We start from the raw sequence: 57,671 nt of genomic DNA, 5'->3' as shown, positions 1-57,671 counted from the left end.
GCCTGACGGCCCACACATCTTTCATATACCTGTCCGCTTCATATCTCAGGCATCTTTTATCATTTTCGAACCGGAAACTGCATCTCAATCCGGGTTCCTTTTCCCGGCGTGCTGTCCACGCTGACTTTCGCTCCGTGGAGTAGCGCGCCGTGCTTCACAATTGAAAGTCCCAGCCCAGTGCCGCCGCGCTCTTTGGAGTGGCTCTTGTCCACCCGGTAGAACCGCTCGAAAATACGCTCGTGATGTTCCTTCGGGATTCCGATTCCGGTATCGGACACGCTCACCTTGGGGCCTTCCAGAGTATTTCCCACCCAGATGGATACTCTGCCGCCGTCATTGTTATACTTGACTGCATTTTCGCAGACATTGTAGATCATTTCGTCCAGGATCTGGCGGATGCCGTAGTATTTCACCGGCTCTCCGGTCAGTTCCATCCTCACCCGTTTCTGAGAAGCCTGGGGTGCAAGGCGGCTCACAATCTCACGGGTCAGCTCAAAGAGATCCACATCCTCTTTTTCAAGTTCCACAGACTCCTCATCCAGTTTGGAAAGCTTGATGATGTCCTCAACCAGCGTGATCAGCCTGCGCGCCTCCTTGTAAATTCTCTCGGAGAACAGCGGAATGTCCGCCGGCCGAACCATTCCGTTCTTCATGATCTCCGCATATCCGGAGATCGATGTGAGAGGGGTTTTCAGTTCGTGGGAGACATTTGCGGAAAACTCCTTGCGCATATTGGAGACCGCTTCCTTCTCCTTATTCTGTCTGTCCATTGCCACGAGAAGAGGAGTAAGCTCCTCATAAACAGCATTGTCCAGCGGATGTTCCAGATCCAGTTCATTGATCGGGCGGATCAGCCGTTTTGTCTGCCATCCCGCAAGAAGCATGGCAAAAATAACCATGACAACAGCGAGGATACCCATTACCGGAAGGACGTTGAGAGCAGTTCTTGCAAGTCCGTCCATCGTCTTTGCCACGCGCAGGACACAGCCGTCATCCAGGAGCAGCGCATAATAGTAAAACTCTTCCCCCAGCGTATCGGACATGCGCACATCCTCTCCCTGCCCCGTCCGGAAAGCTTCCGCCACCTCCTGCCGGGAAGCATGGTTCTCCATGTCACCGCCGTTCTCATCTGTGTCGTACAGAACGTCCCCATCCTCCGACACCAGTGTAATTCTGGTACCTTTGTCCACCTCATCCAACTGTTCCAGATAACCGGTTCCGGACATATTCACCGCAGTCTGAATATAGCGCGCCTCCTGGCGCACCTCCCCCTGCAGGACATTCAGATTCCTGTTGTAGAGGATCAGAGCCAGGATCGCATAAAACAGTACAAAAGTGATCAGCAGAATGATCATCATGCTTCTCTGAATCTTCTTTTTCATACATCTCCCCCTACACGGTAACCAACACCGCGCACGGTCTGTATAATCTCACCCCGGTCACCGAGTTTCTGACGCAGGGTACGGATATGCACATCCACAGTCCGGGTCTCCCCGTCGAAGTCATATCCCCAGATTTCCGTGAGGAGCTGGTCTCTGGTCAGCACGATTCCCTGATTTCTCATCAGCTTTTCCAACAGCTCAAACTCTTTGAGTGTCAGGCAAACTTCCCTGCCGTCCACCGTCACCTCATGCTTTTTTACATTCACATGAACGCCCGCCACATCCATGTCCATCCGGTCTTCCACCTTGCCGCTTCTTCTCAGGACGGCCTTGATCCTTGAGACCAGTTCCATCATTCCGAAAGGCTTGGTCACATAATCATCTGCACCGGAATCCAGGCCCACAACCTTGTCGTACTCCGAGCCTTTCGCCGTAACCATGATAACCGGAATACTCTTTGTCTTCTGCGACGATTTCAGCTTCTTCAGGAGCTCAAGCCCGTCATCTCCCGGGAGCATGATATCAAGTAAAATAAGCTCTGGCGTATCAAACGCCAAAGCCTCCATAAAAGCAGAACCGTCTGCGAACCCTTTTGCCTTGAATCCGGTCGTCTCCAATGTATATATTACAAGTTCACGGATGTTGTCGTCATCTTCTACGCAATATATCATCTTTCAACTTCTCCTTTTTCATCAGCCTTCATGTATCACTGCACTGTCTTTATGAACTCCGGTAATGGAAAATTCCACCCATTCCGCGATATTTGTCGCATGGTCGCCGATTCTCTCCAGATACTTCGTAACCATGATCAGATCGAAGATCCGCTTGCCGTTCTCACCTTTTTCTTCCTTGATAAAGGTAATCATCTCATCACGGACTTCCTCGAAGTAAGCGTCAATCGCATCATCCGCTTTCATTACGCTGCGGGCAAGCTCAAGGTCTCTCTGCACATAAGCAGTCACGCTGTTGCGGACCATCTTGCTGACCTCGGAAGCCATGGTTCCGATCACATGGATCTCGTCTGTCGCCGCAACTCCGCCTGAGGAAATGATAATCTCGGCAATATCAGAAGTCTGGTCTCCGATCCGCTCCATATCAGTAATCATCTTCAGCGCCGCGGAAATTCTTCTCAGATCCTTTGCCACCGGCTGCTGCTGAAGAAGAAGCTTCAGGCAGAGTCTCTCGATATCCTTCTCGAGCTGGTCGATCTCCTCATCCTCTTCGATGATGATCTTCGCCTGTTCAATGCTTCCGTCTTTCAAAGCCTGTGTTACTTTTGCGATTGCTGTCTCGCAAAACTCTCCCATCTGTGTAAGCTGCTCATCCAGACGATGCAACTGTTCATCAAACCTGTTACGCATTTTAACCAAACCTCCCTGTAATATAATCTTCTGTCCTCTTGTCAGACGGTATGGAGAATAATTTCTCCGTATCATTGTATTCTACAACCTCACCCAGGAGGAAGAATGCCGTATTATCAGACACACGCACTGCCTGCTGCATGTTATGCGTTACCATGACAATAGTATAGTCTTTTTTCAGTTCCATAGCAAGATCTTCGATCTTGGAAGTCGAAATCGGGTCAAGCGCAGATGTAGGCTCATCCATCAGAAGGACTTCCGGTTCTACAGCCAGCGCTCTCGCTATGCAGAGTCTCTGCTGCTGCCCGCCGGACATTCCCAGCGCGCTCGTCTTGAGACGGTCCTTGCACTCATCCCAGATTGCCGCGCTGCGGAGGGATTTCTCAACAATATCGTCCAGTTTTGCCTTGGAGTGGATTCCGTGGGTCCTCGGGCCGTATGCGATATTGTCATAGATGCTCATCGGGAACGGATTCGGTTTCTGGAATACCATTCCTACGCGCTTTCTTAACATATTTACATCCATGCCCTTGAATATATTCTGTCCGTCCAGAAGGATCTCACCGTCAATGCGGCAGCCCTCGACAAGGTCATTCATACGGTTGATGGACTTTAAAAGAGTTGATTTACCGCATCCGGAAGGCCCGATAAAAGCGGTGATTTTGTTCGCTTCGATCTCAAGATTTACATTTTTAAGGGCTTTAAAATCCCCATAATATAAATCAAGATTCTTGATACTTATCTTTGACATATCCTTTCCCTTTCTTGATTGGGGACGTAGTAAAATTGAATTTGACTACGTCCCTGTTCACAGTTTTTTCACATTTTACGCTTTCGTAAGTTTCCTTGCAATAAAGCTTGACAGGGCATTGATACCAACCACCAGAACAAGCAGAATTACCGCAGTCGCGTAAGCCTGATCCATGTAAAGTCCCTCGCTGGAGAGCACATACATGTGAAGCGCCAGAGTACGGCCGGATCCCATAATGCTGTCCGGGATCTGGGCTACTGTGCCGGAAGTGTACATAAGGGCTGCCGTCTCACCTACAATACGTCCGATGGCGAGGATCACACCTGCCAGAACGCCCGGGATTGCGGACGGAAGCACGATGCGGAATACGGTACGCAGTTTGCCGGCGCCGAGTCCGAAGCTTCCCTCACGGTAAGAGTCCGGAACAGCTTTCAGCGCCTCCTCCGTTGTTCTCATGACAAGCGGAAGGATCATGATCGCCATGGTAAATGCACCTGCAAGGATGGAGAATCCCCAATCGAGCGCATTGACGAAGAACAGCATACCGAACAGGCCGTATACGATGGACGGGATACCGGAAAGCGTCTCTGTCGTCAGACGGATCACTTCGATGAACTTATTGCCCCGCTTTGCATACTCCACAAGGAAGATCGCCGAGAAAATACCAAACGGGACCGCAATCAGCAGTGATAATAATGTCATTACGATCGTATTGACCAGCGCGGGAACCACAGACGCGTTCTCTGAACTGTATGTCAGGGAGAACAGAGACGGCGTCAGGTGCGGCACTCCGTTGATCAGGATATAGGCAATCAGGAAAATCAGTACGGCAAATGTGATAATTGCCGCCAGCATTACGAGCAGCATCACGATCAATGAACCCGGATGCTTCAGATAAGTTTTGAACTTATCACCGATTGTTGTCTTATTACTCATGATCTGCCCCCCTCTTTAACAATGCAACACTGAAGTTGATGATCAGGATAAATACGAAGAGAACAACGCCTGTCGCAATCAGCGCCTCACGGTGAAGCCCCGTCGCATATCCCATCTCAATTACGATGTTTCCTGTCAGAGTACGGATACCCTGCAGAATACTTGTCGTCACACGCGGCTGATTTCCGACAATCATGATCACAGCCATGGTCTCACCGATGGCACGTCCGATTCCAAGGACGATTCCTGCGATCACACCGGATTTTGCCGCCGGGATGATCACGCGGAAGATACTTCTCTCTTTCGTTGCTCCCAGAGCAAGGGATCCTTCATAATAGTGTGACGGAACCGCGCGCATGGCGCTCTCTGTCGTTCCGATAATCGTCGGCAGGATCATCATACCAAGGATCAGGGACGCAGTCAGGATACTGTTTCCGTCTCCCGCCGTCTTTACGATGCCTGCATCATGCAGCATTTTTCCAAAATCCCTGATCAGCGGCACTACAACCACAAGGCCGAAGAAACCGTAAATAACGGAAGGAATACCTGCAAGAAGCTCGGTCGCTGCTTTCAGCGGCTTGTAGATCTGCTTCGGACAGTACATTGCCATGAATACCGAAGACAGGATTCCGATCGGAACTCCGAAGATGATCGCTCCTGCAGTCACGTAAAGGCTTCCCACGATCATGGGCAGGATTCCGAACTGTTCACTGTTGGGACGCCAGACCTGACCCGTAATAAATTTAACAAACCCAATTTCTCTCATCGCAGGGATACCATTTGCAAACAGGAAGATGCAAATGAGTGCCACCGCAAGCACAGACGCGCATGCCGCTATGAAAAACACTCCCTGCATGAATTTTTCAGTCCATGCTTTTGATTTCATCTTTTCCTCCTAATGAGCCGGGAAGACATGCCACATATCTGCCCGGCTCATAAAATTAAATCTGCACTTTATCCTCAGTCTGCCCGGATCTGATTAGATTGCATCCCAGGTTGTAACATCTCCAAGGTAGATGGATTTCACCTGATCAACTGTCAGATCATCTGTCGGGTTGTTCTGGTTAACGATTACTGCAATACCATCTGTAGCAATTACTGTACCTGTAAGCTGTGCAGCCTCGTCTTCTTTCAGCTCTCTGGATGCCATACCGATGTCATAGCTTCCCTCGATCGTAGATGTCATACCTGTTGTAGAGTCAGATGTCTGGAGCTCAATGCTTGCGTTCGGGTTTACTGCGCCGTATGCCTCAACCAGCTTCTCCATCAGCGGAGATACGGAAGAAGATCCGCCCACTACACAGCTTCCTGACGGAGCGCTTCCTGCATATGCCGTTACATCAGATACCGGGATATATCCTTCTTCTGCTACAACTTCCTGTCCCTCTGTGCTCATGATGAACGCCATGAAATCTGTAGCAACTGCATTGTCAAGATCCGGTTTTACTGCTACATTGAACGGTCTGGATACCTGGTATGTACCGTTCTCAATGTTCTCTGCTGTTGCTTCCGCACCGTCAATGCTTACAGCCTTTACCATGCTCGGATCCAGAGAACCAAGAGAAACATAACCGATTGCATATTCGTTTCCGGATACTGTTGTCATCATAACAGACGTGCTGTTTGTTGTCTGTGCATCCAGTGTTGTCATATCGTTGTCGTTCTCATCTACAACACCAAACAGCTCTGTGAAAGCTCCTCTTGTTCCGGAACCTTCCTCACGGGAAACTACAGAGATCGTACTGGAAGCATCCCATTCAGAACCTGTGCTCTCGTCTCCGCCTGTTGTTCCCTCGTTTGTTGTTCCATCTCCTGTTGTGTCTGCATCACTGGAGCCACATGCCGTAGCAGCAACTGCCATCATACTTGCGATCGATAAAACTGCGATAAACTTTTTCATTTTCATTGTTCATAATCTCCTTCTTCAAAATCAGATTACTTTGTGTTCGTCTTTTGTTTTCTTCCTTGTGTTTTCATCACGGTATTCATAATAAAAGAGAAATGTTAAATGTAAAATCAGAAGAATGTTAAATCTGTGTAAAATGAGAAAACGCCGTATTTGCGCGGTTTTCAATGCTCTTCTCACATATTTCGGAAAATTTCAGAAAATAACCGGAGAAAAAATACAAAAAGGAATGAGAAAAAATCCGGACAGAACGGAGGACTGCCCATGGCATTTCCCCCGGCTTCTGTCCGGATTTTTCTGATATAATCTGCTGCCTTTTAAACTATTTTGCAGCAAAGTCACTCTACGGTAACCGATTTTGCCAGGTTCCTCGGCTTATCCACATCCAGCCCCTTCGCCACACTCACATAGTATCCCATAAGCTGCAGCGGAATGATGGCCAGACTGGTTGTAAAATACTGCTCCGTCTTCGGAACATAAACCGAAAAATCTGCCGTATCTTCAATATTATAATTTCCATAGAGGGTCAGCCCCATCAGATAGGCGCCGCGGCTCTTCACCTCCACCATGTTGCTGATGGTCTTCTCAAAAAGCGCTTTCTGCGTCACAACTCCGACTACAAGAGTGCCGTCCTCGATCAGGCTGATCGTGCCGTGCTTGAGTTCTCCGGCTGCATATGCCTCCGAATGGATATAGCTGATCTCCTTCATCTTCAGACTTCCCTCAAGACTGATGGCGTAATCGATTCCTCTTCCGATAAAGAAAATGTCCTTTGCATTGGCATATTTACTTGCAAACCACTGGATTCTGTCTTTATCATCCAGCGTCTTCTGAATCTTCTCCGGCAGCCTGCCAAGCTCCGCCAGCAGCTCCCCGTAACGTTTCTCATCGATCAGCCCTTTGACAAAAGCCATCTGGATGGCCAAAAGATAAACCGCGATCAGCTGGGCGCTGTACGCCTTTGTCGTGGCCACGGAAATCTCCGGTCCCGCATAGGTATACATGATATAATCGCTCTCACGGGCAATACTGGAACCGAGAACATTCACAATGCCCAGAACCGGAATCCCCCGCTCCTTCGTCAGGCGCAGCGCCGCCAGGCTGTCCGCTGTCTCACCGGACTGGGAAACAATAATCACCATGGAATTCGGCACAAGTTTCGGGTTGCGGTAACGGAACTCGGACGCCAGATCCACTTCTACCGGAATATCCGCCAGATCCTCCAGAACATATTTCCCAACCATTCCCACATGATATGCAGAACCGCAGGCTACTATATAAATGCGGTCCAGTCCTTTGAGAACTTCATCCGTAAGTCCGCTCTCACCGAAAGAAATCCTGCCCTCTTTCACATATGCGCCAACCGTATCCTGAACCGCTCTCGGCTGCTCGTGGATCTCTTTGAGCATGAAATGCTCGTACCCGCCTTTTTCCGCAGACTCAGCATCCCACTTGATCTTGACAACTTCTTTTTCAATCTCTTCCCTGTCCAGGTTGTAGAAATGAATCTCATCCCTGGAAAGCTCCGCAATCTCCAGATTACCGATGTAGTAAACATTTCTCGTCCGGTCCAGAATCGCCGGAACATCCGACGCGATCAGACAGCCGGTCTTACTCTTTCCTATAATAAGAGGACTGTCCTTGCGGGCTGCATAAAGTTTGCCCGGATAGTCATGGAACATCACGCCAAACGCATAGGAACCACGGATTCTCAGCATGGACCGGGTCAGCGCCTCAAGCGGACTGCCTGTCTTCTTATAATAATAATCCACCAGCTTTACGGCGATCTCCGTATCTGTCTGGGAATAGAAAGTATAGCCTGATTTCTGAAGCTTTTCCTTGAGTTCCTGATAGTTTTCAATAATTCCGTTGTGCACCAGCACTACAGACCTGTCGTCCGTGCAATGGGGATGGGCATTCGTCTCCGACGGCTCCCCGTGTGTCGCCCAGCGGGTGTGTCCGATACCGCAGGTTCCCGGCACTGCTGCCCCGCCGTCCGTCTTCTCGGACAGGATCTTCAGCCTTCCCTTCGCCTTGACAATCTCAATCTTGCCGGTCTCCTCGTTGCGCACTGCGATTCCGGCAGAATCATATCCTCTGTACTCCAGTTTCTCCAGCCCCTTGAGCAGGATCGGTGCAGCCGGCTCCTCGCCTACATATCCAACAATTCCACACATTCTTATTTATCCTCCTTTTTGAATGTTCCGCTAAAAGAAAAAGGTAATAAAGCTCCCCCTCTTCTCTGAGGAATTTTATTACCTTGTAAAATGCAGCGTCTCCTTCATGCCTGATTACTCTAACAACTCAAATAACATACGTTTTCGTGGTCTATGATAACACCGGGATGGGGATGGTGTCAATAAAAAGAGGAAAAGGCAAGGGATAATCCGTAATTATCCGGCATCAAGAGACATTTACGTGGTGTAAATGTTGGATAATCAGCAATTATCCGTTATGTGGATATGAGGTGATGGAGATGTTGGATAATCGGCCCTTATCGGAGATACATGGTGAAAAAAGGAGAATAAGAAGTATGAAAATTGCAGTTGCCGGAACGGGATATGTTGGGCTGTCAATCGCAACACTGTTGGCACAACATCATACAGTCTATGCCGTTGATATCATACCGGAAAAAGTTGAACTAATAAATAATAGACAATCTCCAATTCAGGATGACTATATAGAAAAATACCTAAAAGAAAAAAGGCTAAATTTGATAGCAACATTAGATGAAAAAGAAGCATATTCCGATGCAGAATATGTTGTCATTGCTACACCTACAAATTACGATAGCAAAACACAACATTTTGATACATCTGCTGTCGAATCGGCCATTAAATCAGTTATGTCTTATAACCCGGATGCAATTATTGTAATTAAATCTACAATTCCTGTTGGTTATACTAAAACTATACGCAAAAATTTTCAGAATAAGAATATCTTATTTAGTCCGGAATTTCTGCGTGAATCCAAGGCTTTATATGATAACCTGTATCCCAGTCGTATTATTGTTGGAACAGATTTCGCTGATAAACATCTTGTGCAGGTGGCAAATAATTTTGCTAAATTACTACAGGAGGGTGCGATAAAAGAAAATGTAGAAACGCTGATTATGGGCTTTACAGAAGCCGAAGCAGTAAAACTGTTTGCTAATACTTATCTAGCTTTACGAGTCGCCTATTTTAATGAACTGGATACTTATGCAGAAATGAAAGGGTTGGATACAAGACAAATTATTCAGGGGGTTTGCTTAGATCCAAGGATCGGAAGCCATTATAATAATCCCAGTTTCGGTTATGGCGGATATTGTCTGCCTAAGGATACAAAACAGCTGTTAGCAAACTATGCAGACGTACCGGAAAATCTGATTGAAGCTATTGTAGAAAGCAATCGGACAAGAAAAGATTTTATAGCAGAAAGAGTATTGGAAAAAGCGGGATTCTATGATTCTTATAACCGGGGCGATTTTGCTGCTGGCAAAGAAAAATCCTGTGTTATTGGCGTCTACCGTCTTACTATGAAAAGCAACAGTGACAACTTCCGCCAGAGCAGTATCCAGGGAGTCATGAAACGTTTGAAGGCAAAAGGCGTTACAGTGATTATTTATGAGCCCGCACTGGAGAATGGGAGTACATTTTTCAGCAGTCATGTAGTAAATGATCTGGCTTCTTTCAAAGAGGGCTGCGATGTAATTATTGCTAACAGATATGATGAATGTCTTGATGACGTGAAAGATAAAGTATATACACGGGATATTTTTTGCCGTGACTGACACTTAAATATTATGTTTTATTCATTCAATATATTTACGAGGAGAAAATTATGGGGAATTTTAAAGATAAAATTTATTATAATCTTGTAAGAAAAAATCCAGATGTCCAATATGAGTATGAGCGATATGTCATGGAGAACATCAAGGAACATTACGAAAACCATTTCAAACACTTAAAAATATTATTAAAAATAAAATGGCATTATCAAGTAAAAAAAAGCAAGGAACGATTAATGTATTTCGATGAACCTCCAAAGGGTAAAATAGTTCAAATTGCAGATCAGGAAGTTAAAAATCAAAGTTCTAAAAAGAAAAGTATATCTAAAAATGGAGATGGAATAAAAGAGAAAATAATGCGGGAAAAACAGAATTTTTTGTATTATGAAAATGATTTTAAACGGGAAAGTGTAAATAAATTTGTTGCTTCAATAGTAGATTATGATGTTATTTCATTTGATATCTTTGATACGCTGATTTATAGGAAAGTAGAAAAACCGAATGACATTTTTTCTATTATGTCGGCCGAAATGGGAGAAAATGATTTTATCGACATTAGAAAAAAAGCTGAGAGTTTTGCCAGAAACATAAAGGAAAAAACAGCAGGAACAAGAGAGATTGTTTTAAGTGATATATATGATGTGTTGGCTGAAAGATTCAATATAGACCGCTCATGGATGGAACGTGAAATTGAATTAGAACTCAACATGTCTATCCCTAATAAATACATTTTAAGTGTATATGAAATGTTATTAAAATTTGGAAAGACTATAGTATTTACTACTGATATGTATTTGCCATTAAATGTTATAAAAACATTGGTAGAAAAAAATGGATATACCAAGTATGATCAAATCTTTTTGTCTAATGAATATGGATTGCGGAAAGGTGATGGGACTCTTCAAAAAGTTTTAATAGATGCTTATCCCAATAAAAAGATTGTTCATATTGGAGATAATTATGCAGCAGATGTAGAGAAAAGTATAGAAGCAGGTATTGATGCTGTTTATAATCCAGATAGTCATTATATATACAGAGAACCAGAATTGGAGAATATGGCAGCCAGTTTTTATAGAGCAGTTATTCAGACAAATATGAATAACGGATTATGGGATAGAGATCTTTATTATACACATGGATTTAGAGTTGGTGGTATTTTAGCTGCAGGATATTGCAAATTTATAAATCAGATCGTAGAAAGAAAAAAAATTGATAAAATATTATTTTGCGCTAGAGATTGCGATGTGATTTATAAAATATATAAAGAATTTTATAAACAAACGGAAGCCGAATATATTAATATTTCCAGATTTGCTATCTTTAATGTCACATCAGAACACTATTTATATGACTTATCTAACAGATACATTATGCGTTATGTAAAAATGTATCGTAATACTAAAACAATGGAAACTATTTTAAAGGAGACTGGTTATGGATATCTGGTGGAGGAATTAGAAAAATATAATATTGACAGATACTATTTTCCTGCAACAATACATGATGATCAAAGAATTCAAGAATTTTTATATAAATGTGAACCTGTAATATATGAGCATAATAAAGAAGCAAGAGAAGCAGCAAGAAAATATTTTACAGATATAATAGGAACTGCAAATAATATTTTGATAGTAGACATCGGATGGTCTGGAACCTGTATAACAGCCTTAAAATATTTTATTAAAAATAACATTTCTGGATATAATGGGGAGATTTTTGGTTCCCTTTTGGCAACGAATAGAAATGATCTTATTAAGAATAGTATACAATTTGATGAAATAGAGGCTTATTTGAATACTCCTTTTACGAACATGGATATTACAAGACATATTTTTCCGGGACCTCCCAGAAGCAGAAATTCTAAAATAATGGATAAATTACATATGCCATTTGAGTATTTATTTACTTCTACAGAGCGTTCTCTTCTTGGCTACAAACTGGAAAAAGATAATAGTGTCGGATTTGTTTATTCACAAAACCTTGTACCTAATATTGATCAAATCGAAAGCATGCAGAGAGGTATGATAGATTTTGTAAGGCTTTATGAAGATTATTCGAAAGAATGTAAAAGTCCACTTATCATTCCGCCATATTCAGCTTTTTTCCCTATTAGGGAGTGTATAGAGCACGATCAATATTTATATGAAGTATATAAAGATTTTTCCTATGATGCAATGTCTTCAGCGGAAACCGCAAACATTATTCCAACATTTTCAGAATTGTTTGATGGAAAATATAATGAACAAGCAGAATATATTGAAAAAGAAACAAATGGCAAAAAAATTCTTTTTGTTAGCCCTGAATTAATTTATTCAGGAGCTCCTCGCAGCCTGTTACGAATGTGCAAAGTTGCGAGAGATCTTGGTTATGGTCTAACTGTGTGGTCAGCAAAAGAAGGACCATTCCGACGTGAATTTGAAAAAGAGGGATTTGAAGTAGCCATTGTTCCAGAAAATAAAATAGATCAAAGAAAAGAACAAATCAAAAATTACGACATGGCTGTTTGCAATACAGTAATGACCTCAAAATTTGCAGAGATCTGTTGTCAATTGATTCCTACCGTCTGGTATATAAGAGAAGCTACTAATATACCGGATTTTATTAGGAACAATCCAGAAAGAGCTTATGTTATTAAATATAGTTCGGATATTTATGTTGTGAGTGATTATGCGGCAACAGCATTAAGCCAGTATGCAAATGAGCCAATAAAAGTTGTACATAATTGTGTAGAGGACGAATCAGATATGGCCGTCCCGTATCTTCCGGGAACTGAAGAGAAAATTAAATTTGTTCAATTTGGTACGATGGAATATCGAAAGGGCTACGATGTGCTGTTGGCAGCATACAAGTCTCTTCCAGAACAGTATCGGAATAAAGCAGAACTATATTTTGCGGGTGGTTTTATCAATAGTGGCAGCCCGTTTTGTTCCTATCTTTTTAGGGAAATGAAAGACGTCGAGGGGGTATATTATATCGGACTGATTCAAGGTGAAGAAGAGAAAATCAGACAATTATCTCAGATGGATGTAGTAGTTGTAGCTTCAAGAGATGAATCTTGTTCTCTTGTTGCTCTTGAAGGAGCAATGCTTTCAAAACCTTTAATTGTAACAGAAAACGTTGGTGCTAAATATATGGTATCCGAAAAAAATGGATATATTGTAAAAACAGGCGATGTTGAAAGCTTGAGATCGGCAATGATGAGTATAATAGATTGCAAAGCTCAATTAAAACAAATGGGAAAAGAATCCAGATTACTATACGATAAGCTTGCGGGAATGAACGCATATACTCAAAGCATGAAACAATTATATGCGCTTAGTGAAACTAAAAATACAGAGATTTTTGCTGCTCAAAGAAAACATAATCAAGAAGTATTTAGTAATTCATATAAGAAGGCGCATCCGATACAAGTTACAAAAACTTCTGCTGAAATAGAAAAACTTAATAATAAAGTTGTGGTATCTCTTACTTCCCATCCTGGCAGGATAAATATTGTTGGAAAGACAATTGACACATTAATTAATCAGACAGTCAAACCTTTAAAAATTGTACTATGGTTATCCGAAGAAGAATTTCCAAATAAAAAGAAAGATTTACCTGGTTCACTTATTGTAAAACAAAATCTTTGCGACTTTTTTGAAATCCAATGGGTTAAAGATGATTTGAAACCACACAAAAAATATTTTTATGCCATGCAAAAATATAAAGAAAATCCAATTATTATTGTTGATGATGATATATATTATGATGAGCATCTTGTGGAAAATCTTTTGGATAGTTATAACAAATTCCCAGATTGCATTTCTGCAATGCGGACAAATTTAATTGGCTTCCGACGTGATGGCAGCATAATGGATTATGAAGGCTGGATAATGGAATATAGAATATTACAAGATACTCCTTCAACACAACTTGTTCCTACGGGCGTGGGTGGCGTTTTATACCCGCCACATGCATTGCCTGAAGAGGCTTTTGATAGCGAAGCTATAAAGAAAAACTGCTTATTTTGTGATGATTTATGGCTTAAAATCTGGGCAAGTCATGCCAAATTAAAAATTGTCATGCCCGAACATTTTTGTGTAGAAAAAATTATTGAAAATTCACAAGATGTAGCATTATGGAAAATGAATGTCCGACAGGGAAATAACAATGATGAAAGTCTTGCCAGAATATTACAACATTATGAAAATACAACGGGAAATCTGAATGATCTGATACAATGGATAAGAAAAGATCGGTTCTGTTGATTATTTCATAAAAATAATCTATTTTGCCAATTAGTAATGATTCATAGAGCTATTTTAAATATAGTTCTATGAATTATACTTTGGCATTTTAAAGATAATGATATGATAAAAAGACACTTTCTAATAGTCATGCGACACTTTTTGAATTTTAAGACGAGGACGTAATATGTTGTTAAACGAAGATCTATTTGTAATCTTAAATAATCTAATGACAAAATATGATGAACATGAACTCCCTTGGGAGTCTGCAAAAGAGAATGTGAAATCATTAAACAAATTATCATCTAACAAAGATATGTTAAGTAAAAGTCCCTCTAAATTTGATCCGGGAAAAGACAAGAAAATATCAGATGGAAGATTTTATTCTGATATTGGATCTGCACATATAGAAGGCTATTTAATGTTGGGAAAAGAGAAAAGCATGTATGTTTTTTTTCATGGGGCAAGAGCCGGAGAAATTGATAATCTCGAAAAGCCTCCACGTTTTTTGCGGAATACATACAATAATTATGTTGATGGGACTATTTTATGTTTAGAAGATCCTATGTTTTACTCTTTTGAAAAATGTAAACTGGGATGGTATTATGGAACACCTGAAGAAAATTATCGGGAATATTGTGCAAGAGTTATCAAAAGAATAGCAGAAATTTTGCATATTGAAGTTGAAAAAATTGTATTATTTGGATCATCCGGAGGTGGAACAGCTGCAATTGGAATATCCTATTATATAAAAGGAGTAACGGTTGTTGCGCTAAATCCTCAGCTGGATTTAGATACGTATTTCAGAACACCGGAGATAGAAGAAGTAACAGGATTGGCAATTAGAAATAAAAAAGACAAATTTATACGAAATGATAATGCAAATCTTATACTTAATAATAAAGAAACAAATTTTCTGATTATGGTTAATGTCCTTTCAGATCACGATTATAAATATGATTTGGCATATCTTTGCCGTTTTATTGATTTTGTTCCCAAATACGGAATTACACAGAAAAATAATTTGTTTGTTTGGATTTATGAAGCAGCTGGTACTCCATATGAACATTCTTCGTTTGAAACACCTACGGTTTTTTTGGCTATTAGAGCCATCTGTCAGTGTATAAAGAAAAAAGTATCTGCAGATTGTCTCCAGGGATTTTGTCTTTTTGTTAATAGATTTTGGAAAGAATATTATGAGGCAAAAAGAGAGGCGTATCTTGCTAAAAAAGAAGGTGAAAAAAACAGCAAGCTAATTTCTATTTGGAATGAACGTTATGAGAATTCTAAAAAGATATTTTTTGATATAGATGAGAGAAATTTAATATTGAATTCAAGGCTTCTAACAAATTTATATCCTGGTTCCGGTGAATGGCAAATAGAAGATGCCGAAAATTCTTTTAAAATGGCAAAAGTTACAATAACTAATAATCAATGGTATGAATTGAGAATGAGAATGTCACTTAAGTGTAAGGAAATAAAAGGAGATATGGTTTTTTCTTTTGAGGTCCTTGGAGATCCAGAATATATTTACGTATCGATAGGCGCGCACAATTCTCGAAATGGACGGCGTTATTCAGAAACTGCAAATATCAAATTAAGTAATCATAAATTCTCAAAAGTTATAGAGTCTTATGAAGACGGGTGGAAGAAATATTCAGTGTTATTTCCGTTAAACGAATTAAAAAATATGAATGAGGATTTATGTGATTCATATTCTGCTCAAATTAAAGCGCTAAATATGAATTATGATAATACTATATCTCAAATATTCTATTTTAGAAGACCTAAGGTTGAAAAAGGATTTTTCCCAAGTGACTGGACACCTGCGCCAGAAGATGAAGTATAGTTGCTGGGATTAAACTTTTTTGTAACACTGTTTATTTGAAAAAATCATGTAGAATGTCAAGTGAAAATATCGTTGAAACGTTACATTAACTCTATCGTATGGTTTTTCAAAAAATATTGCGTTGCAAAGAATATATTGGCTATACGAAAGGAGAAAAATGAACAAAGAAAATAGAAAGATTGTCGGTCGCTAGGGAGGAAATATGAGAGAAGAAAAAAGACGCATGATACCTGTATGGGGACCCTATTCAAAGAAATATATGGGAATTTCGCGTATTATGAGAGAAAGCCAGGAAGAGGGCGCCAGGTTTGATCTGATCGTCCATCCGGCTTATGCTAACGGTGCAGTCCCCGTACCGAATGTGACGGTGCCGTCCGGTTGGCATCCCTGGAAGTGTGACTCAGACGGAAAATTTTACCGCTGCCGCTTTGAACTTCTGTGGAAAGACCAGCTCTATGCGGATGTAGATTTTTTTGAAGTGGACGGTGAAACCTGGGGGATCCGGACAGAATATCACAATGAGACAGCCCTGGCTCAGAATTGTCTTCTGAACTTTTATGCTGCCATGGAATATCCCCGAAGCTTTGAATGGAAAGCCGTCCTTCCGGATAAAAGTGATTTATGGAAAGGCACTGCCTTTGAAGAATATGCTCCGGTTGGGAACCGTCCCTGGGATCATCTTAGCTTTGATGGGATGCACAGAGGGGAGCAGATGCGTGCAGATTTTACGGAAGGGACGGCTCTTGGGGAGACTCCTTATGCCAAAATGTGTGCATTGGAACAGTTCCGGATGTTTGGCGGAACAGCCGGCGATCGAGTGTCGTACCGCAGGATACTGAGACACATCTATGAAAAACCGGTCCTGATGGTACGATATGCCACTTACGGAAATGAAGAGGATGTTGTATTTGATAGCAATTACGGAACTTTAAGATTTCCAGCGTCTACGGCGCCAGATGTGGTTTTCTACCCTCTTTACGGAACAGGCCCGGATGGGGATGGAACAGGTGAAAAGCAAAACGTGCAGAGTAGTTTTTTCCTGGATATGACCGCCCAGGGAACTTGTAAGAACGGGATCATGATCGACTGTTTTGCTGTTATGGAAGAAGCAGAAGCCGGAAATGCCATATTTCTTATGGAAAAACGGAATACGATCCCTCAAATTGAGAAGGATGGAGAAAGGACGAAATACCGGTATCATTACGGAGAACCTCCTCTTTATCTGCATATCCTGAACCGGCAGGTAAGAAGCCGGAACCTGTACTCCGGCTGCTTGGAGGACGCGCCTATTACCAGGCTGACAAATCCGGATCCCTCTTATGATAATCTGACCAGGAGTTTTACAGGTTCTTTTCGAGAAAAACATTCGGATGAAGGATTTTACCATATCAATGTAGCTGAGGCAATCTTTATCCCGGCCGACGGATCGGATGTCGAGTATGCTTATGTGAGTACTAAGGAAGAGACATATTCTAAAGAACGGCTGGAATGGATCTGGGATAAACGGCGGAAGAAGTCTGAAGAACTCCGTCTCAACCCGGAAGGCAGAAAGTATAGTTTTTCTTCGGGACTTATGAAAAACGCTTTGTTTTTCAATGTGGTTTACCCCATCTTTCGCCATGGGGAGCAGATCGTCCATTATACGCCGGGGAAACGCTGGGACAGCGTCTATACATGGGATTCCGGTTTTATCGGTCTGGGTCTGTTGGAATATTCCCCGGAAAGGGCTGAGTATGTGCTGGATACATATTTATCGGAAGAAGATAATCAGGACTTTGCATTTCTCGCCCATGGCTCTCTTGTACCCACTCAGTTTTATCTCTGGCATGAGATTCTGATGCGTTCAGACTCTGGGCGAAGAGAAGAATTGAAAAAATATTACCCCGGATTGATTAGGTATTACCGTTTCATGTCAGGTAGGACGGAAGGGTCTACAATGTCCCGGCTGAAAAGCGGCATGCTGACTGTTTACGACTATTTTTATAATGCTGGCGGGATGGACGATTACCCGGCGCAGACAGCCATGCATAGGCAGAAACTTTCCGCATATGTCGCTCCCATATGCAGCAGTGCGCATTTCATAAGGGTTGCGAAAATCATGCAAATGACGGCGCGGTACTATGGATATGCAGAGGATTTTGGGGAAATAGAAAAGGACATCCGGAAGGTGACGGACGCTCTCCTGACGTATGCATGGGATGAAGAAAGCGGATATTTCGGCTATGTGCTTCATGATCGTTCGGGAAATGCCAGAGAGATCTTCCGAACACCGGAAGGGGAAAATTATAATAAGGGAATAGACGGGGTAACGCCCCTTATCGCAGGAATCGGTACACCGGAACAGCAAAGGCGGATGCTTGCTCACCTGAAAACAGAAGGGGAACTGTGGTCCCGGTGCGGGATCTCGACGGTAGACCAGAGCGCTTCCTATTATAAAAATAACGGCTACTGGAATGGAAGCGTCTGGTTTCCGTATCAATATCTGGTCTGGAAATCCATGCTCGATCTCGGCGAAGCGGATTTCGCATACAGTATTGTGGATATGGCCCTTACGGTGTGGAAACAGGAGGCAGATTTCAGCTATCATACATTTGAGATGATCCAGATCGAGACAGGAAGAGGAGGATGGTTCCATCAGTTCAGCGGACTGTCAGCGCCTATCGCAGTCTGGTTTCATGCATATTACAGGAAGGGTACAGTGACGGCAGGGTACGGAACCTGGATCCGAGAACAATGGTTCAGTCCAGATTGCAGTGAAGCACAGATCTGCTATGAGATTCATGAGGGGCGGGAAAATGTGATCATCGTGGTCATGGATTCCGCTTATTCGTACGCTGTAGAATTCGACGGCTGCGCCGGGAAAGACACACTGCACGAGCAACCATCTGCCGGGGCGGAAGGATGCGAGCTCCGTCCTGTCCGCTGGACGGAACATGTCCGCGGAGCTCTGGAGATCATGCTCCCGGCAAAGCGGGGAGAGATCCGGATCAGACGCAGATAGGAGGATTCCGGCATCCGCGGGACATACATGAAAAAATAAGGCAGTCAGTCGTTTCCGGGGATTTAAAATTCCTATCAATATGCATTTCAAAAGATGCATTTACCGTTTCCCGGTGAAAAATTCGTGGGAAAAGCTATCGGCGCTCCTCTTCTGTCTGTTTTCAGAGAGACTTGCGGGCTCACAGAAGAACAGGCGGCAGAAGCAGTAAAATTTTATAGGGAGTACTATGCTTCCAAAGGGAAATCAGAAGCTGATGTCTATGATGGAATCAGTGAAAATTTAAAAGCTCTGAAAGAGAACCACATATTGCTTGGTGCAAACAGCCACTTTCCGCGGCCAGCAGGGCCGCATTTCCCGGCCAGTCAGGGCCATATTAAACGGCCAGCCTGAGATATCAGCAGGGCAGAGGGTACTCCGCCCTACTGATCAGTATTGATCGTTGTTCCAGAAGAAAGCTATGCTTTCTCAATCAGTACAGTAAATCCTGTAGTCAGTCTGCGCCGGATTCCGTCAAGCTTACCGTAGCATTCCTTCTCGTCACTCAGCTGGTTTCCCCACTCATCTGGAGAATACTGACAGCTGAAGAGTGTGGAGGTGCCAAGGTCATCCCGAAGTTTTATGAGATGATACAGGATCTTGATCCCTTCTTCTGTAAACGTCAAATCGCTCGCCTTTCACTAAATTGAGTTTTAGTCCATACTTGAAAAAAACAATAGATTTTTTCAAGGAGGAACTAACATCATGGATCAGTGTACTCATGAGGTACGCGCCGAGTACTGGAGAAACATTATCAAAGCCTGCGGGCAGCGTCCCGCAGGGCAGTCAGCTAAAAAGTGGATGGACGAAAACGGAATTTGTGAGCAGAGCTATTATCATTGGCAGCGGAAATTCAGACAGCAGGCCTATGACCAGATGAAAGAAAAAGAGATGCTTCCATCTGTGACAGAAAAAGCGGAAGTCTCTTTTGCAGAAATCCCATACAGCCCGGCAGTCGGCAGAGAAGACATACCAGGCGTTAGCGAGGCCGGTCGTACACCGGCTGCCGTTATCCGGACTTCTGCAATGAGTATAGAAATCTCAAACCAGATCTCCGAATCTCTTCTGAGCAGGATCCTGCGGGAGGTAGCCAATGCTTGAGGATGCGGCAGGGATCCGGCGTGTGGTCCTTGCCTGCGGAACAGTTGACCTCAGGAAGGGAATTGATGGGCTGGCAATGATCATCGGGGATCAGTATGGGCAGAATCCATTTGAAAAAGGGACACTTTTCCTCTTCTGCGGCAAGCGGTCTGACCGATGTAAAGGTTTGCTTTGGATGGGGACAGGATTCCTGCTTCTGTATAAAAGATTCGAAAACGGGCGGATGTCCTGGCCAAGGGATACACAGGAGGCAGCCGATCTCACGGAAGAGCAGTTCCATTATCTGATGATGGGGCTTAACCCGCTGGACCTTAGAGTGAAAGAGGTGGCACCCGGAAAAATATATTGAAATGATTGTGCAAAACAGAGAAATTTTTTTCTGTTTTATCCGCCTGAAAATCAGCGCTCCAGAGGCGTAAAAGGCATCTGCTGATACAGCAGCAGAGCCCGTCAGCGGTACTTCCGGGAACAGGCAAAGTTTGAGGATCCTATATTTTACAGACGGTCAGTTCGAAACTGGACATGCTAAAAATCAGGGCAAAATGACGGATTACTATTCTGCCGTGATTGGCGCAATTGAGCACTTTCTGGTATACTTTTTACAGGAAAGGCGGTCGTCAGTATGTGTCAGAAATTTACACCCGAACAACTGAAAAACATGGATATGGAGACAAAAGACGGTGTCATTTTTCAGATGCAGGACCGTCTGGATAAGTTGGAGCATGACTATGAGAATCTGATCGAGCAGATCCGTCTGGCAAACCAGCAGCGTTTTGGACGGCATACAGAAAAACTGGGCGAGATTGCAGGACAGCTCTCCTTTTTTAATGAGGCGGAAGCGAACTGTAGTGAAGACGCGCCAGAACCAACAATAGAGGAAGCAATCTGTCTGGAACTGAAACCCGTGCGCCGCGCAAAGAAAAAAGGACAGAAAGAAGAAGACCTGAAAGATTTCCCACAGGAGGAAATTTCTCATGATGTCCCGGAGGAGGAACTGATCAAAACCTTTGGTGAAAGCAATTATAAAAGCATGCCGGATGAGGTTTACTGGCAGCTGCGGTTCGAACCTGCGAGATGGATTGCAGAGAAACATATCGTAAAAGTATACGTTGGAACAGACGGGCTCCATCAGGACGAGTTTCTGCGGGGTGACCATCCTTCCACTTTGTTTAGAGGGAGTATTGCCACTCCGTCTCTGGAAGCAGCGATTATCAATGCAAAGTACGTGAACAGCAATCCGCTGGATCGTATTGCCAGAGATTTTCAGACAAACGGACTTCAGCTGTCGAAACAGACCATGTCTAACTGGACGATCTGGACAGCGGAAAGATATTTCCAGCCTGTATACAACTGGATGAAAAAACGTCAACTGGAAGCTCATGTCAACCAGTGTGATGAAACAACGGTAGAAGTCATCCATGACGGCAGACCTGCAGGCAGTAAAAGCTATATGTGGGTGCATCTCACCGGCGAACTCAGTCCGGGTCCAAAGATTGTTGTGTATGAGTACCAGAAGACCAGGCACAGCAGCCACCCCAAAGAGTATTATAAAGACTTCAAAGGGATCCTGATGACGGATGGGCTGGAACAATACCATAAGCTGGCAAGGGAACTGGAAGGGGTGACCAACGCGAACTGCATGGCGCACGCGAGGCGGCATTTTGCCAATGCGATCAAGGCGATTGGGAAGGGAAATGAAAAAGCCATCAAATCCTCCATCGCGTATAAAGCACTGGTAAGGATCGGGGCAATCCATAACCTGGAGGGAGCCTTAAAAGAACTGACTGCGGAAGAACGCCTGAAGGAACGACAGGCCTCAATCAAGCCATTGGTTGAGGAATATTTCGCGTGGGTCAGAGAGATCGTATACGGTAAACCACTAGTACCGTGCTAGTTTTATCTATCCATGAGATAATAACTCCAGAAAACTACAAGTTTTTTAAAGGAGTTGTCCCTATGGATAAGATCACACATCAGGTCCGTGCAGAACACTGGGCCAAAATCATGAATGAATGCATCAACAGCGGGATGTCTAAAACTGCCTGGTGCAGGGCAAATGGAATTTCAGAAAAGCAGTTCTTCTACTGGCAGAGAATCCTGCGCAGGGAAGCTTTCGAGAATTCCCAGAATTCATCATTACCGGCAACTGTCGGTCCGGATCAAGAGTTGACGCCAGCGCCTCAGAGAACGGTCTCTTTTACCGAGATCCAGCTTCCATCTTCTTCCCAGAGCACAGATCCGGTTTTCCATCCGGATCTCGTGATCCGAAAAGGCAGCCTCATCCTGGAGATTTCGAATTCAGCGTCGAATGAGCTTCTCTTACGGATTGGAGGGCTCCTGGGTGCTGAATAATGCAACCGGATTCCGGAAAATCTATATCGCTGCCGGATATACAGATTTACGCCGAGGGATCGATGGTCTGGCATCTATTATTAAATTCAACTTCCAGCTGGATCCATATGAAAAGGACATCCTTTTTCTCTTCTGTGGCAGACGAAGTGACCGCATCAAGGGGCTTGTATGGGAAGGCGACGGATTCCTTCTCCTTTACAAAAGGCTGGAGCTTGGCGGCTTCAGCTGGCCCCGTACAAAAGAAGAGGCACTGGAAATCACACCAGAGCAATACCAGGCTTTGATGCAGGGGCTGGAAATCGTCTCCAGACATCCGATCCAGGAAGTGCATCCCCAGGATTTCCTGTAAGACATTGTGCAAAATGGAGAAAATCAAAAATCTTTTCGTCTTTACCGTCTCGAATAGATCGGAAGTTATCCACAGCCGCGCCTCATCGCATTCATTCAATCATGGAGTACTTACCGGCAGCAAGCTGCCGTGTGGATAAGTACTCTGAAAAACTGAAAAAACTATTAGTTTTTTCGGCTTTTCAGAGTGTTTATCCTATGGTGAGAATGACGAATGATCATTTTGTGCGGTTCGCTTTTTCTTCTGTTTTGCGGTACAATAGTTCCAGCAAAACAAAGGAGCACCGGACATGTCAAAGATCTACTCACCAGAAGAACTGAACAGCTTCAGCAGGGAAACACTCGTGGCAGTGATCCTGTCCATGCAGGATCAACTGAGCCAGCTGAACGCAAACATGGAGCGCCTGATCGAGCAGATCGCTGACGCAAACAATAAACGTTATGGGCGTTCTTCTGAAAAACTGGATGTCATAGCAGGCCAGTTAGAACTGGAACTCATCTTTAACGAAGCAGAAGCCCTGACAGAAACACTTTATGTCGTTGAGCCGGCCGAAGAAGATGTGATCCAGGTCAGGCACCGGAAGAGGAAAGGAAAACGCGAGGAAGATTTAAAGGATCTTCCGGTTGAAGTGATCCCTCATACTCTTTCGGACGAAAAACTGCAGGAACTCTTTGGTCAAGATGGCTGGAAGAGGCTTCCGGATGAAGTTTATAAAAGAGTCCGTGTCCAGCCAGCCGTGTACACAGTCGAAGAGCATCATGTAGCTGTCTACGCTGGCAAGGACAATCAGACGATCATTAAGGCTGACCGTCCGAAAGATCTGCTCCGCAACAGCATCCTGACTCCATCCCTGGCGGCAAGTATCATGAATGCCAAGTATGTAAACGGGCTTCCGCTGTACCGGATCAGCCAGGAATTCCTACGGAATGATATCCACATCTCCAAGCAGGTAATGGCGAACTGGATGATCCAGTGTGCGGACCGGTATCTGGGTCCCCTTTATGATTATCTTCATAAAGAGGTGTACCGTTTCCATGTGCTGCAGGCTGACGAGACCCCGGTCATGGTATCGAAGGATGGGCGCCCCGCAAATAGTAAGAGCTATATGTGGATCTACCGCACCGGGAAGATGTACAAAGATACGCCTATCGTCCTGTATGAATATCAGCGGACCCGAAAAGCGGATCACCCGAGAGAATTCCTGAAAGGTTTCACAGGCGTAGTCGTCTGTGACGGCTATTCCGCTTACAGGAAACTGGACCGGGAAAATCCGGATATCACATTTGCCGGGTGCTGGACCCATGCGAGGCGGTATTTCTCGGATGCCTTAAAAGCGCTCCCGAAAGAAGCACAAAAAACTGCGAAAGATACCGTTGCGTATGAAGCGGTGAAACGGATCGGGGCCATCTATCATCTGGACAATCAGTTGTCTGATCTGGAACCGGATGATCGAAAAAAGCAGCGGCAGATGACAGTCAAACCTCTGGTGGAGGCTTTCTTTGCGTGGGTAAAAGAAGTTCAATCTTCCAATCGTCTTCCCAAAGGGAAAACACTGGAAGGGATCAACTATTGTATCAATCAGGAAGAGGCACTGAAAGTGTTCCTGAATGATGGAGAAGTTCCTCTTGATAACAACGTAACAGAAGGAGCGCTCCGCAGTTTCTGCCTGCACAAACATGCATGGAAACTGATCGACAGTATCGATGGTGCGAAATCCAGCGCGATCATCTACAGCATAGCGGAAACAGCAAAGGCGAATAACCTGAATCCGTTCCGTTATCTGGACCATGTCCTGACAGTTTTGAAAGACCACCAGGACGATACGGATTACAGTTTTATAGAAGAACTGCTTCCCTGGTCAGATCAGCTTCCGGAAATCTGCCGGAGCAAGTCAAAAACAACCAATCTGTAAACCTGGCCGCCGGAAACGGCGGTCAAAAAATGAGCCAGTACTCATGGTTTACCGTATACCATTTCTTCAATCTGGTGTCTGGATGAAAGCATCATTGCGGATAGTGTCAATAGTTTTTCACAAAACTTCATTGCAGCTTTTATCAAAAAAAGTTATAATGAATTCACTGGAATTTCCGAAAAGGAGTGTATCCCGGATGAATCAGATACAGCCGAATTTACTACAATCGAAAATGCTTCCTGTCGGAATCGAGAACTTTGAAGAAATTCGGACGGAGGGATATTACTATATAGATAAAGCCGGAACGATTAAGTCTTTACTGACAAAACAGAGTAAATTACTCTTCCGCACCCGTCCCCGCCGGTTTGGGAAATCCCTGAATATAAACATGCTGAAATCGTTTTTGAAATCGGATGCGATCCTTCCCTGTTTGCAGGACTTGAGATTTCAAAATAGCGCGATCTGTGTGAAAAATACATGGGGCATTTTCCTGTGGTTTCCGTCAGTCTGAAAAATGTCAGCGGAGACAGCTATTCGGCAGCGCGTTCCTTTATGTGCTCTGTGATCGGAAATGAAACGCTCCGTTTTTATGATGTTCTTATAAGCAGCACGAATCTGAACGGTGCTGAGAAAGCTTTGTACAGACAGCTTATCGCTGTTTCCGAAATGCTCGGGAAAGCTAGTACGACGTACCCCTGGTGAAGGCGGAAGAACACGGTTATTATGACCAGATGATCCACCTGATTCGCAACATGTTCGAGCAGCCTCTCAAGACAAATGACAGCCTGTATTTTGTCATCCTGCTTGGATGTCTGCGAGTGACAAAGGAAAGTATTTTCCAACCGTGAAAGCGGAAAAGACTATGCTGATATCGTTGTCGAAATCGTTCCTGAAAAAATCGGGATTGCCATTGAACTCAAATATCCCGCCGATGGCGACCTGGACGCAGGCTACCGGGAAGCTCTGGAACAGATTGATACAAAGAATTGTACTGCGCAGCCAAAACTGGACGGCATGAAACGGATCATTAAATGCGGTATTGCCTGCCATATAAATTTCCAATATAATACTTCTGCTCTTATAAAAGCGATCTCTGAGAGCCACAAAACAAGGCTCCTGGAGGTCGCTTTTTGCAGACTATTGAATCCGGGCAACAAAATGTCGAATAAAGTCGAAATTTGTCCATTGTTTTGCCAGATTCTTCCAAATTACTATATTAACATAACTAATCCCGGAAGGAGCTTTGTCATGAATCACAAGCAATTAATTATCAAAATTTTAAATTTATTAGGAATGAATCGGCTGAACAGCGGTTACAACTACATTGTATACGGCCTGAATCTGCTGCTGGAGGATGAACGGCTGGTTTTAAGTATTGTAAAGTCGTTATACATAGAAATAGCCACTACTTATAATACAAGCTGGAAATGTGTTGAGAGGAATATGCGAAGAGTAATCAAAGGTGTCTGGATATCCGCTAACGACAAGCTGCTCAAGACAATTTTTCAGAAAACATCGGCTGATAAAACTCCTACGAACAAAGAATTTTTAATCGGACTGTGCGATTTTATCCTGTCTGCGGATTCCATTCCCGCAAAAGAAGAAATAGTAATTACATGTCCGATATCCCAGAAGTACTGTAAGGCGTTTACCGATTATTGTATCTGTGAACTCCAGGCAAATAAATTATTAAAGTAGATTCCGAGAAGTAAAAATGAATATTGTACTTTTATTTCATCAAGGCGGGAAGTCCTGCTGCGTCATAATCTGAGGCAGCAGGACTTCCCGCTTTTTTCATGTTGGAAATTAGTGTTGGATAATCGACCCTTATCGTAACTTTTAACTGTTTAGCAGGAATGTGTATGAAGGTAGATTCCTTTTGGAACTCCTTACCTATATATTACGAAAGGATAAGCTACTAACCGGATACTTTTGGCTATAAACTTATTATACGAGGAGTGAGAAACATGAGAAAACAGGTGTTATTATCAATTATTGTGCCTGTGTATAACACGAGTGAATTTTTGGATAGATGTATTGAGAGTGTTTTGACACAAACATACGAAAATTTAGAAATGATTCTTGTAAACGATGGCTCTACAGATGGGTCCGAGCAAATCTTGCAAAAATATGCTGAGATTGATGACAGGATAAAAATTGTAAATTGTGACCAGAATAACGGACTGTTTCAAGCGAGATTGAGGGGATACGAACAGGCAAAAGGACAATATATCTGTTCGTTGGATAGTGATGACTTTGTTGGAAGAGATTATTATCGTAGCATGCTGCAGGCTGCACAAGAATCAAAAGCAGAAATTGTAATTTCAAATATGACCACATATTACCAAAAAAGTGGAGAACGATTTCATAGAAGCCTTGGTAATTATGCTATACGAGATATAGCACTGAACAGTCAGGAAGAGATCAGAAAAGCGTATTTTGGAATGGATGCAGAAATTTCTCAGTGGTGGTTCGTATGGAATAAGATTTATAGAAGAGAGATTTGGGATCGTTGCTATGATATATTAAGCCAATATACCGGACATCATATTATGTTAGAAGATTTTGTATATGGATCTGTTTTTATGACAAATGCAAAATCTGTTTATAGTACAGAAGAAAATAATTATTTTTATGTTCGTCATGAAAATGCATCTACTGGAAGTGGTGGCGGTGTAAAAAAACTGTATAAAAACATTAATGATATAGTTGATGCATTTGAATTTCTAGACAGATATTTCGAGGGAAAACACTATGAAAAGGAAGGAAAAGAATTTGTCCGAAAGGCTGCTAAACGTTGGAAAAAAACGTGGGGGGCAAGTGTAGAAAAGGCCAATATTGAGGATACGGACAAAAAAGAATTAAAAGAAATTCTAAATAGAATAAGGGTTCCGGACGAAGCAAAATTGGATCAATTTGAAGATATATGGAAAGGATATTTTTATAGAGAGACAACCCAATACAATCCTCTACGTGAAAAAATAAAGAATAAAATTTTAGATAATAAGACAAAAGTAGTTTGCATTCAAATTCCTGACGTGATGTGCTTGGATGTTTTAAATGATAATCAAATTGAAGAATTGTTATTAGCAAACTGGGAAAAGACTTATAAAATACAGCTTGGCAGTATTTTGCAGATGCGTAGAAAATATTTGGAGTATTTTTCTGAAGAAGGAATAACCCACAAATCAGAAACAAATGCAACAGAATATTTTACTGATAACCTTATGTCAGATGATCTGAAACAGTTGGAAAATGAACTGCGGACGAAATATTCTTATCTTAATGAAGCATTAATTGATATATATCAATTTACCATAAACATAGGTAAGCCCATTGCTTTTGTTAACACATCACACCGGAAATATAGCGACTTCACCGAACGGTTTGGAAAAGAAAATGTATTTAATGCTTTTGATTATCAATCGGATATTTTTGAGATAATAGTCGAAAAATATTTATGTGAGGAAGATGAAGTTTTATATATCGGAAATGGAAAAAGACCAACAAAGAGATATTTAGATGAAAAGCATATTTCTTTTATAAAAGTTGAAGATAAAGATGAAATTTTCGCAAAAGAATCTGTAGCCACATTATATAAGAAGAACATATTTTATAATAGCAAGAGTGTGATTGACTATCCGATCAGAATATATTTTGAAAAAGAATTATACTCTGATAGCATAGTAAAATACGGGGAACGTTTTCTACGTGAAGAAATCCGAAAAGGGATTGTTGACTTTATCCATGAATATTTGTGCTTATTTGCAGATTGTCTTGAACAGATATTACCATACTTTAGCAGTATGGATTCGTTGGAATATGATTATTTTGTTTCATATCCCAAGTCTGCGGATCGACTTTTGTTTGACATTGTTTCAATGATAGATATTGAAAAGAAATCAAAACCCCGGAGGCTCTTGAGCAATATTTGGTGGTCAAAACTGGATGAAAATCAATTACTGCCAGAGAAGAAAAAGAAGAAGGCAGAGGAGAAAAATACAGCAAAAAAGAAGCACACCTATCAAATGAACCCATATGCAACTTATTATAAGTGCAAAGAATATCAATTAGATAAATTTAATTCCTTAGAACGGATAATGCTTTATTACATATATGATAAAGATTTGCTGACTTACAAGTTGCATAAATACGCCTGGTCTAGGCATACTTTGCTTCCAATTTTACATCTTTTCAGAAAAACTGAAAAGAAAGATAGAGGCTGTCTTTATATCGCAACCAGTAACTATAATCTTCTCTGCTGTATGATTCATAAGGAATTGTACCATAAAAATGATCCATGTGATTTGGCACTTTCTATCTGGCGTAAAGACAAAGTATCTGGCCTAAAAGCGGAAAAGTTTTTTGAAAATATTTATATTATGGATAATAATCATTTTCGCAATATGACATGGCAATTGGACAAGGAGATTGAAGGAAAAAGCAAGGCAGAGACAGATTATTTGGTGGAAGGTTTTTATGATCGTTTTTATGAAGAACTGCCCGTTAGAATTCTCAGGTATCGTCACATTGTTGCGACGAATACTATTATGCCAATTACGGTTTTATTACAAAAACTACATTTACCCTATGATACAGATGTTAATTTTGTTTTGTCAGCAACAGAACTTTTTAAAATCAAAGATTTGGATTTGATTTTATGTTCAGAAGGAAGTGTTATAGTGTTTCCCATAACCGGTCAGCGCGTACCACAAAATCAAAAAGTGGAGATGTGTATTCCTGATATGCTTAGGCTGTCATTGGCATCCAGGAATACCGGATTAAAAAAGAAGGTAGTATCGGCGCCACTTCTATTGGAATGTAATGGCGTATCAGAATGGACCGTGGAGTACAGTGCGGATTATAGCGGGTTTGTTCGGGTACAGCAAAATTCACTGGATCACTTATGAATTTCTCCATGGAGTGGTTTCTGTATTTCCCAAGAGAAAAAATAACAGATTCACGATGTTCTCCCGGAACTGGAAACGGTAAATGTATCCGCGCTGCTGCTTTTTGCATCTCATACGTACATGAAAGGGCTTTCCTGCAATCCTTCATTGCAGTTTGCATCAAAAGCGACTATAATGAATTTACAATGACGCTACAGGAAAGGAGTGTTTTGCTCTGTGAAACATAAAAAACTTCCCATTGGCATAGACGGATTTGAAAAAATCAGAACGAATGATTTCTATTATATTGACAAAACCTTGTTCATTAAGGAGCTTTTACAGAACTGGGGTGAAGTAAACCTGTTTACCCGACCCAGACGATTTGGAAAGTCTCTGAATATGAGTATGCTCAAATGCTTTTTTGAGATTGGCGCTGACTTATCCCCCTTCGAGGGGCTGAAAATCATGCAGGAAAAGGGACTGTGCGATAAGTACATGGGGAAATTTCCCGTAATCTCCATCAGTCTGAAAAGTGTAGATGGGCGGGATTTTGAGGAAGCATCTGCAGCGCTGCGGACAGTGATTGGAAATGAGGCAGGTCGTTTCCGCTTTCTTCGTGAAAGTACAGTCCTTGATGATGAAGATAAAACAGCATATGGACGTCTCTTCAATGTAGAAAGCAGGAGTTCAGCAAGCTATTCCATGTCAGTTCCCATATTGACCGATAGTTTAAAAACACTCTCACAGCTTCTGTGTAAACATTACGGACAGAAAGTCATCCTGCTGATTGATGAGTATGATGTTCCTTTGGATAAAGCATTCCAGGCAGGATATTATGATGAGATGGTAACTCTTATCCGTAATATGCTCGGCAATGCACTGAAGACAAATGAAAGTCTTTATTTCGCTGTTTTAACCGGCTGCCTGCGAATTTCCAAGGAAAGCATTTTCACCGGACTAAATAATCCGAAAGTACACACCATTTCAGATGTCCGGTATAATGAATTTTTCGGCTTTACCGATACAGAAGTGGATGAACTGTTAGAATTCTATGACCTGACATCTCATAAAGACGTGTTCCGGGACTGGTACGACGGGTATCGTTTTGGAAAAGTTGATGTGTACTGTCCCTGGGATGTGATCAATTATTGTGATGAATTATTGGCTGATCCGTCGGCTCCACCCCAAAACTATTGGGCAAATACCAGCGGAAACGAGCTGATTCTCCGCCTGCTCAAAAAAGCAGATCAGACCACAAAAGATCAGATGGAAGATCTTTTAAACGGTGAGGCGATCATAAAAAGTATCCGTCAGGAACTGACATACAGGGATATAGAGGAGTCTCTGGATAACATCTGGAGTGTGCTCTATGCTACCGGCTATCTGACCGGGGAGCATGTGGAAAATGCAGATGCAGATGTATTTCGGTTAAGGATTCCAAACGGTGAAATCCAGAAACTGTTTGCCGACCTTATACAGAACTGGTTTCAGGAAATGACGCGCACAGATACCTTCAGGATCAACCGTTTTTGTGCGGCGTTCCCTGACGGAGATGCCCCCACAATCCAGGAAATGCTTCAGGACTATCTTTGGGAGTCCATCAGTATCCGTGATACAGCGGTGCGGAAAAATATGAAAGAAAACTTTTACCAAGGTATGCTGTTGGGGCTTTTGCAAAGCCAGGGGACATGGAGTGTTCAGTCTAACACGGAAAATGGACTTGGCTACAGTGATATTTCTATCCGCACACCTGAGCGGATCGGGATTGTGATTGAGTTGAAGTATGCCCACGATGGGAATCTGGAAAAAGCCTGTAAAGAAGGACTCCGCCAGATTGAGAAAAAGTCGTATGCAGCAGGGCTCAGGCGGCGGGGAATGAAAAAAATTATTCGATACGGAATCGCTTTTTATGAAAAGGACTGTATGGTTGAGATGGGGTAGCCTTGTTCCATGCTCTTTTTATGCCTGAAAATATCTATTTTGTAAAGTGTATTATTGAAAATGGCGAATACGGGGCATCGCACTAATGACTTAGTGCGATGCCCCCTGTACTCTTAAACTTTTTTCTCCAATGGCGGCTCATTCCCCAACCATTTCCGTATCAGGTCGGTACTGAAGAGTCTGTTTTTACCATTACAACCATACATTCCTTTTCACAAAATGCCATACCATACTTGATAATTTTTTCTATATTTCTATGTTTAAGTCCTTCAGCGTATTTTCTATCTTCAATCTGTTTTAGCGCTTTCTTGCAGGCTGCTTCCAGATTGCCGTCTTCAGCATATTTCAATTCAATTATAATTCCGACCCGTTTCTCAGTACATATGCAGATATCGCTGTAGCCCTCTCCTGTTTCTGCATTCGACTGAATCAACCAGTTCCCCTGACTGCGCAAAAGTCCCAGAACCATGCCGTGATAAAAGCAGATGAAGTCTAAACGAGAAATTATCCATAGGGTGTTGTATTTCCTCCGATGGGTTGATACAATAGATATGTCACCGGCAGAATATTACCCGGATCCGGAGACAGCAGTCCCGGTGAATTGTGAGAATTTCAGGAGGAAAACAAGATGAAAACATCATTAGTTATCATGGCAGCAGGAATCGGCTCCCGTTTTGGCGGGGGGATCAAACAGCTCGAGCCGGTAGGTCCGAACGGTGAAATCATCATGGATTATTCCATTCATGATGCTATGGAAGCGGGATTTGATAAGATAATCTTTATCATCCGCCATGATATCGAGAAAGATTTCCGCGAAGTGATCGGAGACAGGATTGAAAAGATCTGTGCGCGGAAAAATGTCGAAGTATGCTATGCATTTCAGGATCTGAGCGATATACCGGAGGGCTTCACAGTTCCGGAAGGCAGAACGAAACCCTGGGGAACCGGCCAGGCGGTTCTTGCCTGTAAAGACCTGATCAAAGAGCCGTTTATTGTTATCAATGCGGACGATTATTATGGAAAAGAAGCATTTGTTAAGATTCATGATTTCCTGCAGGGATATACGCCGGAGAAATCAAATGAATTCTGCATGGCAGGATTTATCCTGAAAAATACACTCAGTGAAAACGGCGGTGTCACCAGAGGAATCTGCCAGTTGGATGAGAACGGCTATCTGACCGGCGTAAATGAGACTTCCAATATTGTCAAGACTGCTGATGGAGCAGCTGTGGATGCAGACGGGACCTTGACGCCTGTCGATGCATTGTCCTACGTTTCCATGAATATGTGGGGGCTGACGCCGGAGTTTGTTGGGATGCTTGAGACAGGTTTCGTTGAGTTTTTTGAAAAGCTGAACGGAAATGAGGCAAAGGCAGAGTATCTCCTTCCGATCTATATTGATGAGCTGCTAAAAGCCGGAAAGGTTACAGTAAAAGTTCTGGGAACAGATGACCGGTGGTTCGGCGTTACATATAAAGAGGATAAGCCGGTGGTGGTAGAATCCTTCCGGAAACTGATCGAAGACGGAGTATATAAAGAAGAGTTGTTTGCGGAGTAAAAGACGCAAAAAGAGTGCTACATGGGGAACAGCTGGAAAACGGCTGTTCCCTTTTATCATTCATTATATTGAAGTGTGTTTATGTCAGATTTCCATAATTTCCATTTTTATCCAGTAATTGAGTACTCACATATCGAAAATACAAATAGTGCGACACGATATTTCAGCTAAAATGAAATAAAGTATACAAAAGATTGTGAGGAACACAGAATGGAGAATCGGGTCAGGGAACTTCGCTTGGAACGGGGAATGAATCAGACAGAACTTGCTCTTAAGATCAACGTTTCCCAACAGACGATCAGCAGAATCGAAAATGGTCTCAATACATTTCCTGCTGACACACTGATTCATATAGCAAAATTCTTTCATGTATCTACAGACTATATTTTACGCCTGTCGGATACAAGGATGACAGAAGAATACCGGATAGAAGTACAGACTCATATGGAACAGCATATGAATATCTGCCGAAGCTATGAAAAACTCAGCAGGCGGAACCAGGAACTGGTCTATGAACTGATGGAGCAGTTGGGAAATACAGAAAAAGATAAATAAAAAAGACAAATAATTTCCGGCTAAGAAAATGGGTAACACATAGCCAGGACTTTCGGACAAACAGTCATATTAAAAAGAAGTTCGAAAGTCCTGGCTATATGAAATTTTCATTTTCTGTTCCAACGGTCTTTGGCGCTCCTTCTTGCCGGCATCCGCCCCGGTACCTCTTTTGGCTTTGGCGGATATTCTCTTCCCACAAGTTCATCCAGGGATATATTGAAAACATCTGCGATACGAATCAAAGTAAAGATGTCCGGAAATGTAACGCCACGTTCGTAGGAGGAGATCGTCTGTCGTTTGATTCCGAGCTTAAGGGCAAGTTTTTCCTGATTCATGCCATAACGATTTCTCACTTCTCTCAGACTCTTTCCTACAGAATTCTGAATCATACTCTCTATCATTGTATCAATCATTCCTTTATATCAGCATTTTGGGGAAATTCCCGTCCTGCGAGTTCATCCAGCGATACATCAAAAACATCGGCAATTTTCATCAGTGTATATATATCCGGCAGACTGCCGCCGCGTTCATAAGATGAGATGGTCTGTCTGCGGATATTCAGATCCCTTGCAAGCGTCTCCTGTTTTATTTCTCTTTCCGTTCTCAATTTCCGGATGTGTTCTCCGAATTCTTGTTTCGTCATTTGTATCACCAGTTCTATTTTACCACCGGATGGAATATTTTTCGGGGAATATATAAAAATAGAGTAGATAGATACATAAAGTTCGCGTGGATGTAAATTCCAGTAAAAGGGGGCATATGCTCCGCACCAACGGTGCGCTCAGTCCATTTTAAACGGTGCGGAGCATCATCCCTCTGATGACAGATGCTTATTTCTCAGCTTCGCGCATACTGATACCATTCATTTCAAGCCGATAGCTATGTCGCTTATCAGTAATACGGGCAAGACATGCATCCGCATAAGTATGTTCCCTGAACAGATCAAACCATGACTTGATCGGAAACTGTGAAATGATGATTGTGGACCTGCGTCCATCCCGTCCATCGATTACTTCGAAGAGATCACGGCATTTATCCAGATCCAGCTCCATGAGACCAAAGTCATCAATCGCAAGCAGATCAAGTTTGGACAGCGCGGTAACGTATTCCAGATAGGTTGACTTCAGTCTGGCCTGCTCCAGCTCAAGCATGAGCGTGTTTGCACGGATATATCGCACCGTCTTCAGCTGGCGAAGAGCAGAGATACACAAGGCATTGCTTAGATGTGTTTTCCCGCTGCTTGTCATCCCGGTAATCAGGAGATTCTTTCCTTCATCAATCCAATGGCAGGTTGCCAGCCGCTCAATTGCATCTGTGTCCAGTTTTCTTGCAGGATCATAAATGGTTTCATCCAGATCAGCATCCGGATAGCGCAGATGTGCCTGTTTCAGATAGCGTTTAAACTTTTTGTCGTATCGTATCTGCCATTCATGGTTTACGATCTCCGTGAACCGTTCAATGAAGGGCGCCAGATCGGCATTCGGATCCAGCATCTGGCTTTCAAATGCATCTGCCATTCCGGACATCCTCAGGGAACGCAGGCGTTCACAGATCAGGAGTTCCTCGTGAGTAAGGGAAAGATTTTCATTCATTGATAGCAGTCCCTCCCTCTGATGTTTTCATGTTCCGGAAGATGCCCGGCTGCTCTGTTTCCTGTCGGTTCGTGGTTAACCAGGCGGCTAAGTAGTGATAGTATAAAAATAGTACAAAATAAAGATGCCATGTATACCTAAATCATGTATGATAAGAAAGATGATATGAAGGAGGAATCACAGACATGGCAAAAGGTACGAAATATGATCAGCAGTTTAAGGAGAATGCAGTCAGGTATCGTCTGGATCATCCGGAACTCACACTCAAGAAAGCGGCTGAAAATCTGGGAATCAGTGATTCTGCGCTCAAAACATGGCTCCGGGCAGCCAAGGAACATGAAGGCTGTGTGCCAACAAGAGGATCCGGCAATTATTCCAGTGATGAGGCAAAAGAGATCGCTTGTCTCCAACGAGAGCTAAGGGATACAAAGGATGCCCTTGAGATTCTAAAAAAAGCCATCAGTATCCTGGGAAAATGACAGAGGCTGTTTATACTGCCACAGCAGAGTATATTGTGGAAATGGAGCAGCGGCCGGTGAAGCACCGTGTCTCTGTCAGCGGGGTACTGAAACGTCTTGGTGTTTCACGATCCGGCTATCACGCATGGAAAAAAAGATGCCCTTCTGCTGCTGAAAAACACCGCGGGGAGGTTAAGGAAAAAATTTTAAAAATCTATGAGGATTCCCACCAAAACTATGGTGCTCCTAAAATCACCCATGAATTGTGGAAAGGCGGCGAAAAAATTGCAGTAAAAACGGTTGCGAATTATATGCGGCAGATGGGGATCAAAGCCCAATGGATAAAGCCTTATACGCGAACTACGATAGATTCTGATTTCAGCAGGGAACTGCACAATATTCTGAATGAGCAGTTCAATCCGGAACAGCCGGATGCAGTATGGGTATCGGATATCACATATATTTGGACATTTGACGGCTTCGTATACTTAACTAGTATTATGGATCTGTATTCCAGAAAAATCATCGCATGGGTACTCAGCGAGACGCTGGAAGCATCCCATGTAGTGGAGTGCGTAGAGAAAGCAAAGAAAATACGCAGCATTACACAGCCGCTAATTATACATACGGACTATGCCGAAGAAAACACTATGCCGAAGATATTAAATTCTCTTGATATTATACGGAATGCTTGAAATTCTTCGGCATAGTATTTTAGGTCAGTCAAGAGAATATATGGCTTTCCGGATAGCTTCTTTCTTCCAAAGCTTTTCATCATTGCCTATCTTGGGAGCAGTCTTGTTTATCGCTTCACTCATCATCTCAAGCGTAGCAAAGGCATAAAACCCTGATGTTGTAGACATACTTTCATGACCGAGCAGCTGCATAATAAAAGGAAGTGGGACGCCGTTTTTATAGAGATCCATTGCCCTTGTTTTCCTCATAAGGTGGCAGTAAACATTATCAGGTACATTCCCGCAGGTTTCCCTGGCTATATCGGCAGCTTTCTTTAACGCAAGACTGATACTGTCTGTTGAAAGCTTGTGGGGCTTCCCATCCCTAAGACTATAGAACAAAGGTGCTTCGTTCCCAGCAGGATGAAATTCCTGAAGATAGATTTCCAGATGTTTCACAGTCTTCGCCATAAGTGGCACATTACGGCATTTACGTCCTTTGCCAACCAGTGTGATATAAGGGGGTGGAGCATCCATATGAAGAGAACTCACATTGAGATCACTGAGTTCCTGTACTCTCGCTCCACTGTCATACAAGAGGATCAACATCATGCGGTTTCTTCTGTGCTTGCCTGTCTTGGAATCATAGGCTGCCAGGATCGCAGAAGTAGCTTGTGGTGTCAGATATTCTACAGGTCTTTTCTCTTCTTTTAGTTTCCGCACGGAACAGGCATTAGTATATACGCCCCTGAGTTCAAAATCTTCTTCAGAACAATATTTAAGAAATGACCGTATGGCAGTCAGCCTCAGGTTTATGGTCTTCGGCGCGAAATCCTTTCCTTTTAGCCAGGTGATATACTCTTGTATGTTGTCTCTTACAAAGGCATCAAATGTAACTTGATCCTCTGTCAGTGACTTCACTTCTTCCAGAAAAGCCAGGTAGGTCTTTAATGATTGTTTGTAAGCATCAACGGACTTATCTGAGAGGTTACGAACTGCTGGCATATAATCGTGAAGGTATGCACGGGCAAGCACCCAGAAATCCTTATCCTTTTTCCTCTTATACTTCATCGTCTTCCACCTCCGGTATCATGGCTTCCGTAGACGCTGACAGTGCAGAATACTGTGGAAAGTAATCGGGGATGAGGTGAATGTAATAATAGGTACTCTCCAGCGAAGCATGCCCCATATATCTCATAAGATACAGGAGCATTGCATGGACATCTTTCCCCTCTTCAGACCAACGCATGATATTGGCGCAGGCAAAGTGATGCCGGAAATCATAAGCTCTCGGTTTTACCTTTCCATCACGTTTCAACCCGGCTGAGAGCCATATGTTACGGAAGTTCGATGATAATGCGCTGGGCGAGCAGATGCCTCCATGGCCTCCAGGAAAGAAATATTCTCTTTGGGGAAAGCACTTTGAGATTGCGCCGTCATACTTCCTGAGATAAGTGATGAGTTCCTCTGAAAGATAAAGTCTGCGGTCCCTGTAAGATTTGGTATTGAGTATATCAACAAACCCATCGTCCAGGTGGATATCGCAGCATTTAAGCTTTCTGGCTTCGCCGCAGCGTACACCACAACAATAGAGGAACCTGTACAATGCAGGAAACACGTATGGTCTTCCCAAAAGCTTTGTGCGCAGAACATAAGAATCACAGGCTTTGAAGAAAGCTTGGATTTCTTCATCAGTTATGAGATATACCTCCGCATGATAATGCTGAATGGAAAATCTGTCATCTAGGACGTAGGCATCACTTTCTCCGATACTGCGCAGATAACGGCCAAATTCCCTGATGGGTGGTATCCAGCTCCTGTCCTGGGATTCCGATTTTCCGGCGTGCCAAAGAGCCCAGCCTTCAGCCAACCCCTTTGTAAGTAAATCATAGTTTCCATGTTCGAGATTATACTGATCAAGTTCCAGCAGATAGACGCGGCTGGTGTCATATTTAATCCCGAGTGCATTCTTGTAGGCTATGAAATCATTGAGTTTGTACGCAAGTTTACTGACAAATCTCCTCATGCGTTCACCTCCTTAGAAATGCCCGTCATGGGGAGGACGCATTCTCTGAGTCTGACCGCATCGGTTGTTATATAGACATCGGTTGTATCTGTGCTGGCATGGCCGAGGATGGCAGAAATCGTTGATATTGGGACTTCATTTTTTACCATCGTCGATGCAGCATTATGGCGGAGCATATGCATACCGAAGATACGAGCATCTTTGCTGATATCCGCCTTCTTAAAGGCATTTTTGACAATGGCATAACAAGATGTATGGCCTGCCAAAGGATCAAAGGGTGCCAAAGCCCTTACGAAAAGGTAATCATTGTCGACCTTCGGTCTCTCTTCGTAAAGGTATCTTGCAATGGCATTTCCTACTGCCAATGTAAGGGGGATATTTACAAGATTACCTGTCTTTGATTGCTTAAATGAGATTGTTTCGAGGTTCCAGTCAATGTTTGAAAGTCGCAAGTTTATCAAGTCTATCGCCCTTATACCTGTCGAAAGCCCAAGAGGAACGATAGCTGCGTCTCTGTTGCTGATAACTCCGGATTCGATCGTATCACGAAGTCTGTCTTTCTCGTCATCAGTCAACACAGGAATGATTTTTTTGGGCCTGTAAGCGTGCATACCATCGATGACCGCAAAAAGATCTGTACGTCCTATGAAAGTAAAATAGAGCCTGAGCCCACAGAGGACTGCGCGCTGCCTGCTCTGTTTCATCGTTCTGAGATAATCCACGATAGTGGCAGCCGAGATTTCCCTCAGTTCGTATATCTGGATGAAATCCAGATACTGAAAAAAACAGAAGACTTCATAATCATAGAACCTTACCGTATTCTCGTTGGAATACTTTTTTCTCAAATAAGAACCATACTCATAATACAGTTTGTTCAGGTTTTTATTTTCTGGCTCTTTCCTTCCGCGTTTCATCACAGAAAGGTCGAAAGAGCCAGTGTAGTAATAGGACGTCAACAATCTTGCAAACCTTCCCTGTGAGAAATAACGCTGTTTGCTGAACTTCCCTGTTTTTTTGCTGATTACGTCATCCGCATAGGATTGCCCGAGTTCTGGGGTATACTCGAAGGCTTCTTTTTCTTTGCAAAAAGCTTTAAACCTGCGGATGATACCTCTGTAGTTGAAAATTGTGTTCTCATTATAACCGGCTTGAATGAGAGTTTCTAACAATGAATTACAGATTGTTTCGATTTTCATCTTGAAGTACCTCCTTGTCTTATAATAAAAATAGGTACTTCAATTATATAAAATACTATGCCGAAAAAATTTGAAACATCGGCTTAGTATAAGGCTTAATGCTAAACTTCGGCATAGTATTTTCTTCGGCATAGTCCGTATTATACCGAATTCGGTATAATACGGACAGAGGCTGCCAGTATGTATCAGATGCGTTCCGTCAGGCAACAGATGGGATGGTAAACAGTTATTCAAAGAAAGCATATCCATGGGATAACGCATGTATCGAATCCTTCCACGCGTTACTGAAGCGGGAGTGGATTAACCGTTTTAAAATTTTTAACTACCGGCATGCATATAAGTTGGTATTTGAATATATCGAAACGTTTTATAATACAGTGCGGAGCCACAGTCATTGTGGATATCTTTCGCCTGATCAATATGAGGAGGCGTATTATGCAGCGTTAGAAGAAAAAGCAGAAGCTTTGGCAGGGTAAGCCAACCTTAAAAAAGGCATGTTTAATTTGTACTTTTTCTTGACATAGGACCAGAAAAAAGATAAAAGTCCCCTGGAGACGGGGCGCGGCAGTAAAATAAAATCACTGACCGGCTCCATCCATCCACAGGGGGCAGGTTCTAATTAACAGAATCATCTTGAAAAGATATCCGCTCTAAGAGGCCGGAAGTGATTCAGGAAAACAATTCCTTTTTATAAACTCCATCCTCTATCAGTTTCCGGAAGGATTCAACCACTACGGGCTTATCCTCCTTATACGTCACGCCAAACCATTTATCGTTTGTGCCGAGAACTTTCACGGATACTTTCCCCGCTTTCAGCAGTTCATCGATATAGATTGGCAGAAGGTACTCGGCTTTGGCTTCGTTGCCGTTCAAATTCTTAAAGAATTCAGCAAAACCTTCTTTGAGCATTCCCACAAACTCCGGCGTCAGTCCCCACATGTTCATGGAGACGTAGGATGTTGCATCAACCGGAGAAAGGACTCCGTTTTCATCGACAGCTGCACCGCTGGCAGTCTTTACGATATTGGAAGTTTCATGTACTCCGGTCAGATAACCGTTCTCGTCTAACTGGCAGATGCCTCTTGTGACGCCTCCGTTTTCACTGAGCGTATTTTTGAGGATAAATCCTGCCATGCAAAAAGCATTTGGCTGTTCCGGTGTATAGCCCTGCAGGAAGTCATGGATCTTTACAAAAGCTTCCTTCCCATAATAATCGTCTGCATTGATCACGATAAACGGCTCTTTGATCAGGCCGCGGCAGACAAGGACTGCCTGACCGGTTCCCCATGGTTTTGTCCTGTCTTCCGGTACGCTGAAACCATCCGGAATATCGTGCAGATCCTGGAATGCATAGCATACTTCAATATTTTTCGACCTGCACACAGCTTCGATCCGGTCTCCGATCACTTCACGGAAATCCTTTTCGATGTCGCGGCGGATGATAAAGATAATTTTATCAAATCCTGCTTCAATGGCGTCATGGATGGAATAATCCATGATGATCTCGCCGTTTGGGCCGACCGGCTCGAGCTGTTTGATGCCGCCCCCGAAGCGGGAGCCGATTCCGGCGGCCATGATCACAAGTGATGTTTTCATTTTATGTTTCCTCCCTGGAAGTTCTGGATTTTTTTATACAAGTTCCTTTTCGCATACTTCAAGAGCTGCTTCGATCACCTTATCCATGTCGTAATACTTATAATTTCCAAGTCTTCCGCCGAAGATCACATCTTTCTCCTGATCAGCCAGTTTCCGGTATTCATCAAAAAGGGTATTGTTCTTATCATCGTTTACCGGATAATAAGGCTCCATTCCCTGGTGCCACTCAGAAGAGTATTCACGTGAGATGACCGTTTTTTCCTGCTTGCCAAACTCGAAATGCTTATGCTCGATAATTCTGGTATACGGAACTTCACGGTCCGTGTAGTTTACAACCGCATTTCCCTGATAGTTATCGGTGTCGAGAACCTCTGTCTCAAAACGTACGGAGCGGTACTCGAGGGCTCCCAGTTTATATCCGAAATACTCGTCAATCATCCCGGTAAATACGGTCTTTTCCGCAATATCCGGGTTCTCTTTTATGAATTCAAAGTAATCGGTATTTGTCTTTACGTCGATTCCGTCCAGCATTTTTTCGACAATCTTTGTATATCCGCCCATGGGGATCCCCTGATAACGGTCATTAAAATAGTTATTGTCATAAATGAACCGGAATGGAAGCCTCTTGATGATAAAGGACGGAAGCTCTGTACATGGACGTCCCCACTGTTTCTCTGTGTAACCTTTGATCAGTTTCTCGTATACATCCGTTCCCGCAAGGGAGAGCGCCTGCTCCTCCAGGTTTTTCGGCTCGGTGATATTCAGCTCTGCGATCTGCTTCTGAATAATTTCTTTCGCCTCCTGCGGCGTGCGGATTCCCCACATCTTGCTGAAGGTGTTCATATTGAACGGCAGGTTATAAAGCTCGTCTTTGTAAACAGCAACCGGGGAGTTGATGTAATTGTTAAATTCCGCAAACTGGTTGATGTAGTCCCACACTTTTTTATTGGATGTGTGGAAGATATGAGCACCGTACTTGTGTACGTTGATGCCCTCGATTTCCTCGCAGTAGATATTTCCTGCGATATGGTCGCGCTTGTCAATGACAAGGCATGTCTTTCCCTTTTTCTTTGCTTCGTAGGCGAAGACCGATCCGAAGAGACCGGCGCCGACGATGAGGTAGTTGTATTTCATGACTATAGACTCCTTTTGATAAAAATAATTATTTTTTTACTTTTTTACATTTATGCAGGGGGATGGGAAAACTATCCATCCCCCACTGCTTTTGATATCTGACCAGAGTAAACTATTACTTACTATACCGTTTCTTTTTAAATAATACAATTACCAGACCAACAATAGACATAACCATCAGAGTTCCCCATATCACAGGATTCTGCGAATCACCCGTCTTAACAGCAGAAGAATTACTATTATCTGGAGTAGTTACATTCGTTGATGGCTTATTGGAATCCGTTACTGAACCAGGTTTATTTGAGCTGTCTGAATCAGTTGGTGTATCTGGTTTCACAGGTACTTCCGGTACGCCTGGAACAGCGGGTACTTCCGGCTCATTTGGTACTTCCGGGGTATTCGGAGCAGCAACAATTTGAGTATTAGAATAAGTCTCATTATTAAATTCCACAGTAGCAGTATAAACCGTATTACCTTCGGAAGTAATCTCACTGGTTATAACGCATTCAATGATCTGTTTGTCATCACCATCTATACAAGTGAAAGCAGCATTGGCGGCACTGTGGTCTTCATTCCACGTAAACACTGGATCCCCGTATGAATGCACATGTTCAACCGGCTCTTTCGTGCCACAAAGAGTGCACACCCCGTCAACATAGGTATGTCCCAAAGCATCCGTGTAGTTATCCGTATAACTGTCACCGCAATGCGAACAGATATAGGTTGTATATCCTTTTTCCGTGCAGGTCGGTTTAGTAACAGAGGATTTATATTCATGCTCCAACACAGGGACCTCCACCGTCTCTCTGCTGAGCTCCCTGCCGCAAACACTACAGTATACAACAGAATCATAAGAACCCGCTTTCGTACAGGTCGCTGTTTCTTCATTTTCCCTGACAGCTTCGCTTGCTGTATGATCAATTCGATCTATAATTTCAGTAGTACGTTGCAGTTCCTCTCCGCAAACTGTGCAATATACAACGGAATCATAAGCTCCGGTTTTTGTACAAGTGGCAGCAGTTTCATTTTCACGCACGGGTTCACCGGCAGTATGCCCCAGTGCTGCAATGACTTCAGTATAAGTTTTCTTACAGCCCGGATCTGTACAAGTGTAAGTTTTTATACCAGTTTCTGTGCAAGTAGCTTCTTTTGTTACAACGCCTTTATCCCAAGTATGCCCGAGAGCTGGAATTACCTCTGTATAGCTATCGTTACAGCGGGAGCATGTATATTTCATTTCACCGCTTTCATCAGCAGTAGGATTTTTAGTAATAGTCATTACATAGTCATGACCCAAAGCATCCGTGTAGTTATCTGTATAGCTGTCATTACACTGCGAGCATGTATAAGTTGTATATCCCTTTTCCGTGCAGGTCGGTTCAGTAACATGGGAAATATATTCATGTTCTGTCATGGGGATCTCTACCATTTCCCTGCTGAGTTCTTTGCCGCAAACACTACAGTATACAACAGAATCATAAGAGCCCGCTTTCGTGCAGGTCGCTGCTTTTTCATTTTCCCTGACAGCCTCACTGGTGGTATGATCAGTTTTATCTACGGTTATGGTAGTACGGCTGAGTTCTTCTCCGCAAGCTGTACAGTATACAACAGAATCATAAGAACCGTTTTCGGTACATGTAGCGTCTTTTCTGTTTTCTATTACTGGATCTCCATATATGTGATTACATGCAACTGTCAAAGTTTTTGTATCTGTGGACACATAAAAACTGATGCCACCCCAATCCACGTCTGTAGAATCAAAATAAACAGAAATATACTCACCATTATCTTCTGCCACTGCCGTATGGTTGTAAATATGATAAGGCTCGTTTTCATCTGACAGTTCCTTATCAAAATCAGAAGAAGTGGAAGAGTCAAATTTTTTGACTGCGGAATATGTTCCATCTTCATTTTCGGTAAGTTTAAAGATCTGACTGCTATCTGTTGAAACAAGCGTCCGGTAAACTCTAAACGTAACTGTATCTCCTAATGAAACGGTATCCGGACGGATTGATAAAGTGTTGAACGAATCATACCAGTCATCAGATATGGTATATGGTATCATAATCTTTTCTAACAATCCATTCTTATCTGTCATGTGCGAAGGCAGCAGATTCGCGTCTGCGGAATTAACGAAGCAGTTGTTTGATTCATCAACTGTCCATGCCCCGGATACAGGAATCGTTGCTGATCCCCCAATTTCTGACGTAACTGTAATTTCATCTGGAAGTATTGCTGCGACTTTCTCCAGACTGTCTGCCATTGACTGATAAATAACGTACTGGGAAATGTCACCTGCCGCTTCCGTAATATATGACGCAGCAGTTTCTGTAATGTCTATGAAATTTGTAGTATAGCGGATCACTGCAGCTTTACCGGTTACTGCATCTGTCAGTCCTGTGATTTCTACCGTATATTCTCCGGAATATCTTTCATCAGCAGGTGGCTGCACAAAAGAAATTGTCCAGTTGGAAACCTGCGCGGTTCCGTCAGCTTCTGTCCGTTGATAAGCTTCTCCGGTAGAGAGATTTGTGATAGTGATTACGACTGCAGAACTATCTTCCACCGTGACCGCAGCGTTATTCAGTTCAACAGACCAGGCACTGCTGGAAGGAGAAACTAAACTTGTTGGCATGTATCCCGGCGCAGGGAAGGCAGCGAATGGAGTTTCCATTGTATTCTGGCTGCTTACATTTTTTCCAATAGCAATACTGCCGGAATAGCCGAATTGAACATCCGAACAATCTGATCCAATCAGTGCATAACGATGTCCCAATGTATCCCATTCCTGATAATAAGTAGAATATCCCTCATTTATCCAGCCTGTTATAGCGCCCTGAGGCGTATACCACCTTGCCAGAATATTATGGTCGCATGCAAATCCTTCATTCCACAAGTCCTCATCCATATCTTCTGGCTTGCTGGAATTACTAATAAAATGATCAAACTCAAAATTCCGGTCAAGCGCCTGCGCCTGTAAAGAATCAGAATGCTGCGATGTAGCAGTCAGTTCTGGCACACCCACAAGCCAACGATAAAAATTTGTCATTGCTGTCATGGCTTCATGTGTATCCTCCGTCAGTACTCCGGCTGCATAGGGTGCACTGGTTGAGGACGGCGTCGAATACCAGGTAGATGAATCTGAGTCGATATAGGTTTCTCCTGCATACCTTGCCGCTGAATAGTGATCTGCAACGTCTTGCAAAGTACGGTCTTTAAACGGGCTTATTTCTGATGCATCGTATATGACAGCATCATCTGTTTCCGTTGCCGCTGCAGTAATGGGCAGTGCGATCACTACAAGTGCTAAGGAAAGCACAGCGGCTAAAAATCTGCTTCGTTTTCGCGTTTTCATTTTGGTTCTAATGGCTCCCTTCGTAGAATAATCTTTTTTTCAAACAAAGAAACGGTTTAGCTGTTACGAAAAAATATAGGATAAATACTTTCTGTCTAGTTTTACACATCACCTCTTTCATCACTTTAAATGTAAAAAAAATCCCTCGATTATAAATTTATCCCCTCTATCGCTTTGTCTGTTCGTAAATTAATTCTTTTTCACCATTTTTACTGTTAATTCTCCAAATTGCTTTATTTTTTGGTGAAATAATGTATTCGTCTGTGACAAATTTGGGCGCTCCATTCATGATGCGCATTTCTAAGATTTTTATGGCTTCTTCTATATTTTGGGTATAATCGATTCCTATAAAAATAGAAGGGTCATAATTCCACCATTGCAGTTTGAGCAGTTTTTCAATACATTCTTCGCTAAATCGTCTTTTTATCGGTTTTGCCGGTGCTCCGCCTACGATTGTATAAGGCTCCACGTCTTTTGTCACTACTGCGCCTGCTCCAACTACCGCACCATCTCCTATTTTAACTCCAGCTAAAATATTAACATTTCCGCCTATCCATACATCGTTTCCGATGACAACTCCACCCGCAAAAGGTTTCGTCCTCATTTTGCTTTTTGTTAAAATCTGGTGCCGCATTTCATCTGACCATTCATTATCTTTTTCAAACCAACCTGTAAACTGCGTCAATGTGAATTGACCTGGTTTTCCTCTTTTCATTTCAAAGACAGCAGAGGTAGATAAATTTGTATAATCATGTCCGCCCATACCAACACTCACATTAGGAGCAATATTACAAAAACGACCAATTTTGTCAGCACGAAGAAAGCAGTTATAATTTGTATATGTAAACGCTCCGATTTTCTTAACAGTAATTTTATTGCCATTTCCAATTCGAATAGGAGCTTCAAGTTTTGTATCCACCGGAAAACTATAGCCAAATTGCGCCGTACCTGTAAAACCAACACCTGTGATTCCTTCTCTTTGCGATGGGAAAAATATTCTGCTTGATAATGTAATCATTTAGATATCTCCTTTTTGTTTTCTATTTCATTGAATCACATTCAATAATATTTATATACTTTATTGCCAAAAAGTTTAGTTCTCCTTTTATTTGCGAAGCTCCTATCATAAATTCATCGTAAATGTCAGAGTTGGGACGAAAGTCTTTACTGACTACAATCCAGTCTGATATGTTAGATTCCGTAGGCATTTTATAGGTATGAACAATTTGGTAATAATTGCTTCCTGAATCTTTAACGTGGAAATTGATACTTTTAGCTTCTGTATTAACTTTAAATTTAATTTTTAGCGTGTATTTTTTATTACTATCAAGTAATCGATTTAATGGAAGTACAGCAAAGTTCCCTGGTTTGGACATATTATTTTTCACTCTCAAAACAGTAGCTCCATCCATAAAGTGTTCTTCCCATACAGTATCTTCAAATTTAAAATGGAGTGATGCTGTATCATATAGTAAAAGCGAATTAGTTTCATCATAGATATTATTGTACTGACCATGGTTAGGCTTCAAAGCATAATTAACGGCTTTTGAAAATGGCATGGTTTTTATTGCTCTGTAAAAAGTGTTTCTCGCTGGTGAACTATAATTTTTGCTTCCTGGTTTTGTAAAACCATTTCCTCCAAGCCAAGTCAATGGAACCTCTTTCATAACTTTGATCTTTTCGGCAGGTATGGATAAAAGAAAATCTTTTCCTTTTTCGGTATTACATAATACTGCGGATACCCCGTTTCGAGAGTCAAGTTCAGGATCTTTTCTTTCAATTCCCCAGAAATCTCCGATGGTTATATCTCCATATCTTGGTATTGACTGATATTTGCATTCCTCACAGTGAACAGGACACATAAGATGATTGTGATAAGCTCGTTGATAATCATCCTGTACTCCGCCATGCCTTACAATGCTTTTCCCATCCTTGGTGATTGCATTTACTGTTACACAATCCCACCCATACAAATTATTTTTATGTCGGAACTGATAACTGGTTATTCCATCAGGAAATGTTTCTTTCAAATATTTTTTGAAAAAAGCAGGCGATGGAGAATACGAACATAGCAGATCAACTGTAATTAAATTTGTATAATCTTTTCCTAAGTATGCCTTCAATCCTGCAACTTGACATGGACAACCAGTAAACATTACAAATATTCCATTGTCAAGTGCCGCTTTTATTTCTCTTAAAGTTTTTCCGACATAGCTCTGGACATATTTTGACTTTTGTATTTTTTCTATGTCTTTTGGATCGTCAACAATAATATGGTTTACAGAGTAATCTTCAGTCCATGCAGCACCAACCACTTTCCCATTCTTTCTAAATACTTCATCTGATAAGAGCTTAAAAACACCACCACTAGAACTTGCAGAAAGTACATTTTCACTTTCTGCAATAAATTCATAACAGGAAGGCTTTAGCGAATTAACCTTTTCAGGAGTTTTCAAGGCCGGACAGATTTTGGAGCATCTTCCGCAATCAATACATTTATCATACTGGATGCTTGATTTATAATATCCATTTTCATCAGGTTTTAGCTCCAATGCATCCGTCGGACAAATGTTGACACAGGCTCCACATCCCATACATTTATTTTTATCTAAAAGTACAGTAACAGCTTTTTCAGGTAAAAGCACAGATGCCATTTTTTCTACGGGAGTATCCAAAGCATTTTTCACCCAATTTACAGTTTTTTCCGCTTCTTTTCTAATTATTTCATTGGTTTCTGAATAATCAATAGGTTCTAGATATTTTATATCATGTGGTATATTAAGCGGATCAGATACTAATCTGTCTGACAATTTTAGTCTGCCCAATAAATCAATAAATCTTTCATAACCTCTGCCATAGTTACCAATTGCAAGGAAAGGCTTATTAAAGATTATGGAGAATGCTGATCCATGAAAGCTGTCTGTTATTACATAGGAGGCACCCATGAAAGCCTTCAGAAAATCTTCAGACTCGACATTTTCCATAATATTGGGGAGATTAAGGTTATCTCTATTTCTCTTCCAGACTCCCTTGGTGCCGTTTAGCATATTTACAACTTTTATTCCGCTTTTTTCCCCATAATATAATATTGCTTCTCTTTTTTCCGGTGTCGGATCTAAAATATATGTGAGAAGGTAAGGCTCTTCTTCATGAAATTTTGCGTTTTGCGCTAAATTGTTATAATATTTTTTATCGATACAAAATACCGGTTCAAATAATAGAGTAGAGCGAACGCCATAATTATTTTTCAAGATGTCGACATCAAATTGTTCTCTAACAGAGATTGCATTGTATCTATGAAAATATTCCCGTATACGAGGTTTGGCCTCATCAGGAGTTTTGTCCTGCTTATGTCCAAAGGATGTCGAAAAACTTATTAACTTTTTCTCAGGGCGAACAAAAGGAAGATACAAATTTTCATGAAATGATAAATTGTAGTTCCAAATCTGATCGGATCCTGCGCAAAAACAATCACAGATATCATTTAATTCATGAAGTCGGTCATACGATAATATGGGGCTGATATCTTCAGGATCATAGTATTTTTTTACGAATTGTACATTATGTCCCGTTTTTATTTCCTCATCATTCGCAGTAGCGCCAGGTTTTTGTAACATCAGCACCTCCTTTCCGTAATCTTTCAATACTCGGTACATAGCATATCCGTTAAGCAGGGATCCATAATTTGAACCGTACCAAAATCCGGCAATGCATACATCATAATGTTTTTTCATAATAATTACTCCTCTAGGTTTATTGTTCGAATAAAGTTGAATACAAATACCCTACAGCTTATTAAATGCATCTTTCGGTCTTACTTGATTTTTATGTATAAATCCATTATTGATAGCTGTATATTCCACAGTATTTCCTTCTGCGCGGCTTGTTAATGTTTGAATTTCCCAGTCAAAACCACAGCATAAACCGGGATATCTGGCAAAGAATATGATGGAATTATCCCGCAGATAGTAGTAGATATAATCTGAAAGCTGTGCCACTCCGTTACTCCATTCGATTTGATGGAGTATAATATTTTTCTTTCCATCCTTACTGCGAAGAGTTCCGGATATCCTTAAAACATCAGAATAAGAAGCGTTTACATTTTCAAGATGAACAAATTTTATTTCAGCATAAAAATCACTCCAGTCAAAATCTTTAAGGGTGAATTGAAACATATCTGCACCAACATGTCCCTGAATCGGGTTATATTCGGTTTGGAATATAATCTTTCCTTTTGTATCCTGCATTTTTTTCAACTCCTTCTTCAAAGTAATATTTTTTTCTTTTTCGTTTTTTAACTCTTCACTCAGTTTTTCGAGTATTGGATTGGGCGTAAATTTGTTTTCGTTTAAAGAAATATTCTTTTTAAGAAATTCATTTTCCATCAAAAGATATGCATAATCTTTTGACTCAACCTTTACAGCTTCTGGTTTCAACGGCAGTCCGTAAATCTGGATCAGTTCTTCTAGGTGATGTTCCATTGTAACAAGACCAGGGTGATGTTCCCAGTACTGATTTAAATCTTCCGGGTTTTCAAGGAAATGTATCAGTTTAGAAAGGAATTCCTCTGAATTTCCAGACTCAAACTTAAACAATTCACTGCTGCAAAGTTCAGACGCTCCTCCGGCACTGCTTGCAAGCACTGGCACCCCGTATGCTGCCATCTCTATGGCAATCTGTGGAAGATTATCCTCCCATAATACAGGTACCAAGCCCAGGTTGCAGTCGGAAAGTAAGTTTCCAAGATCCCTATGTGTATATCCCTGTACTACTTTTACAGATCTGAATTTTTTACATTTATCATATATTTCCGCATGTTCTGCATTCCGTGTTGTTAATAGAAGATCAATCTGCGAAGCATATTTTTCATCCAATTTTTCTAAAGTTTCCAAAAGCCATGGGTATCCTTTTTCCTCATAATTTATGTCGTTTCCTAAAAATACCACTTTTAATCCGTCTTTTACTTCCGCAGATGAATGCCCTATCTGGCGTTTGGCAACTAAAGTTCCAATATAGGAAACAATCATTTTGCTTTCATCAAAGCCTTCCGCTGCAGCAATGTCATAAACCCTTTTAGAAACAGCAAGAATCTTGTCGCAATTTTTATTGATCTGTGCAGTTGCTGTTTGCGCAAATTTTAGTATTTCATCACCAAATACCGTTTGATCAAGTCTGTCAAATCCTAACGTTTTTGCCCAAAAATTCTGACTCAAGCAGTCCTTTTTGTCTTGTCCAAATAATCCGCGTTCATATGTTTTAATTGCAAATTTACTTTCTATATCCGTATGCACACATGCAAAACAATCTTCTCCAGTATGTTCAGGAGTGCAGTTGCAGTGTTTGTGTCTCATGTAATATGAGCCTGTTACGCACATCGGAACGTAATTGTGAATCGAGAAAATAAATCTTGTATTGGGGAACTCTTCCTTTAAGTCAAAAACGTCCAGAGATAATCCTTCTATATTATTAAAGTGTATTGCAGTAAATTCTCCGAATTGTTCTATAAATTCCTTAACAACCTGTTTCAGATCTTTGTTTTCAAGTGCAATCAATGGGTTGTTATAAATATTCCTTTGGTCTGCCGGTACGGGTGAATTGACAATTTCAAACTGCTGCACCCTGTCACCGAAAACATTCGGAATTTTTCTATAGCTGATTTCAGTTGTTGTAGCCATGTATGCAAAACCACTTGATAAAAAGTAGATTTGAGCATTAGGGTATTCTCGAAGAAAAATATCAATTACGTTTTTACAATAGACGGTTACACCGCCACCCCATCCCCATTGGTTGTCAAATGGAAGCCAGTTATAAAGCAGAATTTTCGGCTGCTTTTCCTGCAGAGTCTTCAGTGGACTAGCATACTCCATCCAGGTATATTGGTCATGGAGATTGAAATCTGACAGCATAATCGAACTGTCTAGCCTCTGCATAAGCTTTTTTGCATATTCATTTATAAGATCATAGTTATTAGCATAATCACATTCATCTAAAGCACCTCTCAAGTAAACAAGTGCTCGACCATATGCGCGACGAATGATCTCTTCATCTGTACAATTATTTTTTGCCAATACATCCAGATTATCCATCATTCTTTCAAAGGGCATTACCGGATTTTCAATTTTTTTCGAAGAGGCTGTCGGATTGGTTTTACGATAATAATATAAGGGTTCCTTTACCCAGAATATTTTTTTTGCTTTGCATAAAGTTTCAAAAAAGAATGGGTTGTCAACCCAACCGGCACCTTTTACTTCTTTAAAGGTAATTCTGTTTTCTTTAAGAAAATCCTTTTTGTAAATTGCGCTCCATATTGAAGGGTGTCCATCAAGAATCTGTGGAACCTGCTTTAGAGAAAACGGTTTGCTTATCTCCGGCATTGCTGCACGTTCTTGATTAACAAATACTTCAGGAACCGTTCCTTCTTTCTCGTAGTAATCATAAAAATTTGCCTTTACAATGTCACAGTTTTCTTCTATAGCTTTTTTGTATAGAGTTTCTAACATTTCAGGAGCAATAAGATCATCACTTTCTACTATGCTGATATAGTCGCCTTCTGATTTCTCCAGAGCAGAATTGACTGCATGTCCATATCCGTTATGCGGAAGGTCGATAACCTTGATTCGACTATCTTCCTGTTCATATTTTTTTAGTATATTTAAAGTTGAATCTGTCGAGCCATCATTGACTGCTATAACCTCAAAATTTGTCATAGACTGTTTTAAAACGCTATCTATACACGGTTCAATATAGTCTTCAGTGTTATAGCATGGAATAATTACACTTATACTTACATTTACATTCTGTTTGTTTTTTGCTTTCCTCATTGCGTTTTCTTACCTCTCTTCATTTAAAAATTTTGATTATTTAGTTGTTAGTTCCGCCAAAAACTTATGTCGTTCCCGTATAATCTCATAAAGTGTTTTAATATACGTTCTCCCAACTGGATATCCACTTTCTTTAATAAAATCAGCATCAACCAGTCCTGCGATCTTCATAAGACTTATAATCACTTCTATCTGGCTGTTTTCGCCATATGCAAAGTCTGAGGGATTACCTTTGAAAGCCCGGGTGTTATTAACAAGGATTTTGCCAAATTCATTCCCGTTGATTAACTCACATATTTTTACCTGCAGATAAGCATATTGCTTATCAACCGCAAGTTCCATCAGTTCCGCCATTGCAGCGAGAACTTTTTTACATTTATCGGTACTGATCCAGTCGGGATGGTGCATTTTTCTATGAATGTAAGCAGTCTTGTCATACCAGGCTGTTTTTCCGGCATTTAAGCAGGCTTTTGCGAGAAAATCAAAACCGGTGAAAATGGAACAATCTGCAAAATGTATTTTATTTTCTTCCAGATAACCTCTTTTATACATAAGATTCTGGAATTCGCTTTCCATACTTTTTTCTGTAAATAAACCGTTTTCCTTTTTTATATGGGCGATACCTCCAAGTGCTTTCGGCATTTCTTTCATACAGTAATTACTGCCGCAAAGATCGGAATCATTCTTCCTGGCATATTCAAGCCATTCCCCCAGACTGTTCTCTCTTTCATACCAGTCGCTTGTTTCCAGGAAAGTTATGTATTCCCCTTTTGCCAGTGCCAGTCCACGGTTCAACGCTCCGGCATAAGTTGTATGTGGAATATTGGAAAGCCGGATTCTCTTATCTTTGAACAGATTTCTGTGGAGAATCGCGTAATTCTCATTTTTCGTACCATTGTTGATCAGCAGGATTTCAAGCCCGTCTATCTTCTGATTTAAAAGTCCGGTCAGCATTTCCTCCAGATACTCTGCTTCGACATCAACTGGAACAATTACAGAGAGAGTTGGATCCTGCTTTTTCTCATGGGAAACTTCTGTAAAATAGGTTACCATTTCTCGTTTCCATTCCGGCAATTCGTATACATATTCTAATAATCCGCAGTTTTCCCATACCTGAAGGATTTTGGAAGACAGATCGATCTTTTCATTTAAAGGCAGGAAAATGAAATCGTCATATAAGAAAGGAATACTCCATTCCAGAAACGCTTTTTCAATCCCTTCTTTTTCTTCATATCTCTCCACTGTTTCAGCTACATGTGCGATCAGTCTTCCATGTTCCAGAACCTTTTTCTCCGGCTTGGCATATACGGTCTGATTCATCAGGGAACCTTCTCTGTACCAGAAATAGTTATACAGTTTATCAGGAATCGTGACGATACGGTTTGCCAGCGGATAAACTTTGCACTGAAAAGCTTTGTCTTCTCCGATCATGATATCTTCCTGAAGGCGGAGATGATTCTGTTCGATCAAACTTCTGCGTATCAGTGTCCTCCATAAAAATGGTGTTGCAGTCACATCTGAAAACAGGAACTCAGCATCAAATTTCTCCAGCTTCTTGTAGGAAGGTGACAGACAGTCATACAGCCACTGATCAGCGCGGGGAGTCTCCGGAAAAATATTGGCGCCGCATATCACAACATCTGATTTTTCCTGTATCGCTGTCTCATACAATTTCCGAAACATGTCCGGTTCTACATAATCATCAGAGTCAACAAACCCGACATATTCCCCGGAAGCTTTATCCAGGCCGGCATTTCTCGCAGAAGGCAGTCCGCCGTTTTGTTTGCTGACGATGATAAGTCTTGGGTCTTTTTTCTGATATTTTTCCAGTATTTTCAGACTCCCATCAGTAGAGCCGTCGTTCACACAGATTACCTCGATCTCTGTTAAAGTCTGGTTCAGAATACTGTCCAGACAGCGTTCCAGATAGTCTTCTACGTTATATACCGGAATAAGGACAGAAACGAAAGGTCGATTAGGCATGGCTTATTTTCTCCTTTCCGATCAATACCTTTATGGCTTTTTTGCATGAGTAAGTTATTGTTTTTCTTAACCCGTTATGCTGATAGAAAAATCTGAGTTTTCCCGGCAGGCTGTAACTTCTCCATTCTTCATTTACGGCGGGAGGAGCGGGAGTATATGTATTGATCTCTATCTGCTGCTTTGCGTACAGTGCTTCGATTTTTTCAGGATCAACCTTTACAAAACCAAATGCACTTGGAACATGCACTGCATTATCCCACCAGAAAATGCTGTACACTCCCTGACTGTTTATCCACGGCGCTATCTCGTCGTAGAGCAGCCATGCCCTCCAGGTTGCTTCTTCCTGCACCTGTCCGCGGCTCTTCGAATCCCCCAGAATCTTGTCTTTGTACGGGTAATCACTTTCGCGAGTGACGAAATACCAGGGAATATACCCGATCTGTCCTTCACAGAGCTGATTCAATATTTCTGTTCCGGTTTTACCTTGTGCCGCCTGCACTTTTGCGTTTTCCCAGAGATTATGCTTCCTTAATCTTGCACAGTTCAGCGTCAGGATATCCGGAGACAGCTTCTTTTCTTCAATAAATGCATCATATTTCCCAGATGGCGTTCCCACTACATAGTAATCGTCAGTACTGCAGATCCTGAAAAATTCCCCAAGGTCCTGCAGAACAACAAAATTGCCGGCTGCATAGATACATTTGTTGACTTTCGGAAGCTTTTCTGAAAGGAAAAGCGGATAATATTCTTCATCGATATCCATTTCAACAAATTCTATCCTGCAGAAGCTGTACTGCTCTTCAAACATCCTGAATTTATTTTTTACTGTTTCATCCAGCCGGCCTTTGCGGTAAAGCAGATAAAACTGAAATGTATTGTAGCCTTTTGCAGCCTGAAGGATGGACGTTAACGCATGAGCTGTCTGGTAAATATTTTCTGTATTCACAGGCAGTGCAACCGGTATATTTACAGGATCTTCGATAAATGAGATTGGTATAGTCTTATATTTCAGACTCTTATTTTTCATCAGATTAGCAATGAAAATCCCGGTCAGTCTCTCGGAAATAAAAAATCTCTTTTCACTTACATCGGTTCTTTTTTCAAATTCCTGCAGGATATCAAAGATCCATTCACAATACTGGAAGAAGATCTCCCTGCTGAAAATAAACATGTTACAGAAATTACTGTAATCCCCGGCAAAATATTCTTCGGTCACCTGCTTGTATTCCGGATGTTTTTCGAGCATGATCTCTACTGCAAGATCCAGATCTTCTTTCCGGTGGTTTTCTACATAATGTTTATAAACATTGATAACCTTTCCGATATGTGCTACAAAATCACATCCGTCTACCATTTCATGTACTTTTTCAGGCGAATAATTGATTTCCTGAAGGTATGTCTCTTCATTAAAATTTTCAATGTTGTAGACAATGTGTTCGTTTTCCCTCCAGACGAAATGACGGCGGTAATGCATCAGGCCGATATAGTCCGGATTCCCCAGTTCATCATAATTCTTCCATGCCCAGTAAAGGCTTGTCAGTTCGTTATAGGTGCCGTTCTGTTCAGAAATATTTTCGCCCGTATCGTCACCGATCATATTATCCATGAGCCACTGCAGATTTTTGTTGTCCGGAGACATTCTTTTTTTTGCATTGGCCCGCCCCACATGGATCGGTGTCATAATTTCATCTTTAAACAAGGTAGCAGGCTTGTGGTAGCAGATTAGTAGTTTTATATTTGACATTCTTTTTCCCTCATACTACATGTTTTTCACTTTTTCAATTTCTGCAATTCGTTTTTCAAACGTTTATTTTCCCATTCCAGTTTACGAGAATGATTCATGTAATTTACCAGAAGCTGATCCTGTGTATTCATCTCAGGGCTTCTGTCTGAATTCAATGCCTCTTTCAGCCAGGTCAGAGAGCGGTCACGCTCATGTTCCAGTATCTGGTCAACCATTTCGTAATCGATTTTTTCAAATAAGCTATCGTTTTCTATAATCTCAGCAGCATTATCTACCATATGCTTACGAATCCGCAGCAGATTGAAAAGCGATTCAAACCTTGTATATCCTCTGGATCTGTTGGCGATACAAATGAAGTTTATATGGTATATCAGTCCGAAACAGATGCCGTGATGGGAATCAGAAACAAGGAAGCTGGAATTTTTAATAAGCTTTATAAAATCTTCAATAGACGGACGATCTACTACATTATCCATTCCCCATCTTGCTTTGCTGTGGTCATATGTTTTCATGTCCAGAACAACTTTGGCCTTCATGCCTAATTTCTTTTCAACGTATTCCACAGCCTTCCGTTTTTCATCGGAAGGGTCTAATATATAGCAGAGAATATATTTTTCATTGGTGTCTAAAGTTGAATTCTGCGCCAGCTCATCGTAATGACTGATATTGCACAAGAAAACCGGATCCAGCATACGTACTGCGTTAACGCCAAAAGATTCCTGACAGATTACTGTTCCGGAGGTTTCCCGTACTGATATCGCATTAAACCTTTTTAAATATGTGCTGGCAATACATTTTTCTTCTTCACTTCCCTGGTATTTTTCATAACCGAGTGATGTGGCATATGCGATTTTTTTCTTATCATCTGCTGCAAAGTCTAAGAAAAAGGTATATCCTACTAAATTAACGTAATTTTGTACCCATAATTGATCTGATCCCAACATAAACGCATCGCAAAAACGATTACATTCATCAAGCTGTTCGATGCTTCGCTCTTTTGATACCGGGAAATATTTTTCCATAAATTTAATGTTTTCTTCTGTAACGGGCTCCCATTTTGTTCCGCCATCTAATTTAGGAATGCGGATCATAAGTGCAAGCATATCCATATCATCCAAAATTTTTCCAAGTGCATAATATGTCAGAACACTTCCATAGTTGGCAGCAAACCACCATCCGACGAGGCCGACATCATAGTGCCACTTTTGTCCATACCAG

45 protein-coding genes and 2 pseudogenes (1 of these 47 cut by a window edge) are annotated in these 57,671 nt (G+C 41.9%); 21 read left to right on the top strand and 26 right to left on the bottom strand.

Annotation, left to right across the window (positions count from 1 at the left end):
• Nucleotides 1-59: 59 nt before the first annotated feature.
• The 8 genes from B5F07_RS02800 to glmS all read right to left on the bottom strand — a co-directional run bounded on the left by B5F07_RS02800 (nt 60) and on the right by glmS (nt 8,513).
• Nucleotides 60-1,382 carry a sensor histidine kinase gene (locus B5F07_RS02800; protein WP_087159746.1) on the bottom strand — a complete coding sequence of 441 codons (1,323 nt, stop codon included), beginning with the start codon at nt 1,380-1,382 and terminating at the stop codon, nt 60-62.
• On the bottom strand, nt 1,379-2,053 hold the full coding sequence (locus B5F07_RS02795) for a response regulator transcription factor (RefSeq protein ID WP_087159745.1): 675 nt from the start codon (nt 2,051-2,053) through the stop codon (nt 1,379-1,381). The genes B5F07_RS02800 and B5F07_RS02795 overlap by 4 nt, the downstream gene beginning before the upstream one ends.
• Nucleotides 2,054-2,074: 21 nt before the next feature.
• A complete protein-coding gene (gene phoU / locus B5F07_RS02790; protein ID WP_087159744.1) occupies nt 2,075-2,743 on the bottom strand; it encodes a phosphate signaling complex protein PhoU in 669 nt (222 codons plus the stop codon).
• 1 nt (nt 2,744) lies between these two features.
• Entirely contained in the window at nt 2,745-3,494 is a 750-nt protein-coding gene (pstB, locus tag B5F07_RS02785) for a phosphate ABC transporter ATP-binding protein PstB (protein WP_087159743.1), read from the bottom strand.
• Nucleotides 3,495-3,569: 75 nt separating this feature from the next.
• Nucleotides 3,570-4,430 (bottom strand): phosphate ABC transporter permease PstA, encoded by an 861-nt coding sequence (gene pstA / locus B5F07_RS02780; protein WP_087159742.1) that lies wholly within the window; start codon nt 4,428-4,430, stop codon nt 3,570-3,572.
• Nucleotides 4,423-5,316, bottom strand: coding sequence for a phosphate ABC transporter permease subunit PstC (gene pstC, locus B5F07_RS02775; RefSeq protein WP_087159741.1), 894 nt, complete (start codon nt 5,314-5,316; stop codon nt 4,423-4,425). The genes pstA and pstC overlap by 8 nt, the downstream gene beginning before the upstream one ends.
• A gap of 93 nt (nt 5,317-5,409) precedes the next feature.
• Entirely contained in the window at nt 5,410-6,336 is a 927-nt protein-coding gene (locus B5F07_RS02770; RefSeq protein ID WP_087159740.1) for a substrate-binding domain-containing protein, read from the bottom strand.
• Nucleotides 6,337-6,674: 338 nt separating this feature from the next.
• Complete coding sequence (glmS, locus tag B5F07_RS02760) at nt 6,675-8,513, bottom strand: glutamine--fructose-6-phosphate transaminase (isomerizing) (RefSeq protein WP_087159738.1); 1,839 nt, start codon at nt 8,511-8,513, stop codon at nt 6,675-6,677.
• 356 nt (nt 8,514-8,869) lie between these two features.
• Between glmS and B5F07_RS02755 the strand changes: the two genes are divergently transcribed.
• The 5 genes and pseudogenes from B5F07_RS02755 to B5F07_RS02735 form a co-directional block, all read left to right on the top strand.
• On the top strand, nt 8,870-10,108 hold the full coding sequence (locus tag B5F07_RS02755; RefSeq protein WP_087159737.1) for a nucleotide sugar dehydrogenase: 1,239 nt from the start codon (nt 8,870-8,872) through the stop codon (nt 10,106-10,108).
• Between the two features lie 50 nt (nt 10,109-10,158).
• On the top strand, nt 10,159-14,352 hold the full coding sequence (locus B5F07_RS02750; protein WP_087159736.1) for a glycosyltransferase: 4,194 nt from the start codon (nt 10,159-10,161) through the stop codon (nt 14,350-14,352).
• Nucleotides 14,353-14,518: 166 nt separating this feature from the next.
• Nucleotides 14,519-16,180 (top strand): hypothetical protein, encoded by a 1,662-nt coding sequence (locus B5F07_RS02745; protein ID WP_087159735.1) that lies wholly within the window; start codon nt 14,519-14,521, stop codon nt 16,178-16,180.
• Nucleotides 16,181-16,382: 202 nt separating this feature from the next.
• Complete coding sequence (locus tag B5F07_RS02740; protein WP_087159734.1) at nt 16,383-19,181, top strand: MGH1-like glycoside hydrolase domain-containing protein; 2,799 nt, start codon at nt 16,383-16,385, stop codon at nt 19,179-19,181.
• 81 nt (nt 19,182-19,262) lie between these two features.
• Nucleotides 19,263-19,571 (top strand): annotated as a pseudogene (locus tag B5F07_RS02735) (hypothetical protein); the annotation flags it as partial.
• Nucleotides 19,572-19,636: 65 nt separating this feature from the next.
• Here B5F07_RS02735 and B5F07_RS02730 read toward each other — a convergent pair.
• Complete coding sequence (locus B5F07_RS02730) at nt 19,637-19,843, bottom strand: hypothetical protein (protein ID WP_242972402.1); 207 nt, start codon at nt 19,841-19,843, stop codon at nt 19,637-19,639.
• A gap of 79 nt (nt 19,844-19,922) precedes the next feature.
• Between B5F07_RS02730 and tnpA (B5F07_RS02725) the strand changes: the two genes are divergently transcribed.
• From tnpA (B5F07_RS02725) to B5F07_RS23505, 8 genes are all read left to right on the top strand, one after another.
• On the top strand, nt 19,923-20,318 hold the full coding sequence (gene tnpA, locus B5F07_RS02725) for an IS66 family insertion sequence element accessory protein TnpA (RefSeq protein ID WP_087159732.1): 396 nt from the start codon (nt 19,923-19,925) through the stop codon (nt 20,316-20,318).
• Nucleotides 20,311-20,667, top strand: coding sequence for an IS66 family insertion sequence element accessory protein TnpB (gene tnpB / locus B5F07_RS02720; protein WP_087159731.1), 357 nt, complete (start codon nt 20,311-20,313; stop codon nt 20,665-20,667). The genes tnpA (B5F07_RS02725) and tnpB (B5F07_RS02720) overlap by 8 nt, the downstream gene beginning before the upstream one ends.
• A 273-nt stretch (nt 20,668-20,940) precedes the next feature.
• On the top strand, nt 20,941-22,212 hold the full coding sequence (tnpC, locus tag B5F07_RS22970) for an IS66 family transposase (protein WP_140397971.1): 1,272 nt from the start codon (nt 20,941-20,943) through the stop codon (nt 22,210-22,212).
• A 62-nt stretch (nt 22,213-22,274) separates the two neighbouring features.
• Nucleotides 22,275-22,670, top strand: coding sequence for an IS66 family insertion sequence element accessory protein TnpA (gene tnpA / locus B5F07_RS02710; protein ID WP_087159730.1), 396 nt, complete (start codon nt 22,275-22,277; stop codon nt 22,668-22,670).
• Nucleotides 22,660-23,019 (top strand): IS66 family insertion sequence element accessory protein TnpB, encoded by a 360-nt coding sequence (gene tnpB, locus B5F07_RS22280; RefSeq protein ID WP_162613038.1) that lies wholly within the window; start codon nt 22,660-22,662, stop codon nt 23,017-23,019. Before tnpA (B5F07_RS02710) ends, tnpB (B5F07_RS22280) begins: the two co-directional genes overlap by 11 nt.
• Before the next feature lie 289 nt (nt 23,020-23,308).
• Nucleotides 23,309-24,931, top strand: coding sequence for an IS66 family transposase (tnpC, locus tag B5F07_RS02700; RefSeq protein WP_087159729.1), 1,623 nt, complete (start codon nt 23,309-23,311; stop codon nt 24,929-24,931).
• Nucleotides 24,932-24,974: 43 nt separating this feature from the next.
• Nucleotides 24,975-25,442, top strand: a complete 468-nt coding sequence (locus B5F07_RS23510) for an AAA family ATPase (RefSeq protein WP_087159728.1) — start codon at nt 24,975-24,977, stop codon at nt 25,440-25,442.
• Nucleotides 25,443-25,662: 220 nt separating this feature from the next.
• Nucleotides 25,663-25,779, top strand: coding sequence for a hypothetical protein (locus B5F07_RS23505; protein ID WP_334293365.1), 117 nt, complete (start codon nt 25,663-25,665; stop codon nt 25,777-25,779).
• Here B5F07_RS23505 and B5F07_RS22555 read toward each other — a convergent pair.
• The gene (locus B5F07_RS22555; protein WP_162613036.1) at nt 25,727-26,035 is read right to left on the bottom strand and encodes a hypothetical protein; all 309 of its coding nucleotides are present in this window, start codon (nt 26,033-26,035) and stop codon (nt 25,727-25,729) included. The two genes, B5F07_RS23505 and B5F07_RS22555, sit on opposite strands and share 53 nt — an antisense overlap.
• 144 nt (nt 26,036-26,179) lie before the next feature.
• On the opposite strand from B5F07_RS22555, the gene B5F07_RS02685 reads away from it, so the two are divergent.
• The 3 genes from B5F07_RS02685 to B5F07_RS02675 all read left to right on the top strand — a co-directional run bounded on the left by B5F07_RS02685 (nt 26,180) and on the right by B5F07_RS02675 (nt 31,761).
• Nucleotides 26,180-26,629 (top strand): sporulation initiation factor Spo0A C-terminal domain-containing protein, encoded by a 450-nt coding sequence (locus B5F07_RS02685; RefSeq protein WP_162613035.1) that lies wholly within the window; start codon nt 26,180-26,182, stop codon nt 26,627-26,629.
• Nucleotides 26,630-26,898: 269 nt separating this feature from the next.
• Nucleotides 26,899-29,841, top strand: a complete 2,943-nt coding sequence (locus B5F07_RS02680) for a glycosyltransferase family 2 protein (protein WP_087159725.1) — start codon at nt 26,899-26,901, stop codon at nt 29,839-29,841.
• Between the two features lie 216 nt (nt 29,842-30,057).
• A complete protein-coding gene (locus tag B5F07_RS02675) occupies nt 30,058-31,761 on the top strand; it encodes an AAA family ATPase (RefSeq protein WP_087159724.1) in 1,704 nt (567 codons plus the stop codon).
• 160 nt (nt 31,762-31,921) lie between these two features.
• Here the strand turns inward: B5F07_RS02675 and B5F07_RS02670 are convergent, their stop codons facing one another.
• Entirely contained in the window at nt 31,922-32,230 is a 309-nt protein-coding gene (locus B5F07_RS02670; protein WP_087159723.1) for a PD-(D/E)XK nuclease domain-containing protein, read from the bottom strand.
• Between the two features lie 159 nt (nt 32,231-32,389).
• Here B5F07_RS02670 and B5F07_RS02665 point away from each other — a divergent pair, with 159 nt between their 5' ends.
• Entirely contained in the window at nt 32,390-33,319 is a 930-nt protein-coding gene (locus B5F07_RS02665) for a nucleotidyltransferase family protein (protein ID WP_087159722.1), read from the top strand.
• A 210-nt stretch (nt 33,320-33,529) separates the two neighbouring features.
• On the top strand, nt 33,530-33,874 hold the full coding sequence (locus B5F07_RS02660; protein WP_087159721.1) for a helix-turn-helix domain-containing protein: 345 nt from the start codon (nt 33,530-33,532) through the stop codon (nt 33,872-33,874).
• Between the two features lie 107 nt (nt 33,875-33,981).
• Here the strand turns inward: B5F07_RS02660 and B5F07_RS02655 are convergent, their stop codons facing one another.
• The 3 genes from B5F07_RS02655 to B5F07_RS02645 all read right to left on the bottom strand — a co-directional run bounded on the left by B5F07_RS02655 (nt 33,982) and on the right by B5F07_RS02645 (nt 35,466).
• Nucleotides 33,982-34,275 (bottom strand): helix-turn-helix domain-containing protein, encoded by a 294-nt coding sequence (locus B5F07_RS02655; RefSeq protein WP_242972400.1) that lies wholly within the window; start codon nt 34,273-34,275, stop codon nt 33,982-33,984.
• A gap of 8 nt (nt 34,276-34,283) precedes the next feature.
• Nucleotides 34,284-34,517, bottom strand: a complete 234-nt coding sequence (locus B5F07_RS02650) for a helix-turn-helix transcriptional regulator (RefSeq protein WP_087159720.1) — start codon at nt 34,515-34,517, stop codon at nt 34,284-34,286.
• 187 nt (nt 34,518-34,704) lie between these two features.
• Complete coding sequence (locus B5F07_RS02645) at nt 34,705-35,466, bottom strand: ATP-binding protein (protein ID WP_087152611.1); 762 nt, start codon at nt 35,464-35,466, stop codon at nt 34,705-34,707.
• A gap of 185 nt (nt 35,467-35,651) precedes the next feature.
• On the opposite strand from B5F07_RS02645, the gene B5F07_RS02640 reads away from it, so the two are divergent.
• Nucleotides 35,652-35,945, top strand: a complete 294-nt coding sequence (locus tag B5F07_RS02640; RefSeq protein WP_087159719.1) for a transposase — start codon at nt 35,652-35,654, stop codon at nt 35,943-35,945.
• A gap of 41 nt (nt 35,946-35,986) precedes the next feature.
• On the top strand, nt 35,987-36,619 hold the full coding sequence (locus tag B5F07_RS02635; protein ID WP_242972406.1) for an IS3 family transposase: 633 nt from the start codon (nt 35,987-35,989) through the stop codon (nt 36,617-36,619).
• Between the two features lie 24 nt (nt 36,620-36,643).
• Here B5F07_RS02635 and B5F07_RS02630 read toward each other — a convergent pair whose 3' ends face one another.
• From B5F07_RS02630 to B5F07_RS02620, 3 genes are read right to left on the bottom strand one after another with little or no spacing between them, the layout of a single operon-like run.
• The gene (locus tag B5F07_RS02630; protein ID WP_087159718.1) at nt 36,644-37,669 is read right to left on the bottom strand and encodes a tyrosine-type recombinase/integrase; all 1,026 of its coding nucleotides are present in this window, start codon (nt 37,667-37,669) and stop codon (nt 36,644-36,646) included.
• Nucleotides 37,659-38,624, bottom strand: coding sequence for a tyrosine-type recombinase/integrase (locus tag B5F07_RS02625; RefSeq protein WP_087159717.1), 966 nt, complete (start codon nt 38,622-38,624; stop codon nt 37,659-37,661). Before B5F07_RS02625 ends, B5F07_RS02630 begins: the two co-directional genes overlap by 11 nt.
• Entirely contained in the window at nt 38,621-39,820 is a 1,200-nt protein-coding gene (locus tag B5F07_RS02620; protein WP_087159716.1) for a tyrosine-type recombinase/integrase, read from the bottom strand. Before B5F07_RS02620 ends, B5F07_RS02625 begins: the two co-directional genes overlap by 4 nt.
• Nucleotides 39,821-40,035: 215 nt before the next feature.
• Between B5F07_RS02620 and B5F07_RS23500 the strand changes: the two genes are divergently transcribed.
• The gene (locus tag B5F07_RS23500; RefSeq protein WP_204248806.1) at nt 40,036-40,296 is read left to right on the top strand and encodes an integrase core domain-containing protein; all 261 of its coding nucleotides are present in this window, start codon (nt 40,036-40,038) and stop codon (nt 40,294-40,296) included.
• A 193-nt stretch (nt 40,297-40,489) separates the two neighbouring features.
• Here B5F07_RS23500 and B5F07_RS02610 read toward each other — a convergent pair whose 3' ends face one another.
• The 9 genes and pseudogenes from B5F07_RS02610 to B5F07_RS02570 form a co-directional block, all read right to left on the bottom strand.
• Complete coding sequence (locus B5F07_RS02610; protein WP_087159715.1) at nt 40,490-41,416, bottom strand: sugar phosphate nucleotidyltransferase; 927 nt, start codon at nt 41,414-41,416, stop codon at nt 40,490-40,492.
• Between the two features lie 33 nt (nt 41,417-41,449).
• On the bottom strand, nt 41,450-42,550 hold the full coding sequence (gene glf / locus B5F07_RS02605; protein ID WP_087159714.1) for a UDP-galactopyranose mutase: 1,101 nt from the start codon (nt 42,548-42,550) through the stop codon (nt 41,450-41,452).
• A gap of 115 nt (nt 42,551-42,665) precedes the next feature.
• Nucleotides 42,666-45,905 (bottom strand): CAP domain-containing protein, encoded by a 3,240-nt coding sequence (locus B5F07_RS02600; RefSeq protein WP_140397969.1) that lies wholly within the window; start codon nt 45,903-45,905, stop codon nt 42,666-42,668.
• A gap of 364 nt (nt 45,906-46,269) precedes the next feature.
• Nucleotides 46,270-46,491: pseudogene (locus B5F07_RS23650) on the bottom strand (DapH/DapD/GlmU-related protein); the annotation flags it as partial.
• A 454-nt stretch (nt 46,492-46,945) separates the two neighbouring features.
• Nucleotides 46,946-49,639: a polysaccharide pyruvyl transferase family protein gene (locus tag B5F07_RS02590; RefSeq protein ID WP_087159711.1), complete on the bottom strand. Its 2,694-nt coding sequence runs from the start codon at nt 49,637-49,639 to the stop codon at nt 46,946-46,948.
• Between the two features lie 51 nt (nt 49,640-49,690).
• Nucleotides 49,691-52,726 (bottom strand): glycosyltransferase, encoded by a 3,036-nt coding sequence (locus B5F07_RS02585; protein WP_087159710.1) that lies wholly within the window; start codon nt 52,724-52,726, stop codon nt 49,691-49,693.
• A 36-nt stretch (nt 52,727-52,762) separates the two neighbouring features.
• Complete coding sequence (locus B5F07_RS02580) at nt 52,763-54,709, bottom strand: glycosyltransferase family 2 protein (protein WP_087159709.1); 1,947 nt, start codon at nt 54,707-54,709, stop codon at nt 52,763-52,765.
• Nucleotides 54,702-56,453 (bottom strand): DUF4422 domain-containing protein, encoded by a 1,752-nt coding sequence (locus tag B5F07_RS02575; protein WP_087159708.1) that lies wholly within the window; start codon nt 56,451-56,453, stop codon nt 54,702-54,704. Before B5F07_RS02575 ends, B5F07_RS02580 begins: the two co-directional genes overlap by 8 nt.
• Before the next feature lie 26 nt (nt 56,454-56,479).
• A protein-coding gene (locus B5F07_RS02570; protein ID WP_087159707.1) for a polysaccharide pyruvyl transferase family protein crosses the window boundary here: on the bottom strand, nt 56,480-57,671 show its 3' portion. Its footprint extends 1,088 nt past the window's final position; only the last 1,192 of its 2,280 coding nucleotides appear in the window; the start codon falls outside the window, past its right edge; the stop codon is at nt 56,480-56,482.

This window comes from Lachnoclostridium sp. An169 (assembly GCF_002160525.1).
Classification (GTDB): Bacteria; Bacillota; Clostridia; order Lachnospirales; family Lachnospiraceae; genus Mediterraneibacter; species Mediterraneibacter cottocaccae.
This window is presented reverse-complemented; position numbering and strand designations above follow the sequence as displayed.

Bases quoted from the DNA above. Each gene is read 5' to 3' on its own strand.
- pstC (WP_087159741.1), bottom strand. From the start codon at position 5,316: ATGAAATCAAAAGCATGGACTGAAAAATTCATGCAGGGAGTGTTTTTC.
- B5F07_RS02585 (WP_087159710.1), bottom strand. From the start codon at position 52,726: ATGAGGAAAGCAAAAAACAAACAGAATGTAAATGTAAGTATAAGTGTA.
- B5F07_RS02640 (WP_087159719.1), top strand. From the start codon at position 35,652: ATGGCAAAAGGTACGAAATATGATCAGCAGTTTAAGGAGAATGCAGTC.
- B5F07_RS23510 (WP_087159728.1), top strand. From the start codon at position 24,975: ATGGTTTACCGTATACCATTTCTTCAATCTGGTGTCTGGATGAAAGCA.
- B5F07_RS02625 (WP_087159717.1), bottom strand. From the start codon at position 38,624: ATGAGGAGATTTGTCAGTAAACTTGCGTACAAACTCAATGATTTCATA.
- B5F07_RS02630 (WP_087159718.1), bottom strand. From the start codon at position 37,669: ATGAAGTATAAGAGGAAAAAGGATAAGGATTTCTGGGTGCTTGCCCGT.
- B5F07_RS02655 (WP_242972400.1), bottom strand. From the start codon at position 34,275: ATGATAGAGAGTATGATTCAGAATTCTGTAGGAAAGAGTCTGAGAGAA.
- B5F07_RS02800 (WP_087159746.1), bottom strand. From the start codon at position 1,382: ATGAAAAAGAAGATTCAGAGAAGCATGATGATCATTCTGCTGATCACT.
- B5F07_RS02665 (WP_087159722.1), top strand. From the start codon at position 32,390: ATGAAAACATCATTAGTTATCATGGCAGCAGGAATCGGCTCCCGTTTT.
- B5F07_RS02685 (WP_162613035.1), top strand. From the start codon at position 26,180: ATGAATCACAAGCAATTAATTATCAAAATTTTAAATTTATTAGGAATG.
- glmS (WP_087159738.1), bottom strand. From the start codon at position 8,513: ATGTGTGGAATTGTTGGATATGTAGGCGAGGAGCCGGCTGCACCGATC.
- B5F07_RS02650 (WP_087159720.1), bottom strand. From the start codon at position 34,517: ATGACGAAACAAGAATTCGGAGAACACATCCGGAAATTGAGAACGGAA.
- B5F07_RS23505 (WP_334293365.1), top strand. From the start codon at position 25,663: ATGATCCACCTGATTCGCAACATGTTCGAGCAGCCTCTCAAGACAAAT.
- glf (WP_087159714.1), bottom strand. From the start codon at position 42,550: ATGAAATACAACTACCTCATCGTCGGCGCCGGTCTCTTCGGATCGGTC.
- B5F07_RS02770 (WP_087159740.1), bottom strand. From the start codon at position 6,336: ATGAAAATGAAAAAGTTTATCGCAGTTTTATCGATCGCAAGTATGATG.
- B5F07_RS02635 (WP_242972406.1), top strand. From the start codon at position 35,987: ATGGAGCAGCGGCCGGTGAAGCACCGTGTCTCTGTCAGCGGGGTACTG.
- tnpC (WP_140397971.1), top strand. From the start codon at position 20,941: ATGTGTCAGAAATTTACACCCGAACAACTGAAAAACATGGATATGGAG.
- B5F07_RS02795 (WP_087159745.1), bottom strand. From the start codon at position 2,053: ATGATATATTGCGTAGAAGATGACGACAACATCCGTGAACTTGTAATA.
- tnpA (WP_087159732.1), top strand. From the start codon at position 19,923: ATGGATCAGTGTACTCATGAGGTACGCGCCGAGTACTGGAGAAACATT.
- B5F07_RS02745 (WP_087159735.1), top strand. From the start codon at position 14,519: ATGTTGTTAAACGAAGATCTATTTGTAATCTTAAATAATCTAATGACA.
- B5F07_RS02755 (WP_087159737.1), top strand. From the start codon at position 8,870: ATGAAAATTGCAGTTGCCGGAACGGGATATGTTGGGCTGTCAATCGCA.
- pstA (WP_087159742.1), bottom strand. From the start codon at position 4,430: ATGAGTAATAAGACAACAATCGGTGATAAGTTCAAAACTTATCTGAAG.
- B5F07_RS02575 (WP_087159708.1), bottom strand. From the start codon at position 56,453: ATGTCAAATATAAAACTACTAATCTGCTACCACAAGCCTGCTACCTTG.
- B5F07_RS23500 (WP_204248806.1), top strand. From the start codon at position 40,036: ATGGTAAACAGTTATTCAAAGAAAGCATATCCATGGGATAACGCATGT.
- tnpA (WP_087159730.1), top strand. From the start codon at position 22,275: ATGGATAAGATCACACATCAGGTCCGTGCAGAACACTGGGCCAAAATC.
- B5F07_RS02610 (WP_087159715.1), bottom strand. From the start codon at position 41,416: ATGAAAACATCACTTGTGATCATGGCCGCCGGAATCGGCTCCCGCTTC.
- tnpB (WP_087159731.1), top strand. From the start codon at position 20,311: ATGCTTGAGGATGCGGCAGGGATCCGGCGTGTGGTCCTTGCCTGCGGA.
- B5F07_RS02645 (WP_087152611.1), bottom strand. From the start codon at position 35,466: ATGAATGAAAATCTTTCCCTTACTCACGAGGAACTCCTGATCTGTGAA.
- B5F07_RS02740 (WP_087159734.1), top strand. From the start codon at position 16,383: ATGAGAGAAGAAAAAAGACGCATGATACCTGTATGGGGACCCTATTCA.
- B5F07_RS02590 (WP_087159711.1), bottom strand. From the start codon at position 49,639: ATGAAAAAACATTATGATGTATGCATTGCCGGATTTTGGTACGGTTCA.
- B5F07_RS02670 (WP_087159723.1), bottom strand. From the start codon at position 32,230: ATGGTTCTGGGACTTTTGCGCAGTCAGGGGAACTGGTTGATTCAGTCG.
- tnpC (WP_087159729.1), top strand. From the start codon at position 23,309: ATGTCAAAGATCTACTCACCAGAAGAACTGAACAGCTTCAGCAGGGAA.
- B5F07_RS02660 (WP_087159721.1), top strand. From the start codon at position 33,530: ATGGAGAATCGGGTCAGGGAACTTCGCTTGGAACGGGGAATGAATCAG.
- B5F07_RS02580 (WP_087159709.1), bottom strand. From the start codon at position 54,709: ATGCCTAATCGACCTTTCGTTTCTGTCCTTATTCCGGTATATAACGTA.
- B5F07_RS02600 (WP_140397969.1), bottom strand. From the start codon at position 45,905: ATGAAAACGCGAAAACGAAGCAGATTTTTAGCCGCTGTGCTTTCCTTA.
- B5F07_RS02620 (WP_087159716.1), bottom strand. From the start codon at position 39,820: ATGAAAATCGAAACAATCTGTAATTCATTGTTAGAAACTCTCATTCAA.
- pstB (WP_087159743.1), bottom strand. From the start codon at position 3,494: ATGTCAAAGATAAGTATCAAGAATCTTGATTTATATTATGGGGATTTT.
- phoU (WP_087159744.1), bottom strand. From the start codon at position 2,743: ATGCGTAACAGGTTTGATGAACAGTTGCATCGTCTGGATGAGCAGCTT.
- B5F07_RS02750 (WP_087159736.1), top strand. From the start codon at position 10,159: ATGGGGAATTTTAAAGATAAAATTTATTATAATCTTGTAAGAAAAAAT.
- B5F07_RS02680 (WP_087159725.1), top strand. From the start codon at position 26,899: ATGAGAAAACAGGTGTTATTATCAATTATTGTGCCTGTGTATAACACG.